General features: G+C 70.7%; 51 protein-coding genes and 1 pseudogene (1 of these 52 running past the window's edge). 20 read left to right on the top strand and 32 right to left on the bottom strand.

Annotated elements, in window-relative coordinates:
• Positions 1 to 9 precede the first annotated feature (9 nt).
• Together I4J89_RS25060 and I4J89_RS25055 are read left to right on the top strand one after the other, a co-directional pair.
• Positions 10 to 600, top strand: coding sequence for a TetR/AcrR family transcriptional regulator (locus tag I4J89_RS25060; protein ID WP_196416505.1), 591 nt, complete (start codon positions 10 to 12; stop codon positions 598 to 600).
• Positions 601 to 734: 134 nt separating this feature from the next.
• Positions 735 to 1868, top strand: a complete 1134-nt coding sequence (locus I4J89_RS25055; protein WP_196416504.1) for an alkane 1-monooxygenase — start codon at positions 735 to 737, stop codon at positions 1866 to 1868.
• Positions 1869 to 2011: 143 nt separating this feature from the next.
• On the opposite strand, the gene I4J89_RS25050 is transcribed toward I4J89_RS25055, so the two are convergent.
• Entirely contained in the window at positions 2012 to 6541 is a 4530-nt protein-coding gene (locus I4J89_RS25050) for a HAMP domain-containing protein (protein ID WP_196416503.1), read from the bottom strand.
• 262 nt (positions 6542 to 6803) lie between these two features.
• Here I4J89_RS25050 and I4J89_RS25045 point away from each other — a divergent pair, with 262 nt between their 5' ends.
• Complete coding sequence (locus I4J89_RS25045; RefSeq protein ID WP_196416502.1) at positions 6804 to 7811, top strand: ATP-binding protein; 1008 nt, start codon at positions 6804 to 6806, stop codon at positions 7809 to 7811.
• Between the two features lie 3 nt (positions 7812 to 7814).
• Here I4J89_RS25045 and I4J89_RS25040 read toward each other — a convergent pair whose 3' ends face one another.
• The 5 genes from I4J89_RS25040 to I4J89_RS25020 all read right to left on the bottom strand — a co-directional run bounded on the left by I4J89_RS25040 (position 7815) and on the right by I4J89_RS25020 (position 14203).
• A complete protein-coding gene (locus tag I4J89_RS25040) occupies positions 7815 to 9257 on the bottom strand; it encodes an Nramp family divalent metal transporter (RefSeq protein ID WP_196416501.1) in 1443 nt (480 codons plus the stop codon).
• Between the two features lie 40 nt (positions 9258 to 9297).
• The gene (locus tag I4J89_RS25035) at positions 9298 to 10506 is read right to left on the bottom strand and encodes an alpha-hydroxy acid oxidase (protein ID WP_309238473.1); all 1209 of its coding nucleotides are present in this window, start codon (positions 10504 to 10506) and stop codon (positions 9298 to 9300) included.
• 208 nt (positions 10507 to 10714) lie between these two features.
• Positions 10715 to 11323, bottom strand: a complete 609-nt coding sequence (locus I4J89_RS25030) for a hypothetical protein (RefSeq protein WP_196416500.1) — start codon at positions 11321 to 11323, stop codon at positions 10715 to 10717.
• A 129-nt stretch (positions 11324 to 11452) separates the two neighbouring features.
• Positions 11453 to 12733, bottom strand: a complete 1281-nt coding sequence (locus I4J89_RS25025; protein ID WP_309238483.1) for a multidrug effflux MFS transporter — start codon at positions 12731 to 12733, stop codon at positions 11453 to 11455.
• 60 nt (positions 12734 to 12793) lie between these two features.
• Positions 12794 to 14203, bottom strand: coding sequence for an MFS transporter (locus tag I4J89_RS25020; RefSeq protein ID WP_309238472.1), 1410 nt, complete (start codon positions 14201 to 14203; stop codon positions 12794 to 12796).
• Positions 14204 to 14270: 67 nt separating this feature from the next.
• On the opposite strand from I4J89_RS25020, the gene I4J89_RS25015 reads away from it, so the two are divergent.
• Positions 14271 to 14840, top strand: coding sequence for a helix-turn-helix domain-containing protein (locus tag I4J89_RS25015; RefSeq protein ID WP_196416497.1), 570 nt, complete (start codon positions 14271 to 14273; stop codon positions 14838 to 14840).
• Here I4J89_RS25015 and I4J89_RS25010 read toward each other — a convergent pair.
• The 6 genes from I4J89_RS25010 to I4J89_RS24985 all read right to left on the bottom strand — a co-directional run bounded on the left by I4J89_RS25010 (position 14810) and on the right by I4J89_RS24985 (position 20209).
• A complete protein-coding gene (locus I4J89_RS25010; RefSeq protein ID WP_196416496.1) occupies positions 14810 to 15337 on the bottom strand; it encodes a hypothetical protein in 528 nt (175 codons plus the stop codon). The two genes, I4J89_RS25015 and I4J89_RS25010, sit on opposite strands and share 31 nt — an antisense overlap.
• A 35-nt stretch (positions 15338 to 15372) precedes the next feature.
• Complete coding sequence (locus tag I4J89_RS25005; protein ID WP_309238471.1) at positions 15373 to 16878, bottom strand: multicopper oxidase family protein; 1506 nt, start codon at positions 16876 to 16878, stop codon at positions 15373 to 15375.
• 307 nt (positions 16879 to 17185) lie between these two features.
• Entirely contained in the window at positions 17186 to 18127 is a 942-nt protein-coding gene (locus tag I4J89_RS25000) for a DUF5995 family protein (protein ID WP_196416494.1), read from the bottom strand.
• Positions 18128 to 18269: 142 nt separating this feature from the next.
• Entirely contained in the window at positions 18270 to 18689 is a 420-nt protein-coding gene (locus tag I4J89_RS24995) for an SHOCT domain-containing protein (RefSeq protein ID WP_196416493.1), read from the bottom strand.
• A 73-nt stretch (positions 18690 to 18762) separates the two neighbouring features.
• Positions 18763 to 19740 (bottom strand): S1 family peptidase, encoded by a 978-nt coding sequence (locus I4J89_RS24990; RefSeq protein WP_196416492.1) that lies wholly within the window; start codon positions 19738 to 19740, stop codon positions 18763 to 18765.
• Between the two features lie 220 nt (positions 19741 to 19960).
• Complete coding sequence (locus I4J89_RS24985; protein WP_196416491.1) at positions 19961 to 20209, bottom strand: hypothetical protein; 249 nt, start codon at positions 20207 to 20209, stop codon at positions 19961 to 19963.
• Positions 20210 to 20331: 122 nt separating this feature from the next.
• Here I4J89_RS24985 and I4J89_RS24980 point away from each other — a divergent pair, with 122 nt between their 5' ends.
• Entirely contained in the window at positions 20332 to 21792 is a 1461-nt protein-coding gene (locus tag I4J89_RS24980) for a diguanylate cyclase (protein ID WP_196416490.1), read from the top strand.
• A 7-nt stretch (positions 21793 to 21799) separates the two neighbouring features.
• Here the strand turns inward: I4J89_RS24980 and uppS are convergent, their stop codons facing one another.
• Complete coding sequence (uppS, locus tag I4J89_RS24975; RefSeq protein WP_196416489.1) at positions 21800 to 22567, bottom strand: polyprenyl diphosphate synthase; 768 nt, start codon at positions 22565 to 22567, stop codon at positions 21800 to 21802.
• 111 nt (positions 22568 to 22678) lie between these two features.
• On the opposite strand from uppS, the gene I4J89_RS24970 reads away from it, so the two are divergent.
• Both I4J89_RS24970 and I4J89_RS24965 read left to right on the top strand, forming a co-directional pair.
• Positions 22679 to 22987 (top strand): ArsR/SmtB family transcription factor, encoded by a 309-nt coding sequence (locus I4J89_RS24970; protein ID WP_309238470.1) that lies wholly within the window; start codon positions 22679 to 22681, stop codon positions 22985 to 22987.
• A complete protein-coding gene (locus I4J89_RS24965; RefSeq protein ID WP_196416488.1) occupies positions 22984 to 23445 on the top strand; it encodes an SRPBCC family protein in 462 nt (153 codons plus the stop codon). The genes I4J89_RS24970 and I4J89_RS24965 overlap by 4 nt, the downstream gene beginning before the upstream one ends.
• A gap of 2 nt (positions 23446 to 23447) precedes the next feature.
• On the opposite strand, the gene I4J89_RS24960 is transcribed toward I4J89_RS24965, so the two are convergent.
• Entirely contained in the window at positions 23448 to 25337 is a 1890-nt protein-coding gene (locus I4J89_RS24960) for an acyl-CoA dehydrogenase family protein (protein ID WP_196416487.1), read from the bottom strand.
• 141 nt (positions 25338 to 25478) lie between these two features.
• Here I4J89_RS24960 and I4J89_RS24955 point away from each other — a divergent pair, with 141 nt between their 5' ends.
• From I4J89_RS24955 to I4J89_RS24930, 6 genes are read left to right on the top strand one after another with little or no spacing between them, the layout of a single operon-like run.
• Complete coding sequence (locus I4J89_RS24955; RefSeq protein ID WP_196416486.1) at positions 25479 to 25907, top strand: ATP-binding protein; 429 nt, start codon at positions 25479 to 25481, stop codon at positions 25905 to 25907.
• Positions 25904 to 26227 (top strand): STAS domain-containing protein, encoded by a 324-nt coding sequence (locus I4J89_RS24950; RefSeq protein WP_196416485.1) that lies wholly within the window; start codon positions 25904 to 25906, stop codon positions 26225 to 26227. Before I4J89_RS24955 ends, I4J89_RS24950 begins: the two co-directional genes overlap by 4 nt.
• A 21-nt stretch (positions 26228 to 26248) precedes the next feature.
• Positions 26249 to 26668 carry a hypothetical protein gene (locus I4J89_RS24945; RefSeq protein WP_196416484.1) on the top strand — a complete coding sequence of 140 codons (420 nt, stop codon included), beginning with the start codon at positions 26249 to 26251 and terminating at the stop codon, positions 26666 to 26668.
• Positions 26669 to 26724: 56 nt separating this feature from the next.
• On the top strand, positions 26725 to 27114 hold the full coding sequence (locus tag I4J89_RS24940; RefSeq protein WP_196416483.1) for a GntR family transcriptional regulator: 390 nt from the start codon (positions 26725 to 26727) through the stop codon (positions 27112 to 27114).
• Positions 27111 to 27965, top strand: a complete 855-nt coding sequence (locus I4J89_RS24935; RefSeq protein ID WP_196416482.1) for an ABC transporter ATP-binding protein — start codon at positions 27111 to 27113, stop codon at positions 27963 to 27965. Before I4J89_RS24940 ends, I4J89_RS24935 begins: the two co-directional genes overlap by 4 nt.
• On the top strand, positions 27962 to 28978 hold the full coding sequence (locus I4J89_RS24930; RefSeq protein ID WP_196416481.1) for an ABC-2 membrane transporter-related protein: 1017 nt from the start codon (positions 27962 to 27964) through the stop codon (positions 28976 to 28978). The genes I4J89_RS24935 and I4J89_RS24930 overlap by 4 nt, the downstream gene beginning before the upstream one ends.
• Here the strand turns inward: I4J89_RS24930 and I4J89_RS24925 are convergent.
• Genes I4J89_RS24925 through I4J89_RS24905 form a run of 5 tightly spaced genes read right to left on the bottom strand, consistent with a single transcriptional unit; the run spans position 28923 to position 34076 of the window.
• Positions 28923 to 30152, bottom strand: coding sequence for an aminotransferase class I/II-fold pyridoxal phosphate-dependent enzyme (locus I4J89_RS24925; protein WP_309238469.1), 1230 nt, complete (start codon positions 30150 to 30152; stop codon positions 28923 to 28925). The genes I4J89_RS24930 and I4J89_RS24925 overlap by 56 nt on opposite strands.
• 9 nt (positions 30153 to 30161) lie before the next feature.
• Entirely contained in the window at positions 30162 to 30716 is a 555-nt protein-coding gene (locus I4J89_RS24920) for a PadR family transcriptional regulator (protein ID WP_196416480.1), read from the bottom strand.
• Positions 30717 to 30725: 9 nt separating this feature from the next.
• Positions 30726 to 31535, bottom strand: coding sequence for a crotonase/enoyl-CoA hydratase family protein (locus tag I4J89_RS24915; protein WP_196416479.1), 810 nt, complete (start codon positions 31533 to 31535; stop codon positions 30726 to 30728).
• A 19-nt stretch (positions 31536 to 31554) separates the two neighbouring features.
• Positions 31555 to 33588: an NADPH-dependent 2,4-dienoyl-CoA reductase gene (locus tag I4J89_RS24910; protein WP_196416478.1), complete on the bottom strand. Its 2034-nt coding sequence runs from the start codon at positions 33586 to 33588 to the stop codon at positions 31555 to 31557.
• 41 nt (positions 33589 to 33629) lie between these two features.
• On the bottom strand, positions 33630 to 34076 hold the full coding sequence (locus I4J89_RS24905) for a hypothetical protein (RefSeq protein WP_196416477.1): 447 nt from the start codon (positions 34074 to 34076) through the stop codon (positions 33630 to 33632).
• A gap of 164 nt (positions 34077 to 34240) precedes the next feature.
• Between I4J89_RS24905 and I4J89_RS24900 the strand changes: the two genes are divergently transcribed.
• The 3 genes from I4J89_RS24900 (at position 34241) to I4J89_RS24890 (ending at position 40600) form a co-directional block, all read left to right on the top strand.
• Positions 34241 to 35296: an Hsp70 family protein gene (locus I4J89_RS24900; RefSeq protein WP_196416476.1), complete on the top strand. Its 1056-nt coding sequence runs from the start codon at positions 34241 to 34243 to the stop codon at positions 35294 to 35296.
• Between the two features lie 74 nt (positions 35297 to 35370).
• Positions 35371 to 37251: a glycoside hydrolase family 15 protein gene (locus I4J89_RS24895; protein WP_196416475.1), complete on the top strand. Its 1881-nt coding sequence runs from the start codon at positions 35371 to 35373 to the stop codon at positions 37249 to 37251.
• A 61-nt stretch (positions 37252 to 37312) separates the two neighbouring features.
• Entirely contained in the window at positions 37313 to 40600 is a 3288-nt protein-coding gene (locus tag I4J89_RS24890) for a S8 family serine peptidase (protein WP_196416474.1), read from the top strand.
• Positions 40601 to 40622: 22 nt separating this feature from the next.
• On the opposite strand, the gene I4J89_RS24885 is transcribed toward I4J89_RS24890, so the two are convergent.
• From I4J89_RS24885 to I4J89_RS51980, 4 genes and pseudogenes are all read right to left on the bottom strand, one after another.
• Positions 40623 to 41111 carry a cupin domain-containing protein gene (locus I4J89_RS24885; protein ID WP_196416473.1) on the bottom strand — a complete coding sequence of 163 codons (489 nt, stop codon included), beginning with the start codon at positions 41109 to 41111 and terminating at the stop codon, positions 40623 to 40625.
• Between the two features lie 248 nt (positions 41112 to 41359).
• The gene (locus I4J89_RS24880; RefSeq protein ID WP_196416472.1) at positions 41360 to 41605 is read right to left on the bottom strand and encodes a hypothetical protein; all 246 of its coding nucleotides are present in this window, start codon (positions 41603 to 41605) and stop codon (positions 41360 to 41362) included.
• A gap of 63 nt (positions 41606 to 41668) precedes the next feature.
• Positions 41669 to 41926 carry a DDE-type integrase/transposase/recombinase gene (locus I4J89_RS49810; protein ID WP_309238468.1) on the bottom strand — a complete coding sequence of 86 codons (258 nt, stop codon included), beginning with the start codon at positions 41924 to 41926 and terminating at the stop codon, positions 41669 to 41671.
• 37 nt (positions 41927 to 41963) lie between these two features.
• A pseudogene (locus I4J89_RS51980) lies at positions 41964 to 42143 on the bottom strand (hypothetical protein); the annotation flags it as partial.
• Between the two features lie 417 nt (positions 42144 to 42560).
• Here I4J89_RS51980 and I4J89_RS49800 point away from each other — a divergent pair.
• Positions 42561 to 42770 carry an integrase gene (locus I4J89_RS49800; protein WP_230859544.1) on the top strand — a complete coding sequence of 70 codons (210 nt, stop codon included), beginning with the start codon at positions 42561 to 42563 and terminating at the stop codon, positions 42768 to 42770.
• A gap of 233 nt (positions 42771 to 43003) precedes the next feature.
• Positions 43004 to 44689, top strand: coding sequence for a methyl-accepting chemotaxis protein (locus I4J89_RS24865; RefSeq protein WP_196416471.1), 1686 nt, complete (start codon positions 43004 to 43006; stop codon positions 44687 to 44689).
• Between the two features lie 629 nt (positions 44690 to 45318).
• Here I4J89_RS24865 and I4J89_RS24860 read toward each other — a convergent pair.
• The 9 genes from I4J89_RS24860 to I4J89_RS24820 all read right to left on the bottom strand — a co-directional run bounded on the left by I4J89_RS24860 (position 45319) and on the right by I4J89_RS24820 (position 56577).
• Positions 45319 to 46173, bottom strand: a complete 855-nt coding sequence (locus I4J89_RS24860; RefSeq protein ID WP_196416470.1) for a discoidin domain-containing protein — start codon at positions 46171 to 46173, stop codon at positions 45319 to 45321.
• Positions 46170 to 47744, bottom strand: a complete 1575-nt coding sequence (locus tag I4J89_RS24855) for an alkaline phosphatase D family protein (protein WP_309238467.1) — start codon at positions 47742 to 47744, stop codon at positions 46170 to 46172. Before I4J89_RS24855 ends, I4J89_RS24860 begins: the two co-directional genes overlap by 4 nt.
• Positions 47745 to 47789: 45 nt before the next feature.
• Entirely contained in the window at positions 47790 to 49964 is a 2175-nt protein-coding gene (locus I4J89_RS51280) for a rhamnogalacturonan lyase (RefSeq protein WP_196416469.1), read from the bottom strand.
• A 70-nt stretch (positions 49965 to 50034) separates the two neighbouring features.
• Positions 50035 to 51354, bottom strand: a complete 1320-nt coding sequence (locus I4J89_RS24845; RefSeq protein WP_196416468.1) for an ABC transporter substrate-binding protein — start codon at positions 51352 to 51354, stop codon at positions 50035 to 50037.
• A 15-nt stretch (positions 51355 to 51369) separates the two neighbouring features.
• Entirely contained in the window at positions 51370 to 52191 is an 822-nt protein-coding gene (locus I4J89_RS24840) for a carbohydrate ABC transporter permease (RefSeq protein WP_309238466.1), read from the bottom strand.
• A 58-nt stretch (positions 52192 to 52249) separates the two neighbouring features.
• The gene (locus tag I4J89_RS24835; protein ID WP_196416466.1) at positions 52250 to 53164 is read right to left on the bottom strand and encodes a carbohydrate ABC transporter permease; all 915 of its coding nucleotides are present in this window, start codon (positions 53162 to 53164) and stop codon (positions 52250 to 52252) included.
• Between the two features lie 181 nt (positions 53165 to 53345).
• Positions 53346 to 54362, bottom strand: coding sequence for a LacI family DNA-binding transcriptional regulator (locus I4J89_RS24830; RefSeq protein ID WP_196416465.1), 1017 nt, complete (start codon positions 54360 to 54362; stop codon positions 53346 to 53348).
• A 170-nt stretch (positions 54363 to 54532) separates the two neighbouring features.
• Positions 54533 to 55201, bottom strand: coding sequence for a DUF998 domain-containing protein (locus I4J89_RS24825; RefSeq protein ID WP_196416464.1), 669 nt, complete (start codon positions 55199 to 55201; stop codon positions 54533 to 54535).
• An 887-nt stretch (positions 55202 to 56088) separates the two neighbouring features.
• Positions 56089 to 56577 carry a GNAT family N-acetyltransferase gene (locus I4J89_RS24820; RefSeq protein ID WP_196416463.1) on the bottom strand — a complete coding sequence of 163 codons (489 nt, stop codon included), beginning with the start codon at positions 56575 to 56577 and terminating at the stop codon, positions 56089 to 56091.
• Positions 56578 to 56633: 56 nt separating this feature from the next.
• On the opposite strand from I4J89_RS24820, the gene I4J89_RS24815 reads away from it, so the two are divergent.
• Together I4J89_RS24815 and I4J89_RS24810 are read left to right on the top strand one after the other, a co-directional pair.
• A complete protein-coding gene (locus I4J89_RS24815) occupies positions 56634 to 57176 on the top strand; it encodes a TetR family transcriptional regulator (protein ID WP_196416462.1) in 543 nt (180 codons plus the stop codon).
• A 14-nt stretch (positions 57177 to 57190) separates the two neighbouring features.
• Positions 57191 to 57671: the 5' portion of a winged helix-turn-helix domain-containing protein gene (locus I4J89_RS24810; protein ID WP_196416461.1), read on the top strand. It continues 80 nt past the right edge of the window; 481 of the gene's 561 nt are visible here — the first part of the coding sequence; it begins with the start codon at positions 57191 to 57193; its stop codon lies off the right edge, out of view.

Raw genomic sequence — 57671 nt, 5'->3', positions numbered from 1 at the left:
GTGCTTCCGATGGAGAGCATCCCGCCGTACCGCGAAGCCAATCGGGCCCGGCTGCGCGGCACTCTGGTGCACGCCGCCCGGGAACTCGCGGTAACGCACGGGTGGGCGAACGTGCGGATGGCCCAGGTGGCCAGCGCCGCCGGCGTGAGCCGGCAGACGGTCTACAACGAGTTCGACAGCCGGGCCGGGCTCGCCGAGGCACTGGCGCTCCACGAGATCGAGCAGTTCACCTCGGAGGTACGGACCCGGCTGTTCGCACACGGCGGTGACATCCGCGCGGCCGGACATGCCGCGATCCTGCACACCTTGCGGGAGGCGGCTTCCAACCCGCTCGTCCATGCCATCCTGACCAGCGCCCGAGGTGGAACCGACGAGTTGCTCCCCTATCTGACGACCCGATCGGGAGCGCTGCTGGCCGCCGCCGGATCGGTGATCGAGGAGTGGGCGGCCGTACATCTGCCGGACGTCGAACCGGCGACGGTGACGCTGGCCGCCGAGTCCATCGTGCGACTCACGGTGAGCCACATCATCCTGCCGCTCGCCTCGCCGGCGGAGTCCGCCGACGCCCTCGCCGAAGTCTTGGTGCGGCTGCTCCGCTGAGACCGGAAGGCGGCTCCGGCATTTCGGGGGCGGAGTACCGAAGCCACCTTCCGGTCATCGCTGGAACTGTACACGAGATCCATCGATGTCATACTTCTTGACACCGCCTACAACTTTGTAAAGCATCCATCGGTATGGACACAGCCGTCAGCTCCTGGCGCGACTCCAAACGCCCGCTCTGGCCTCTCGCGCTCGCCGTACCCGCACTGCCGTTCGCGGCGCTTCTGCTCGCCACCGCCACCGGCTCCCCGTGGGCGTGGTGGCTGACCCCGGTCTTCATCCTCGGCGCCATCCCGATCATCGACCTCCTCGTCGGTGACGACCGGGCGAACCCGCCCGACGAGGCGGTTCCCGCGCTACAGGCCTCCCCCTACTACCGGTGGATCACCTACCTGTTCCTGCCCGCCCAGTACGCCGCGCTCGTCGTGACCTGCGCGGCCTGGACGGCCGATCCCGGCATCATCGGCGGCATCGGTCTCGTGCTCACCGCCGGGCTGGTCAACGGGATCGCCATCAACACCGCTCACGAGCTCGGCCACAAGCGGGAGACGGTGGAACGCTGGCTCTCCAAGATCGCTTTGGCGCCGACCGGGTACGGGCACTTCTTCGTCGAACACAACCGCGGGCATCACGTACGCGTCGCCACCCCGGAGGATCCGGCCAGTTCCCGGCTCGGCGAATCGTTCTGGCGGTTCTGGCCGCGTACGGTGCTCGGCAGCCTGCGATCGGCCTGGCACCTGGAGAGCAGCCGCCACCGGTTGCGCTCACGCAGCCGATGGCATCCCCGCAACGACATCCTCAACGCCTGGGCGATGACCGTCGCGCTCTTCACCGCGCTCGCCCTGACCTTCGGCCCAACCGTGCTGCTGTTCCTCGCCGCGCAGGCCGTGGTCGGCTTCTCCGTGCTGGAGGCGGTCAACTACCTGGAGCACTACGGGTTGCGGCGGCAGCGCAACGCCGCCGGCCGCTACGAGAAGGTCGACCCCCGGCACAGCTGGAACAGCAACCGGCTCACCACCAACGTGTTCCTCTTCCAGTTGCAGCGCCACAGCGACCACCACGCCAACCCGCTGCGCCGCTACCAGACCCTGCGCAGTTTCGACGTCTCCCCGCAGCTGCCCGCCGGTTACGCCACCATGCTGCTGCTCGCCCTGATGCCGCCACTGTGGCGTCGGGTGATGGACAAGCGGGTGCTGGCCCATTACGGCGGCGACCCGGCCCAGGCCAACGCCGTCCCCGGCTATCACGCGCGCCGGCCCGACCTCTAGGACATCTCTCGCGGTCAAGGTCCTATCCGGCCCAGCGTGGGTGCTGTCTGGCGGCTGTTGAGACAGCAGTGAGCGTGGGCCAAGCAAGATCACCGCAACCGGCCCCACCAACCGCCAGCAGGCACTGCGGACCAGGAAACCGCCTAGTCCGATACGGATCCGTCCAGCCAGCGCTCGATGCAGTGCAACAGGTCCTCGGCATCCACCGGCTTGGTCACGTAGTCGCTGGCGCCTGAAGCCAGGCTCTTCTCCCGGTCCCCGTGCATGGCCTTCGCGGTGACCGCGATGATCGGCAGGTGGGCGTACTTCGGCATGGCGCGGATCGCCGCGGTCGCGGCGTAACCATCCATCTCCGGCATCATCACGTCCATCAGGATGAGATCGACGTCGGCGTGCTGGGCGAGTACGTCGATGCCCTTGCGTCCGTTCTCCGCGTAGACGACCTCCATCCCATGCAGCTCGAGGATGTTGGTGAGGGCGAAGACGTTGCGGGCGTCGTCGTCGACGACCAGGACCTTGCGGCCGGCCAGCTTGCCGGGAAGCGCCGCCAGGTCGGTGATCGTCCCGGTGGTGATGGCCGGCGGCATGACCGGCGTCCCGGTTTCGGTGGACAGGTGCAGAGTGATGCGCTCGCGCAGTTCATCGAGGCTGGAGAGCAGCTCCAGCGGCCGGGTCTGGGCGAGGGCCTGCAGCAGGGTGTCCTGGTTCGACGACAGCTGGTGGGTGCGGTAGGCCAGGACGGGGAGGTGACGCAGCCCGGTCTGGTCGTGCAGTGCCTTGAGGAAGTCCGACCCGTTGTCGGCGGGCATGCCGAGGTCCAGGACCACGGCGTGGAACGGCTGTGCCGTCAGCTCGGCGATCGCCGCCGCCGAGTCGACCGCGGTGGCCACCTGGACGGCGCCGTGGGTCTCGGCGACGGCGGCCGCCGCGCCGCGGGCGATCAGGGTGAGCAGCCCTTGCGAGTCGCTCTCGATCACCAGGAGCCGACGGGTGGTGGCGGGGTTCACCGCATGCGGCTCGGCGAGCTGCTCGGGGATGAACACGTCGATGACCGGCGCATCGGCCGGGACGTCCGGGTGGTGCGCCGCCGTCTCGATCGGCATGTAGAGGGTGAAGGTGCTGCCCTGGCCGAGCACGCTGCGCGCCTGGATCTCACCGCCGAGCAGGTAGGCGATCTCCCGGCTGATCGACAGGCCCAGGCCGGTGCCGCCGTAGCGGCGGCTGGTCGTGCCGTCGGCCTGCTGGAAGGCGTCGAAGATGGCGGTCAGCTGCTGCTCGGCGATCCCGATGCCGGTGTCGCTCACCCGGAACGCGACGACCGTGTCGTTGCCGGCCAGCGCCTCGGGCAGTTCGTCGCCGTGTGCCCGCTCGATGCGCAGCCGGACCCGTCCGGATTCGGTGAACTTCACCGCGTTGGAGAGAAGGTTGCGCAGCACCTGGCGCAGACGCTGCTCGTCGGTGAACAGCCCGGTGGGCACGTCCGCGGCGGTGGACACCTCGAAGTCGAGGCCGCGGGACGTGGTCAGCGGCTGGAACGTCGCCTCCACGTAGTCGACCAGGTTGCGCAGCTCGAAGGCCTCCGGCGTGATGTCCATCTTGCCGGCCTCGACCTTGGACAGGTCGAGGATGTCGTTGATCAGTTGCAGCAGGTCGGTACCGGCCGAGTGGATGACGGTGGCGTACTCGACCTGCTTCGGGCTCAGGTTGCGAGTGGGGTTCTGCGCCAGGAGGTGAGCCAGGATGAGCAGGGAGTTCAGCGGCGTACGCAGCTCGTGGCTCATGTTCGCCAGGAACTCGGACTTGTACTTCGACGCCAGTGCCAACTGCTGGGCGCGGGCCTCCAGCTCCTGACGAGCCTGTTCGATCTCGGAGTTCTTCGTCTCGATGTCGCGGTTCTGCCGGGCCAGCAGGGTGGCCTTGTCCTCCAGGTCGGCGTTGGAACGCTGCAACTCCTCGGAACGCGCCTGCAGCTCCTCGGAGCGGGCCTGCAACTCGGCCGCGAGACGCTGCGACTCGGTGAGCAGCACATCGGTACGCGCGTTCGCCACCATGGTGTTGACGTTGACGCCGATCGTCTCCATCAACTGGTTCAGGAAGTCCCGGTGCACCTCGGTGAACCGGGTCATGCCGGCCAGTTCGATCACGCCGAGGACCTGGTCCTCCACCACGATCGGAAGCACCAGCAACTGCAGCGGAGCCGCCGAGCCGAGGCTGGACGAGACCGTGAAGTACCCGGCCGGCACTTCGTCGACCACGATGCGGCGTTTCGCGACCGCGGCCTGTCCGACCAGTGACTCGCCGAGGGCGAACCGGCGGCCCGAGCCGTTGTGTCCGTAGCTACCGACCACCCGCAACGCGGTCTGCCCGTCCGAGTCGTCGACCAGCAGGAACGTGCCGAGTTGGGCGTTGACCAGCGGAGCCAGCTCATTCATCACGAGGGTGGCGACCACCTCGAGGTCACGGTGGCCCTGCATGAGCGAGGAGATCCGGGCCAGGTTGGTCTTGAGCCAGTCCTGTTCCTGGTTGGCCCGGGTGGTCTCGCGCAGCGACTCCACCATGAAGTTGATGTTGTCCTTGAGTTCGGCCACCTCACCGGACGCGTCGACCGTGATGGAGCGGGTCAGGTCGCCGGTGGCCACGGCGCTCGTCACCTCGGCGATGGCGCGCACCTGCCGGGTCAGGTTGCCGGCGAGCTCGTTGACGTTCTCGGTGAGTCGTTTCCACGTACCGGAGACGCCTTCGACCTCGGCCTGGCCGCCCAGGCGGCCTTCGCTGCCCACCTCGCGCGCCACCCGGGTCACCTCGGCGGCGAACGACGACAGCTGGTCGACCATCGTGTTGATGGTGGTCTTCAGTTCGAGGATCTCGCCGCGCGCGTCCACGTCGATCTTCTTGGTCAGGTCGCCCTGCGCCACCGCCGTCGTGACCTGGGCGATGTTGCGGACCTGGCCGGTCAGGTTGTTCGCCATCGAGTTGACGTTGTCGGTCAGGTCCTTCCAGGTGCCGGCGACGTTCGGCACCCGGGCCTGGCCGCCGAGCTGGCCCTCGGTGCCGACCTCGCGGGCCACCCGGGTGACCTCGTCGGCGAAGGCACCGAGGGTGTCGACCATCGTGTTGATCGTCTGAGCCAGGACCGCGACCTCGCCCTTCGCCTCCACGGTGATCTTCTTGCTCAGGTCGCCCTGCGCCACCGCGGTCGCCACCAGGGCGATCGAGCGCACCTGGTTCGTCAGGTTGGAGGCCATCACGTTGACGTTGTCGGTCAGGTCCTTCCAGGTGCCGCCGACGTTCGAGACGCGGGCCTGACCGCCGAGACGGCCCTCGGTGCCCACCTCGCGGGCCACCCGGGTGACCTCGTCGGCGAACGCGGACAGCTGATCGACCATCGTGTTGATGGTCTCCTTCAGCTCCAGGATCTCACCGCGCGCGTCGACCCGGATCTTCTGGCTCAGGTCGCCCCGGGCCACCGCCGTGGTCACCTCGGCGATGCTGCGCACCTGCGCGGTGAGGTTGTCACCCATGACGTTCACCGACTCGGTGAGGTCCTTCCAGGTGCCGGACACGCCCTTCACGTCGGCCTGGCCACCGAGCCGGCCCTCGGTGCCCACCTCGCGGGCCACCCGGGTCACCTCGTCGGCGAACGACGACAGCTGATCCACCATCGTGTTGATGGTGTTCTTCAACTCCAGGATCTCGCCGCGCGCGGCGACGGTGATCTTCTGCGACAGGTCACCCCGGGCCACCGCGGTGGCCACCTGCGCGATGCTGCGTACCTGGCCGGTGAGATTGCCGGCCATCGAGTTCACCGAGTCGGTCAGGTCGCGCCAGGTTCCCGCGACGCCGCTCACCTGCGCCTGACCGCCGAGCCGCCCGTCGGTGCCCACCTCGCGGGCCACCCGGGTCACCTCGTCGGCGAACGACGACAGCTGATCCACCATCGTGTTGATCGTGCTCTTGAGCTCGAGGATCTCGCCGCGCGCGTCCACGGTGATCTTCTGCGACAGATCACCCCGGGCCACCGCCGTGGTCACCTGCGCGATGTTGCGCACCTGGTTGGTCAGGTTGCCGGCCATGAAGTTCACCGAGTCGGTCAGGTCGCGCCAGGTTCCCGCGACGCCCGGGACCTCTGCCTGACCGCCGAGCCGGCCCTCGCTGCCGACCTCCCGGGCCACCCGGGTCACCTCGTCGGCGAACGACGACAGCTCGTCCACCATCGTGTTGATGGTGTCCTTCAGCTCCAGGATCTCGCCGCGCACATCCACGGTGATCTTCTGCGACAGATCACCCCGGGCCACCGCCGTCGCCACCTGCGCGATGTCACGGACCTGGTCGGTCAGGTTGCCGGCCATCGCGTTCACCGAGTCGGTGAGGTCCTTCCACGTGCCGGACACCGCCGGAACATCGGCCTGCCCGCCCAGCTGACCCTCGGTGCCCACCTCCCGGGCCACCCGGGTCACCTCGGAGGTGAACAGCGACAGCTGGTCCACCATGCCGTTGAAGACGGTCGCGATCTCGGCGAGCAGCCCGTCACCGTCCTCCGGCAGCCGGGTACGGAAGTCGCCGTCGCGCACCGCGGTCAGACCGGCGAGCAGCTGTCGCAGGTCCAGGTCGGCGACCGCGGCGGTCTCCGTCCCCGTCGTCGGCTGCTGCGTCGCGGACATCGTCTCGGTCATCGCTGTGCCTGATCCTTTCCGGCGACCACACAGGTGGGGGGCGTAACGTGCCATGGTCGGCCGTAAGTATGCACATGGCGAAGGGTTCGTCATCGCACAGGCGTGCGACGGCCATTCGAAGATTGCGCCAGCGTGCCCGGGGTACAACGGCGGAGGTAACCCATATCGGAAGGAAATGCATGGCCGACGGTCCCTGACGCGGGCCCCTCCGTCCGAACTCCGGAAGTATGTTGATCATGGCAACTGGCGTAACGGTCATGCGATGACCGTGCAACATTCCGACCATCTGCGGGCTGACGTCTTCGTGCACAGCGCGTTGATCTTCGGCACGACTGGCGAGGCGGCCGCGGCGCTGATACCCGAGCTGCGTCGCTCGGCGATCGCCTACGACGAGGTGCTGCTGGTGGTCGGTGAGCCGATCCGGGCACTGCTCGCCGAGCGGGTGGGTGACCTGGGCGGCGTGCTGCGGTCCGGCGATCCGGCGGCTTTCTACCAGCGCCTCGGTTTCGCCTACGAGGGATTCCGCCGGTACTTGGCCGAGCAGGCGGACGCCGGGCGGCGGGTACACGTGATCGCCGAACCGGAGCTGGCCGACGGGCTGGACGACGGACTGCGGGACGACCGGACCACCGCCTTCCTGGCGTACGAGGCGATCTGCAACGAGACATATGCACCGTACGGATCCGCGGTGACCTGTCTGTGGGACAGCCGGCACCACCCGGCGACCGTTCTCGACGGCGTCCGGTCCACGCACTCCCACCTGCTCACACCGGCCGGCTCACGACCTAGCGCCCAGTACATGGCACCGGACGCATACCTCGCCGGGCGGCGTCACGAATCCCTCGCAGCGGTGCCCCGTGATGTCGATCACGACCACACTCTGACCGGCGTCGCCCAGCTCAGCGCCCTACGGTCGGCCTTGACGGGCTGGGCAGCCGGTCAGGGCTTCGCGGAGGAACCCGCCGATGATCTGGTCGTCGCCGTGGTGGAGATCGCCAGCAACGGACTGCGTCACGCCGGCACCCCGGTCCGGGTCCGCGCCTGGCGTCGCGGAGACACCCTCGTCGTCCAGTGCGACGACTCCGCGGGCATGCCGGTGCCGGCCACGGCGGGATATCACCGGCCCGGCGCCACCGGCGCCGTGCCGGGCGGCCGCGGATTGTGGCTCGCCCGGCAACTCGCCGACATCGTGCTCGTGGATTCCGCGGCCGGCCGGACGTCGGTGCGGCTGCACTTCCCGTACGCCGTCATGCATCGCCGCCCAGCTTGACACTCACCCCCCGAACAGGTTCCGCAGCTGCTGGTTGAAGGTCAGGACGGACAGGAAGCCGAACAGCAGGAAGGCCCACACCAGGGCGGCGACCCGGCCCGTGCCCGGGCGGATCTCCTTCGGCAGCACCCGGCGATTCACCAGGATCAGCAGCGCCGAGTAGATGAACATCATCAGTCCTCCGGTGACGGCGGAGATCACCAGCAGGACCAGCGGCTGGGACAGGCCGGACAGGATGACGATGATGCCGATCACGACCAGGCCCCAGACCAGCCCGAAGTAGATCTTGCTCTCGTTGGCGTTCTTCATGTACGCGGTCTTGAGGACGTCGGCGCCCAGCCGGCTGGTGTAGTCCACGATGCCGAGAGCCGCGGCGAACAGCGAGAACGCGCCGATGATCCAGAAGAAGGTGCCGAACCAGCCGCCGACCGCCGCGTTGAGCGCGTCACCCTCGACCTTGAGGAAGGAGATGTTGCTTTCCAGCCCCTCCTTGCCGAACACGGTGGCGTACGCCAGCAGCGAGGTGAAGAGGATGGTCAGGAAGCTGATCAGCACGAAGGTGATCAGCTGCTCCCGGTTGGCGAACGACCACCAGCGCCGCCACCGGCCGAGGTTCTCCTGGGTGGGCTCGAAGATGAATCCGGTCGACGGCGCGGCCTCCGGCTGGCCGGTCACCGGGCTGACGATCCGCGGCACGTAGGCGCCCATGCCGAACCTCTTGTCCCGGATCCAGTTGCTCTGGCAGAGGTTCTGCCCGCCACCGGCGCCGGCGAACGCCAGCGCGCCCAGCAGCAGCGCGAAGCCGAGTTCCTCGTAGGGCAGGCCGGCCTTCGTGATGATCTGCGGGGTGTCGGACCACGCCGTGGCGCCGATCGCGGCCACCGCGCCGATCGCGATCAGCAGCAGGACGGCCGCCACCTTAACCATCTCGGTCTTCTCGAGTGCCTGGTAGACCACCGGCGCCATGGTCAGGCTGATGCCGATCACGAGCAGGATGCCGATCGCGATCGGCGCGACGCTGCCGCCGACCAGGTAGGTGATCAGCGTCGCCGAGCTGGTGGCCCAGCCCGGCCAGATGTTGGCGAAGTAGGCCATGACCGCGAAGACCAGACCCCAGTGCCGCCAGTACCGGCTGAACCCGGTGAGCGCGGTCTCGCCGGTGGCGAGTGTGTACCGCTCGATCTCCATGTTGAGGAAGTACTGGGTGGCCAGGCCCACGAGAGCGGCCCAGATGAACACCAGGCCGACCTGGGAGGCGATGTAGGGGTAGAGGATGAACTCGCCGCTGGCCATGCCGACGCCGGCGGCGATGATGCCCGGCCCGATCACCTTGCGGAAGTTGGCCGGCGGCTCAGGCATGTCGCGCACCTTGGGCGCGGCCAGGTACTTGGTCGGGAAGAGATCCACCACCGAGCTGGTTCCGCCCGGTTTACCGGTGCTGACCATCGTGTCTCCTCAGGTCGTGAGTGGACGAGACTGGCGCTTCTCAGACAGAGATGGCGGGGTAGTTCCCCGTACCGTGCGGGGTGAATCCGACGTGCCGATCGGTGAGGTCCTCGCTGCGCCGCACGCCGAGCAGCTGCATCGAGCGCCGGTACTCCTCGGCGAGGATCTCGGCGGTGCGGAGCACGCCGTCGCGCCCGCCGGCCATGAGGCCGTACAGGTAGGCGCGTCCGATCATGACCGCGTCCGCACCGAGTGCGCGGGCGGCAAGGATGTCCTGGCCGTGCAGGACGCCGCCGTCGATGAGTACGGTGGCCTCCGGCCCGACCGCGGCCCGGATCGCCGGGAGCACGTCCAGGGTGGCCGCCGAGCGGTCCAGCTGGCGCCCGCCGTGGTTGGAGACCACCACGCCGTCGACGCCGCGTCCCATGACCTCACGCGCCGACGCGGGCGTGGTCACGCCCTTGACGACGACGTTGCCCCGCCAGCGTTCGCGCAGCCAGTCCAGCGAGCTCAGATCCAGGCCGGGATCGAACATCATGCTCGCCACCTGGCCCGGGGTCGGGTTGCCCGGGACGCTGGAGAGCGAGGCGAAGGTCAGCCCGCCGGTGGACAGCATGTTGAACCACCACCCCGGGAACCGGGACATGTTCAGCACGGTCCGGGCGGTGAGCGTCGGCGGAATGGTGAGGCCGTTGACGACGTCGCGCAGCCGCATCCCGGAGACGGTCGTGTCGACGGTCAGCAGGATCGTGGTGTACCCGGCGGCCTCCGCCCGGGAGAGCAGGTCCTCGTTGATCCGCGGGTCGGAGGTGAAGAAGAGCTGGAACCACAAGTCGCCGTCGGGGGACGCGGCCCGCACATCCTCGATCGATGTCGAGCCCACCGTCGACAGCGCGTACGGCACGCCGAAGTGTTGTGCCACCTCGGCGACGGCCGCCTCCCCGTGGTGGTGCATCATCCGCGTGTAGCCGGTCGGCGCGAACACCAGTGGCATGGCGATGCGCCGCCCCAGCAGGGGCACGGTGAGGTCGGGATCGGCGACCGAACGCAGTGCGTCCGGGTGGAACGTGACGCGCCGGTAGGCGGCGATGTTCCGCGCCGCGGTGATCTCCTCCTCCGCCGCCCCGTCCACGTAGTCGAAGACGGCCCGGGGAGTGGTGCGCCGGGCGGCGGCGCGCAGGTCGCTGACCGAGAGTGCCCGCGCCAGCCGGCGCTCGGTCCGGCTCAGCCGCGGCTTCCGGAACTGCACGAGGCCGCGCAGCTCCGACCATTTCGGCAGGTGCCGGACGGTCTTGACCGGCGCGAGGGGCGGCTTCTCGGTGATTGTCGTCCCTCCCCTCCCTGGACCAGGGCCGGAACGTGATCACCCAGAACTGTAAGTAATCTCACACTCGGCCGTCAACCTGCGGATTCCCGTGGTCGTCGACGCGACCACGGGAATCCGGGGTGTTCCGGTGCTACTGCAGGTTGAGCGTCATCGTGTTGCCGGGGCCGGACAGCAGCAGGGTCAACAGCGGCGTGAGCAGGCCGCACCCGGTGAACGGCGGGATCGTGTAGGTGCCCACCATGGTGATGGGCTTGGACAGGTCCACCGGGGTGGTGTTGTTCAGCGTCAAGGTCGACGCCCGCACCGTGCGGCAACCCGGCTTCACCAGGTTGATCCGCGGCAGGGCGTCCTTGTGCACGTCGGTGACCTGGAGCGTGAAGGTCGTCGTGGTCGACAGCTTGGACGCGCCGAGGTCGATGGTTCCGGTCAGTCCGCCCACCGGCACGATCTTCACCGTCGAGGTGACCCCGATCAGGTTGGCCAGCTTCAGCTTCGCGGTGAGGTCGGCCAGGTTGGCGCTGCCGGTGACCGTGTTGGTCTCCAGGTCGATCTGGGTCTGCACGGACGACGTCGGGACGGCGACGTCGACGTCCGGCTTGGCCAGGTGTGTCGTGCCCGTGACGTTGTTGAAGTTGATCGGGATGGGCGCGGCCTGTGCCGGGGCGCCGACAGTGAGGGCGGCGGCGGCCCCGAGCAGGGCCGTCGTGGCGAGCGTGATGGTGCGACGAAGGTGACCCACGGTTCCTCCATAGGGCGTGGTGTCTGGTGACGGACGGGGTGGTGGACGTCCGAAAAGGTTCGCGAACCGGCATGCCGCCCTGAGGTTACCCGAGGGTAGGTTTTAGCGGAAGACCGACATCGTCGCTGCTCATGCCCGTACTAGCCGCGACAACCGTCGATGTTCGGCCGGGAGCCGGTGCGGCCGGACCACCAGGAAGAAGACCAGGGTGGCGGCCAGCATGCCGCCGAAGACGACGATGGCCATGGCGACCGCGCCGACCCCGAGCATGCCAACCAGCGGTGCGGCTACCGCGCCTACGCCGAACTGGATCGCCCCGAGCAGGGCGGCCGCGGTTCCGGCCGCTTCGCCGTGGCGGGAAAGGGCCAGCGCGGGTGCGTTCGGCATGGCCAGGCCGACCATGGTGAGCACCAGCCAGAGCGGGATCAGGACGCCGGCCAGTCCGCCGGTCTCGGTGGCGGCCAGCAACAGCAGCACCACGCCGAACCCGACACCGGCCAGCAGCGAACCGCCCAGGATCTGCTGCGGCGTCCAACGGCGCAGCAGGCGGACATTGAACTGGGTGGCGCCGATCAGGCCGACCGCGCCGCCCGCGAAGACCAGCGCGAACTGCTGCTCGCTCATGCCGTACTCGTCCTGGAAGACGTAGGACGAGCCGCTCACGTACGCGAACAGCGCCGCCATCGCCAGCCCGGCCACCAGGACCAGACCCACGTAGACCCGGTCGGTGAAGAGGCGGCCGTAGTCGCGGACCGTACCCCGCACGCCCCCGCTGCGGCGCCCGGTGGCCGGCAGGGTCTCCGGCAGGACCAGCGCGGCCGCCACCATGATGGCGGCACCGGCGGCGGCCAGCACCACGAACACCCCGCGCCAGGAGGTCCAGCCCAGCACCAGGCCACCGACCGTGGGAGCCAGGATCGGCGCCACCCCGACGACCAGCATCAGGCGGGAGAACAGGCGGGCCGCGGCGAAGCCGTCGAACAGGTCGCGCACCATGGCCATCGCGACCACGGCGGCCGCGGCGGCACCCAGACCCTGCAGGACTCGCAGCGTGCCGAGCATCGCCAGGTCGGGCGCGAACACGCACAGGATCGACGCGAGCACGTGCACCGCGACGCCGGCGAGCAGCGGCAGCCGCCGGCCGACGGCATCGGAGAGGGGGCCGATCAGCAACTGCCCGAACGCGAGGCCGACCAGCGTCCCGGTCAGCGTCAGCTGCACGGCGGCGGCGCTGGTGTGCAGGTCGGTGGTGATCGTCGGCAGAGCCGGGAGGTACATGTCGATGGTCAGTGGCCCCAGCGCGGTGAGGAAGCCGAGCACGAGCACGATGCGGAAGCGGCGCCCGAGCGGGAGCAGCTCTCCGGGGGATAGGTCGTCGGCGGGTTCGGTCAACGTGCGAGTCTCGGCCACCCCTTCGACAAGCCGCCACCCGACCAGGATCTTCCGCCCGTGCGGCATTGGTAAGACTGGTCACAGCCGGTGCGCCCGCACCGCCCGCCAGCTGGTATTTCGCTTGCCATCGGGGCCGGACGAGGACCGCGGTGACGCCTGCGCCGCGGCCAGTACCACCGCCCCGCAGACCGCGACCAGGATCCACCCCGGCCGGGTCGCCTCGCCGGAGAGGAGACCATCGGCTGTACCGGAACGCGCCACGATGCCACCGGCCAGCGCGACGCCCAGCGCCGCGCCGACCTGGCGGGCGGTGGAGGTGATGCCGCCGGCCACCCCGGCGCGTTCCGGCGGCAGGCCACTCACCGCCGTGTTCGTGATCGGCGCGTTGGCGAAGCCGACTCCGATCCCGGCGAACAGGTACGCCATAAGCAGCACCGGCATCGCGGTCGCGTCACCGATGCCGACCAGCAGGAACCCGCCGATCGCGATGCACACCCCGGCCACCTGGAGCGGCAGCCGCGCCCCGACCCGGCCGACCAGACGGCCGGACAGCGGCGCGCACACCGTCGCGCCGATCGCCATCGGCAAGGTGACCAGCCCGGCGGCGAGCGGATCCAGTCCCCGAGCTTGTTGCAGGTAGAGGGTGCCGAGCAGCAGCGTCACGTTCAGCGCGACGAAGACCGCCACCGCCCCGCCCGCGGCCGCTGCGAAGGGCGCCCGGCGGAACAGCCGCAGATCCATCAGCGGTTCCGCGCGCCGGGTCTCGACCCTGGCGAACGCCACCGCGGCGGCCGCGATCACCGCGTACCCGAGCAGCAGCGCCGGGGACGACCAGCCGAGGCGCGGGCCCTCGATGAGCACCGCCACGGTCGCGCCGACCAGCACGATCAGCAGGAGCTGGCCGGGAACGTCCAGTCGCCGGGGCTTCGGCGCACGCGACTCCGGAACGTACCGCGCGGTCAGCACCAGCACGATCGCGATGATCGGCAGGTTGGCCCAGAACACCAGCCGCCACCCGGATCCGGCGACCAGCAGCCCGCCGAGCACCGGCCCGGCCGCCATGCTCAGGCCGAACACCGCGGCCCACACCCCGATCGCCTGGGCCCGCTCGCGCGGATCGGTGATCACGCTGACCACGATGGCGAGGGCGACCGGGCTCAGCATCGAGCCGCCCACACCCTGTATCGCCCGCGCCGCCACCAGGACGCCGATCGACGGCGCCAGCGCGCAGGCCACCGAGCCGATCGCGAACAGCACCAGGCCGAGCCGGAACACCCGGCGCCGGCCGATCCGGTCGGCCAGCGCGCCCGAGCTGATCAGCAGGCTCGCCAGCACCAGGGTGTACGCGTCGATCGTCCACTCCAGGTCCGCGGTGGCGAGCCCCAGATCGCGCCCGATCGACGGCAACGCCACGTTGACGATCGTCGTGTCCAGACCGACGAGGAAAATGCTTGTGGCACAGATGGCCAGTGTCTTCACGCCTCTCACGCCGGGAATCGTCGCCGCGTCCACCCCCGGCCGACGAGGAAATTTGCGAAGACCGCAAACTGCTCCCGTGGACCCCGAACTGGAGCGGTTGCTCGACGGCATCGGCCCCCGGCTGCGCCGGATCCGGCAGGACCGCGGCCTCACCCTGGAGGATCTGGCCGGCACCATCGGCCTGTCGGTGAGCACCCTGTCCCGGCTGGAGTCCGGCAAGCGCCGCCCCACCCTGGACCTGCTGCTGCCGCTGGCCCGGGCCTACCGGATGGCCCTGGACCATCTGATCGGCGCACCGCCTACCGGCGATCCCCGCGCTCACCTGAGGCCGCACCACCACCACACCCGGACCGGTAACAGCAGCGTGGTGATCCCGCTGACCACGTACCCGGGGCGGGTTCAGGTCTTCAAGCAGATCCTCGGCGCCGGGCCGGCGTCACCGGAGCTGGTGTCGCACCCCGGGCACGCCTGGTTCTACGTGCTGGCCGGCCGGGTACGCCTGCTGCTCGGCACCGAAGAGCGGCTGCTCGACCCCGGCGACAGCGCGGACTTCGACACCGGCGAGCCGCACTGGTTCGGCCCCGCCTCGGAGACGCCCGCCGAGATCCTGCACCTCTACGAGAGCACCTCGAGCCGCTTGACCTGACCCCGATACGTCAGATGCAGCCGGACGTACCCACCGGCCGCCACCCGCGCGTAGTCGCGGCGGCTGACCGGTGTCCCGGCGATCGGGTCCCGGCCGTCGTCGACCGCGATCCAGAAGTTCTCCACGTTGTCGTCCTCGCCACTGCGGATGATCTTCCGTTCCAGGACCCGGCCCTCCACCACGCGGGTGGTCAGGTGACCGGTCAGGAACCAGGCCGCGAGCAGCAGCGCGACCGCGGTCGCGGCGCCGACGGCGGGATGCGGGAAGACCAGCAGCATGATGCCGAGGTTCAGGCCGATCCATCCCAGCACCAGGCCGGCCCACAGCGCCGAACGTGGGCGGTAGCTGCCGGGCCGCCCGTACCGCACGGACCGGCCGTCGACCACGGATCGCCGCCGGGCGCGATCACGCCGGGCGTCCCGGACTCCGGCGACCACCCCGAGACCGCCGAGGACCAGGACCAGCGACCAGGCCGCGATGTCCTTGAACAGCTCCACGCCCGCATTGTCGGCCGCCGATGCAACAGCGCCGGCTAGCCGCCGTGTTCGTGGTGGGTGGTGAGCTGCGGCGCGCCGCCCGGTTCGACCACCACGAACTGGCCCATCATGCCCTCGTCCTCGTGGCGCAGCACGTGGCAGTGGAACATGTACGGCGTGGCCGGGTCCGCGAAGTCGGTGAACCGCATGATCACTCGATAGCCCTCGTGCGGCGGCAGGTAGACGGTGTCCTTCCAGCCGCTCAGCAGCGGCGGCACCGGCCCGCCGTCGGTCCGGGCCAGCACCTGGAACTGCACGTCGTGGATGTGGAAGCTGTGCGGCGTACCGTGCCCGTTTCGGACCGTCCACACCTCGGTGCTGTCCCGGGTGACCACCGCGTCGACCCGGCCGTGTTCCATCTTGCGGCCGTTGATGTCGCGGGTGCTGAATCGCATCTCACGGGTCTCGGCGGCCGACGCCGGGTCGAGACGCGGAACCGCCACCAGCGTGGACGGCACCGCCGGGCTGGGTTTCAACGTCGCGGCGGCCCGCAACTCCAGTACGTCGAACCGGTCGCCACCACCCTGGAAGCGGCGCGTCGCGAAGTCACCCTCCGGGGCCGGTGGCCCGCTGCGCAGCACCACCCGCTCGCCGGGGCGCATCGCGACCAGCACCTCGGCCCGCTCGCCGGTCGACAGCATCAGCCGCTCCACCTGGTGCGGCCGGTCGAGCAGGCCGCCGTCGGAGCCGATCAGCGTGAAGGGCCGCCCGTCGGAGAGCGAGAAGTTGAAGATCCGGGCGGTCGACGCGTTCAGCAGCCGCAGCCGGACCAGCGTGGTGGTGACGTCCAGGTACGGCCCCGGCACGCCGTTGACCAGCACGGAGTCGCCGAGGATGCCGATCTCGCTGCCGAACCGGCCGGATTCGGTGAGCTGCCCGTCGTCGTCGAACGCCTTGTCCTGCACCATCACCGGGATGTCGTCGACCCCGTACTCGTGCGGCAGCGTGGCCACGTCGGTGTCCGGGTCGTCGATCAGGAACATCCCGGCCAGCCCGCGGTACACCTGGGTCTCGGTCCGCTCGTGCGGGTGCGGGTGGTACCAGAGGGTCGCGGCCGGCTGGTCCACCCGCCACCGCGGTGCGAACGTCTCGCCCGGCCGGATCGGCCGGTCGGGGCCGCCGTCCATCCGGGCCGGCAGGTGCATGCCGTGCCAGTGCACCGTGGTGTCCTCGCCGAGCTGGTTGGTGATGTTGACGACGACCTGCTCACCGCGCTTCGCCCGCAGCGTCGGCCCGAGGTGCGCACCGTTGTAGCCCCAGGTCGCGCTCGGCTCACCCCGCCCGAGGTCGGTCTGGCCGGCCTGGGCGCGCAGCTCGAACACCCGCCGGCCGTCTTTGTCCACGGTGGATGGTGCGAGCGGCGGCACGGCGAGCGCCCGGTCGAAGCTCACCTCGCCGACCGTGTCGATCGGCGGCCGGGTGAGCACCCAGACACCCACGCCGGCGCCGACCACGCCCAGCACGATCAGAAGCAGCAGACCGCGGAACAACCACTTGCGCACGACGTACCGCCTCCGGCGATCGACAACGGGACAACCCGAGGCTGCCCGCCTGCCAGGCACGTTTCCAGAGCCACGAGCGCAAGCCGGGGAAAGGTCCGGGCGGTGCCCGGAGAACCAGATCAGGGAAACCATTGAGGTACGGGACAACGGCCGTCAACCGAAGTCCACGGGTCCCCGGACTACCGCGCGAGCAAGCATCCGCTTGCGGCCTCAGCGCGACCGCCGGGCCCGGCTGCCCGCTCCCGCGATCCGGTGCGGACCGCTCCGTCCGGTGACGGCGCCCGGGGTGGACCGGCCGGTCCGGGACTTACGACGAGGCGCTCTCGGCGCCGGCCGGGCTCAGGGCTTTGGTGCGGCGGCGCACGCGCCGCCAGGTCCTCGTGACCGCGGCGGTCGCGGTCAGCCAGAGCACCCGGACGATGCCCACGCCGGTCAGCAGGGTCTCGCCCGCGATCGCCGCCACGCGGTCCATCACCGTGTGGGCGCGGGCCAGGTCGTCCTTGTCGTCCTGCAGCTCCCAGAGCCGTTCGGCCTGCTCCCAGGCCATCGCGCGGGTGGTGCGCACCAGCACCCGCTGGGTCCAGTCGTCGAGGTCGCCCACGCAGCGGTCGATCTGCATCTGCCAGGCGGTGGCGAACCGGCGGCGCAGCGGCGGGATGTGCTTGTAGAAGATCTTGTTCACGACCAGATAGTCCGGGTGCTGCGGGCCGTCGCCGGGATAGCCGAGCCGGCGCCAGGTGGCGACCAGGGCGAGGGCCAGGTCGTGGTTGATGTGCGCGTTGACGCCGAGCACCGCGGCCTCGAGGGCGGTCACCTCGCCGTCGTGGGCGCGGCAGAACAGCACCTCCCAGGCGTCCGGGGTGTCCCCGTCCGGCCGGGCCCAGGACGCCAGCGCGGTGAAGTACAGCCGGGCGAACTCGACGTCGAGCACCTCGAGCCAGCGGGCGTCGGTGACGTCCGGGCCGCGCAGGTGGTCGGCGACCTGCTCGGTGATCGTCAGGTACAGCGAGTTGAACGCGGCGACCCGGTTGTTGCCCGGGCTCGGCGGCAGGGTGTCGAGGATCTGCTGCAACACCTTGAGACGGGCGATCACGCCGGCGATGTCCTCCGGCGGCTCCCGCAACGCCTCGGCCATCTCGAGATGCGCCGGCTCCCAGCCGCGCACCACCGTGCCGCGGCCGTTGAGCCGCCGGCGGCCGTCCCGGAGCCGCTCCGCGCTCGACTCCACCCGCGCTCGTTCGAAACCCACCACGACCACCCCTCCCCCGGCGAACACCTCATCGTGGGTGTCAGCCGGGGCAGGGTGCGTCAGAAATTCGCGTCCGGAGAGTCGGATCCATGACATTGACCGTTTTGGACGCGATCGCGGGGCTGGTCGTCCGGTGCTCAGTTCACCCGGCGACGGGTGCCGTTCCGAGGGCTTTGGCCTTCAGGTGCTCGAACTCGGCGGCGCTGATGGTGCCGGAGTCCAGCAGTTCCTTCGCCCGGGCGATCTCGTCGGTGGCGCTGCGCGGGCCCGCCGCCGCTCCCGATCCGGCCACCGAGCGGATGTAGGCCTCCTGTTGCTGCTGCAACTGGCTGTGCGCGGCGGCGGCGCGCTCGGACATGCCGCCACCCCGGGCGATCAGGTAGACCAGGGCGCCGAGGGTCGGTAGGAAGATGATGAACAGGGTCCACAGTGTCTTGGCGAGCCCGCCGAGGTCCCGGCTGCGGAACAGGTCGCCGAAGATCCAGAAGAGGCAGACGAGCCATGCCACGAAGATGAAGAACTGCAGCAGGGCCAGGAAGTAGGAACCGTTGTCGTCGAACATGCCATCAGTGCAGCGCCCACGCGCCGGCCCGGCCTCATCCCTGACGGATTAATTCGACCGCCGGCGGACGGGGTCAGCCCTGCCTGCGGTGGCCCCGGTAGCGGCGGCCGCGCCGGGCGAGCAGCAGCACGACCGCACCCACGGCCACCGGGATGATGGCCAGCGTCGCGGGTGGCAGCGTCCAGCCGGCCGGTTGCGGCGGTGCGGCCGCCGCCGTGGACGGTCCGGCGCCCGGAGTGCGCGACGGCGGGTCGGCTGCGGCCGGCGATGACGGTGGCGCCAGATCGTCACCGACGACCGACAGGATCCACGGCGCCAGCGCGTCGACCCGGGTGGCGATGTCCGGGCCGGTGTGCGGGCAGTCCGGGCCGCGGCTGACCACGCCGATCACGACCGCCGTGCCGTTCTTCGCCTCGGTGAAGTACGGGCCGCCGGAGTCCCGCTCGCACGGGCTGGTGTCGCGGCGCGGCGCGATCCCGGACAGGCCCATCTCGGTGGCCGCGACCGAGGTGACCTCGAACCGTCCGGTGCGCAGCCGTTTCGGTGTCCGGTTCGCGTCCGGGTCGGTGAAGCCGTACCCGACCAGGCGGGCGCGCTGGCCGGTGGCCGGTTTCCGGCGATTGAGCCGCAGCGGGGTGATGCCGGTGACCGCCCGGTCCAGCCGGGCCAGCGCGACGTCGGCCTTGCCGTGCTGGCGCACCTCGACGACGTCGGCCGTGAAACCGGCCTTGCCGGACAGGTCGGCCCGGCCGACCGTGGCGATCGTCTGCTCGGCGACCGTACGCGACACCCGCTTGCCCCGGATGTCGCGGAAGCAGTGTGCGGCGGTGAGCACCCAGTTCGGTGCGATCAGGCCGCCGGAACAGGAGCTGTCCCGGGTGCCGCCGCCGGGGGTGGGAATGCCGAGTTCGGTGATCTTCACGGCGAACGTGTACCGCCCGTCGGGGACGCCCTCACCGTGTGCGATGGCCTGAGCGCTCGCCGGGGCCACGACCGCGCCAACCGGGAACGCGGCGACCAGAGCGACGACGATCCTGCATAGCTTTCTCAACGGGTGTGCAGCCTACGCGACCGGGGCAACCCACCCACCTCGGATCTCTCCACACCTCCCTGACGATCCACGCGGCGCCCGGGTTGCAGCGCGCCCACCTGCCTGGTCCCGGCGGTCGCGCTGGGGCCCGGAGCGGGCGGTGGGATCGCGCGGGAGAGCGGGGACGGATCGGAGCGCGTACCCCGAAATGGCGGAAGCCGAATGCGGACCTTGACCCGCGTCAGGGGGTTTCCGGCATGCCGCAGCGGGTGCGGTATTCGGCGCGCCAGCGGCGGACCTGGTCGTCGTCGTGCCGGTCCAGGTCGTGCAGCAGGCCGAGGGCCCAGCGGACCACGTCGTCGTCGACGGCGGTGTCGAACCACTGCGAGGCCCATTTGTCGGCTTCGTCGCTGGTCCGGACGCCGACGATCAGCGCGGTGAACCAGGCGTCGAGGTCCGCGCGGGTCGGTGCCGGTCGGGTGGCAGCCACGATCTCCAGGGTGTCAGAGGTTGGCCGCCGGTTCAGGCGTTCGGCGGTGCCGCCACCGGACCGGACCAGCGTCACACTCGCTCAGGTCCACCGGGATATGTCCGACCTTGAATCGTGTGGTGATGCGGGGGTTCCGGGTACGCCTGGCGGCGGTGATCGTCGCCGGCGTGCTGCTGCAACTCCTGCTGCCGCTGCTCGGCGCGCGCACCGGGGTGGTGCTGGACAACCTGGTCCTGGCACTGATCGCGCTCGTCACAACGGTGGGGCACGTCCGGCAGACCCGGCAGACCCGGGGCCGGCGGCGGATCGCCTGGGGCCTGGCCGCCGCCGCGGCCGGGTTGTGGGTGCTGTCCAGTCTCGTCGACACCGCCGACGTCTTCCTGGTCAGCGAGACACTCGTGGACGAGTGGCTCGCCGTCGGTGCGGCACTGTGCGCGCCGGCCGCGTTGATGCTGCTCGGCAGCGCCGAACGGCTCGGCCGGGAGAACTCGCTGCGCCGCCTCATCGACGTGGCCACCGTGACCGGGGCGCTGTTCTTCCTCGCCTGGGAGTTCGTGCTCGCGCCGGCGTACGCGTCCCTGCCTGCCGAGGCGGGACCCCTGATCACCCTGGTGCTGCTGCCGGAACTCATCGGAGCGGCGTACGCCCTCGTGCTGCTCTCCCGCAGCCTGTCCCACTCGGGTGACCAGGCGCTGAGCCTGCTCGCGCTGTCGCTGATGACGTTCGCCGCCACGATGCTGCTCGCCGTGCACAACGACGGCGCGGGCCTGCCGTGGTACGCCACCGGCGTCGGCGCCGGATACCTCGTCGCCGGCCTGCTGGCCGCGCTGGCCAGCCACGCGCCGCTGCCGCCACAGACGTTCAGCGAGGAGAATCACGCCGAGGGCCGGTGGGCGCTGCTGCCGTACGTGCCGGTCGGCCTGGCCTTCGCGGCGTCGGCGTGGAGCTACACGAGCAACGGCAACGTCGCACCGGCGCTGTTCTGGCTGCTGCTGGCCACCGCGGCGCTGGTCCTGGTCCGGCAGTTCCTCAGCCTGCGCACCAACCAGCTGCTCACCCGGAAACTGGAGTATCAGGCCACGCACGACGTGCTCACCGGCCTGGTCAACCGGGCGGCGTTCCAGCAGCGCGCCGCCGCCGTGCTCGGCACGGCATGCCCGCAGGCGCTGACCGGCGTGATGCTCATCGACCTGGACGGCTTCAAGGCGATCAACGACACCCTGGGGCACGCGGCCGGCGACGCCCTGCTGGCCGGTGTCGCCGGGCATCTGCGCTCGTCCGTACGCGACGGCGACACCGTGGCCCGCCTCGGCGGCGACGAGTTCGTGATCCTGCTGCCCGGCCTGGAACGTGCTTCCCAGGCCGAGGAGATCGGCGAACGGATCATGCGGCGGCTGGCCGAGCCGATCCCGATCGACGGCGGCGCGGTGGTCGCGCGGGCGAGCATCGGCGCGAGCGTCATGACCGGCCCGGCACCGGACCCGGCGCCCCTGGTGAAACAGGCCGATCTCGCGCTCTACCAGGCAAAGGACGCGGGCAAGGGCGTGGTCCGCTGCCATTGGGCCGGCCAGCTGGTCGGATAGCGGTCCGTCAGGCGCCGTAGCGGCGGTGGCGGGCGGCGTAGGAGCGCAGCGCCCGCAGGAAGTCGACCTTGCGGAAGCCGGGCCAGTAGACGTCGCAGAAGTGCAGCTCGGAGTAGGCGGCCTGCCACAGCAGGAAGCCGGACATGCGGCGTTCGCCGCTGGTCCGGATGACCAGGTCCGGGTCGGGTTGCCCGCGGGTGTACAGGTGCGCGGCGAGCCGGTCGGCGGTCAGCCGCTGTGCGATGTCGTCGACGCCGTGGCCGGCCCGGCCCTCCTCCTCCAGCAGCGACCGGATGGCGTTGACGATCTCGTCGCGGCCGTCGTAGCCGATGGCGATGGTCAGGTGGAACTCGCCGCTGGTCTCCTCCTCGGCGAGTTTCAGCGCGTGCCGGGTGGACTGCGGCAGCATGTCGAGCCGGCCGGCCAGGTGCACCCGCCACCGGCTCCCGGGTTGCCGCAGGCGTTCGGCGACCACGTCCTCGATCATCCGCATCAGGTTGCCGACCTCGTCGGAGTCCCGCTTGCGCACGTTGTCCACCGAGGCGAGGAAGACCGTGACGTGCCGGATGCCGTACTCGGCGCACCAGCCGAGCACCTCGTGCAGGTGCTCCGCACCGTACCGGTGGCCGACCCGCGGATCGTCGAAGCCCATCTGCCGCGCCCACCGGCGGTTGCCGTCGATCACCATGGCGACGTGCCGGGGCAGGTTAGCGCCGGTGAGCTGGGTGCGCAGACGCCGCGTGTAGAGGGAGTAGAGGACCCCGTTCAAACCCATGCCCGGGATCTCACCAGGGCCGGCGGCGCTCCGGTCCGCTCCGCACGAAACCTCCACAACACCCGCACAGGTCCTTGACGGAGGTCGTCGGTAAGTCATAGCTTACCGTTCGTGGGCACTTACCAAGCTTGGGACGCCCTGGGCGACCCGACCCGGCGCGCCATCGTCGAGTGTCTGGCCGAGCGGCCCCGCGCGGTCGGCGAGCTCGCCGAGGTGCTGCCGATCAGCCGCCCCGCGGTGTCACAGCACCTGAAGGTCCTGAAGGAGGCCGGGCTCGTCAGCGACCAGGCGACCGGCACCCGGCGCGTCTACCGGCTCAACCCGGCCGGCCTCTCCGCCCTGCGCGACCAGCTGGACACCTTCTGGTCGCGCGCGCTGGAGGGCTATCAATCGGCCGTCGAGAACGAGGAGAAGACATGACTGAGGTGGTACAGCGGCAGATCGTCGTCGAGGCGCCGGTGGAGAAGGCGTTCACCGTGTTCACCGAGCGGTTCGGCGACTTCAAGCCGCGCGAGCACAACCTGCTCGGCGCGCCGATCGCCGAGACCGTGTTCGAGCCGCGGGTCGGCGGGCACATCTACGACCGGGCCGAGGACGGCAGCGAGTGCCGGTGGGCGCGGATCCTGGCGTACGAGCCGCCGCACCGGGTCGTGTTCAGCTGGGACATCGGCCCCACCTGGCAGCTGGAGACCGACCCGGCCAGCGCCAGCGAGGTCGAGGTCCGCTTCGTCGCCGACGGCCCCGGCCGGACCCGGGTCGAGCTGGAACACCGCAACCTCGACCGGCACGGCCCCGGCTGGGAGTCCGTGCGCGACGGCGTCGGCACCGACCAGGGCTGGCCGCTGTACCTGAAGCGGTTCGCCGCCCTGTTCGGCTGAGCCTAGGCGGGTGGTGGCGGGATGCGGCGGCGCACGTCCGCCACGGTGGCCGGTCCGGGCTGCCACGCCGCCACCCACGCCGCGTCGCCGGGCGGGGCGATCACGCCCTCCTCCAGAAAGGCGTAGTTGCCGGCGAGCACCCGCTTGGCCGCCTTCACGTCCAGGGTGTCGGTGTTGTCCCAGAGCGCGGCGAACAACGCGTCGGCGCGCAAGCGCGCCTGCCGGCAGAACAGGTCGGCCAGCTGCACTCCCTCGGGGCGGTGGGCACGCTCGGCATTGGCGCGTACGCACACCGCGGACATCGCGAACAACTCGGCTCCGATGTCGACGATCCGGCCCAGGAAACCCTGCTTGCGTTCGAGCTTGCCCTGCCAGCGGGACATCGCGTAGAACGTCGACCGGGCCAGCTTGCGGGAGGCGCGTTCGACGTACCTCAGGTGGGTGGCGAGGAGGGCGAATTCGCCGTACCCCGACGGGTTCTGGCCCTTGCCCACCGCGAGCGTCGGCAGCCAGCGTGCGTAGAAGGCTCCGGCCCGCGCCCCGGCGCGGGCCTTGCCGCCCAGGCCGACCTCGGGGTCGATGATGTCGCCCGCCACCGACAGGTGCGCGTCGACCGCCTCCCGGGCGATCAGCAGGTGCATGATCTCGGTCGAACCCTCGAAGATCCGGTTGATCCGCAGGTCGCGCAGGATCTGCTCGGCCTCGGCCGGCCGCTCGCCGCGCGCGGTCAGCGAGTCGCTGGTCTCGTAGCCGCGCCCGCCGCGGATCTGGATCAGCTCGTCGGCGACCTGGTAGGCCATCTCGCTGGCGAACAGCTTGATCAGCGCGGCCTCGATCCGGATGTCGTTGCGGTGGTCGTCGGCGATCCGGCAGCACAGGTCGAGGGTGGACTCCATCGCGTACGTGGTGGCGGCGATGAAGGCGATCTTCTTGGCGACCGCCTCGTGCTCGCCGACCGGCCGGCCCCACTGCACCCGCTCCCCCGCCCACTCCCGGGCGATGGCCAGGGACCGTTTCCCGGCGCCGACGCACATCGCGGGCAGCGACAGCCGGCCGGTGTTCAGCGTGGTCAGCGCGATCCGCAGGCCCTTGCCGAGGCCGCCAATGACGTTCTCCTCGGGCACGAAGACGTCGTGGAAGCGGGTCACGCTGTTCTCCAGGCCGCGCAGGCCGAGGAACGCGTTGCGCCGCTCCACCGTGATCCCCTCGGAGTCACCCTCGACCACGAACGCGGTGATCCCCCGGTCCGGCACCCGGGCCATCACGACGAGCAGGGTGGCGACGGTGCCGTTGGTGGCCCACAGCTTCACCCCGTTGAGCCGGAAGCCGCCCTCGACCGGTTCGGCGGTGGTGCCGAGCCGGGCCGGGTCCGAGCCGACGTCCGGCTCGGTGAGCAGGAACGCGGACACCTCGCCCTTCGCGACCCGCGGCAGGAAAGCCTTCTTCTGCTCCGGGGTGCCGAAGAGTTTCAGCGGTTGCGGCACGCCGATCGACTGGTGCGCCGAGAGCAGGGCGGCGGTGGCCGCGTTCACCGAGCCGATCAGGGTCAGCGCCTTGCAGTAGTGCAGGTTGGACAGGCCGAGCCCGCCGTAGTCCTTGTCGATCTTCATGCCGAAGGCGCCGAGTTTCGCCAGGCCGTGGAAGACCTCGTCCGGGATGCGGGCCTCCCGCTCGATCAGCGCGCCGTCGACCTCGTTGCGCAGGTAGGCGTCCAGCTTGGCGAGGTACTCGTCGGCGTCCGGCGTAGGGCCGGACTCCGGTGGCGGATCGATCAGATCGAGCCGGAAGCGGCCCAGGAACAGCTCCTTGCCGAAACTGGGCTTGCGCCACTCGGACTCGCGGGCGGCCTCGGCGGTCTGGCGCGCCTGCTTCTCGGAGACGTCAGCGGTCATGGCTCAACTCCCTTGACCCGTCGGTAGGAGCCAGGCTACCGAGGTTGGTTACCCTGCGGTAGCCGTACGTGTCCACTACCTTTCCGTGACGCACACGGTGTGCTACTCGGGGCCGGCCGAAAGCCGTAACCTGCGGACCGGATGAGTACGCTGACCGCCCATTTCGACCTGCCCCGCGACCTCCAGGCGCCGGGCTGGGCCCGGCGTGCGGTCACCGCGCTGCTGCTGAGCTGGGGCCTGCACGAGCCGGACTGGTCCGCCGACGTGTCCGCGGTGGTCAGTGAGCTGGTCACCAACGCGATCCGGCACGGTGGCGGCAGCATCGCGCTGGATCTGGAGGCCCACGACCGCGACGTGGTCGTCTCGGTCTCGGACGGTTCCCCGGCACTTCCCCGCCCCCGGGAACCGGACGAGACCGGCGGTCTCGGGCTGGTGCTGATCGAATCCCTGACCGTGCGCTGGTACGTGCAGGCCCACCACGGTGGCAAGCGCGTCCGGGCACAGCTGCCACCCTGTCCGAGCGGCGGAGACGCGGACGCCGTGAGCGCACGATCGCCGGAGCCGGCATGAACATCGTCAGGCACACCGCCCGCAACGGGCCGACCACCCTCACCCTCGCCGGCGACCTGGACGTCGCCACGGCGGGCCTGCTCGATCAGCACGTCACCCGTACGCTGACCGAGGCCGGCCCGGGAGGGCTGGTCATCGATGTCACGAACCTGGAGTTCTGCGACTCCACCGGGGTGCACGCGCTGATCCGGGCCCGGCGGCAGGCGCACCAGCACGGCACCACGTTTCAGGTCACCAACCCGTGCGGGATCACCCGCCGCACCCTCCAGATCACCGGCGTACTGGAGGTGCTCACGGCTCGGTCCGGCCCGCGGCCGTGACCGCGGGTTTAGGCTCGCCTCGTGGAGCGTGACGAAAAACCGGCCACTCTCATCGACCGGGAGCGACGCGTGACGGACCGCGAGAAGACGGCCGTTGACAACGAAGCGATCGCCGCCGCCCGCGACGCCGCGGCCGACCAGCGCGACATCGACCTCGAGGCCCAGATGTCGCGGCTCACCTCCCGCGAAGAACTTCTCCGGCGACGAACCGACGCCGCTGACGCGCGCGACCACCGGCTCGACCAGCGTGAACACGCGGTCGGCGAACGCGAGCACTGGGCCGACGAGCGCGAGGTGGAGGCCGCACGGCGCGGCCGGTACGCCGATGAGCGTGATCGGCTGGCCGACCTGCGGGAACGGGCCGCGGACGAGCGTGACCAGGCGGCGAGCCAACGGGAGATCGACGCCGAGCTACGTCATTGGGACGAACGGGCCCGGTAGCGGAATCGGCCTCGCAGCCCTATTGTACTAGGCAACTAGTGGAATGGGGTGGCGAGGTGATCGAGTTTCATCTGGACTCCCGGTCCGGGGTCGCGCCGTACATGCAGCTCATCCAGCAGGTACGGCACGCACTCCGGCTGGGCGTCCTGCACGAGGGCGACAAGCTGCCGACCGTCAAGGAGGTGGTGGCCCGGGTCGCGATCAATCCGAACACGGTGTCGAAGGCGTACCGCGAACTGGAGTACGAGGGCCTGGTCACGGCCCGGCCGGGGCTGGGCACCTTCGTCACCCGCACGCTCGGCGGTGACTCGCTGAGCAAGCACGAGCCGCTGCGGCGCGAGCTGGACCGCTGGCTGTCCGGGGCCCGCGAGGCCGGCCTGGACGACGAGAGCATCGAGGCGCTGTTCCTCAGCACGTTTCGCGCCTTTTCGGAGGCCCGGGCATGACTAGCGCGCTGATCGCGGACGGTCTGACCAAAAGGTACGGCCGGCGTACCGCCCTGTCCGACTGCACTCTGGACATCCCGGCCGGCCACGTCGTCGGCCTGGTCGGTCCGAACGGCGCCGGCAAGTCCACCCTGCTCCAGCTCGCCTGCGGGCTCCTCGATCCGACCACGGGGCGGATCGAGGCGCTCGGCGAGCGGCCGGTCAGCGGTTCGCCACGGGTCGGTTTCGTCGCCCAGGACACCCCGGTCTACGCGGGCCTGACCGTCGCCGAGCACCTGCGGATGGGCGCGCACCTCAACCCGTCCTGGGACGCCGGGCTGGCCGATCGCCGCATCGCCCAGGTCGGCCTGGATCCCGCGCAGAAGGCCGGCAAGCTCTCCGGCGGCCAGCGCGCCCAGCTGGCCCTGACCGTCGCCGCCGCCAAACGGCCGGACCTGCTGCTGCTCGACGAGCCGGTGGCCGCCCTCGACCCGCTGGCCCGGCGCAACTTCCTGCAGGGCCTGATGGAACTGACCGTCGAGCAGGGCATGAGCATCATCATGTCCTCACACCTGGTCGCCGACCTGGAACGGGTCTGCGACCACCTGGTGCTGCTGGTCGGCTCCCGGGTCCGGGTGGCCGGCGACGTCGACGACCTGCTGGCCGGCCACCACCGGCTGGTCGGGCCGCGCCGGGAACCGGCCGAGGTGGGCAGCGGGCGGCACGTGGTGGAGCAGAGCCACACCGACGTGCAGTCGACGCTGATCGTGCGCAGCACCGCACCGATCGACGACCCGGCCTGGCAGGTGGACCGGCTCGGCCTGGAGGACATCGTGCTCGCCTACATGAGCGGCCCGGGGGGACAGCGATGATCTGGATGACGTGGCGGCAGTTCCGCAATCCGGCCCTGGTCACCGGCGCCCTGCTGCTGGTGCTGCTGGCCGGCCTGGCGCTGACCTGGGCACAGGTGACGGACCTGGCCGCGCAGGCCGGGTTCACCGGCTGCCAGGGCGACGCCTGCGCCGGCGCCGCCGAGACGTTCCTCGACTCGCTGCGCCCGCGGATGGCGTACGAGCTGCACCTCGCCGCCATCGTGACCCTGATCCTGCTGCCGGTCCTGCTGGGCATCTTCTGGGGCGCGCCACTGGTCGCCCGGGAGCTGGAGACCGGGACGTACCGGATGGTCTTCAGCCAGTCCGTCGGCCGGGGCCGCTGGCTCCTGGTCAAGCTGCTGATCGGCGGGGCGGCCGCCGCGCTCGGCGCCGGTCTGCTCAGCCTGATGCTGACCCGGTGGGCACAACCGATCGACGCGGCGTCGGCGGACCGGCTCAACCCGCTGGTCTTCGGCGCCCGGGGGATCGTGCCGGTCGGTTACGCGGCGCTGGCCTTCGTGGCGGGTGTCACCGCCGGGCTGCTGCTGCGGCGCACGCTCACCGCGATGGTGGTGACCCTGCTGGTGGTCGCCGGTCTCCAGCTCGCCGGGCCGCTCGTGGTACGCCCGTGGCTGGCCGACCCGGCCACCACGACCGTCCCGCTGGACGTGGACGGCCAGCTCGGGATCTCGATGAGCATGGACACCAAGGAGATACGGGTCCACGTCGAACCCGACCTGCGGGGCGCCTGGGTCCTGTCGAACACCACGGTGACCTCGACCGGGGCCGAGTTCACCGGGCCGGCGGACACCACCCAGTGCGGCCCGGAGGCGCCCCGCGACCGGGAGACCTGCCCGGGCTGGCTGAAAGCGCAGAATCTGAGCCAGGAGCTGACCTACGTGCCCGGTTCGCGGTTCTGGGCGTTGCAGTGGCGCGAGTTCGGCGTGCTGATCGCGCTCACGCTCGGCCTGTCGTGGTTCTCCCTGTGGTGGATCCGGCGACGGTTGACCTGACCGGCAGGCCGGCGACGAACTTGAGCAGGCGGGTGAGGCCCTCGCGCAGATCCGACTGGGGTGCCGTGTAGGAGAGGCGGACGTGGGTCTCCCCGCTGTGCGTACCGAAGTCCCGTCCCGGGGTGAGCGCGACGTGCGCCTCCCGCAGCGCCCGCTCGCAGAACTGCCACGAGGTGAGCCCGGTCCCGCTGACGTCGAAGTAGCAGTAGAACGCGCCGTCCGGCGGGACCGGCACCGGCAGCCCGATCCGGGCCAGTCCGTCGAGGACCAGCGCCCGGCGGGCGGCGTACTCGACCCGGCGGTCCTCGCACACCTGGAGCGCCTCGGGGGTGAAACAGGCCAGCGCGGCCTCCTGTGCCGGGGCCGAGGCGCAGACGTAGTAGTTCTGCGCCAGCCGCTCGACGACCGGTACCAGCTCCTCCGGGAGCACGCACCAGCCGAGCCGCCAGCCGGTCAGCCCGAAATACTTGGAGAAGCTGTTGATGACCACGACGTCCGGGTCGAGGGCCAGCGCGGTGCGCGGCACCCGGCCGTCCGCGTCGCGGTCGCTCATCTCCAGGTAGACCTCGTCGACGATGCTCCAGGCGCCGTGCACCCGGGCCAGGCGGCAGATCGCCGCGAGCTCGCCGGTCGGGATCGAGGTGCCGGTGGGGTTGGACGGGGTGGCGACCATGACCCCGCGGGTCTGCTTCGTCCAGTGCGTCCGCACCGAGTCGGTGTCCAGCTGGAAGCGGGTCTCCGGCGTGGTCGGCACCAGCCGGACGATCCCGCCGAAGCTCTCGATGATCTGCCGGTCGCCGGGGTGCGACGGGTCGGCGATGATCACCTCGTCACCCGGCTCGACCAGGACGGCGGCGGCCAGCACCAGGGCGGCCGAGGCGCCCGCGGTCACCACCACGCGGGCCGGGTCGACCTCGATGCCGTGCTCGTCGCGGTAGAAGCCGGCGATCGCCTGGCGCAGCGCGGGCCGGCCGAGAGCCGCCGTGGACGGCATCGGCCGCCCGTCCATCGCCTCGCACATCGCCGCCCGCACCACCGGCGGAGCGCCGAAGCCGGGCTCGTCGACGTTCAGCCTGACGATGTGGTGACCACTCGCCTCCAGCATCGCGGCATGCTTGGCGACCTCCATCGCCTGGAACGGTGCGATGGCCTGCGCGCGGCTGGAGATCCTCACGCTGAGACCTTAACCGTAGCGGCGCTCCAGGACGCCGAGTGCCAGCCGTCCCCAGGCGATGTTCTCCCGTTCGAAGCTGAGCCCGCGCTGCAACGTCAGGTAGGGGCCGATGCGGTGGCCGGTGGCCAGGAACTCCTCGTCGCTGCGGTCACCGAGGATCTCCTTGAGCCGTTGCTCGTAGGCCGCGAGGCGCCGGGTACTGGACTCGATCTGGGCCTCGATCGAGGCGCGGACGCAGGGCACGTCGGCGTGCGCGAGGGCTTCGATCTGGACCAGGAGCTCATCGCGTACGGTCGTCGGCCGTGGTTGCCGGCGGGTGAACTCGTGCAGGGCGGCCCGTCCGGCGTCGGTCATCGAGTAGACCCGCTTGTCCGGGCGCTTGGACTGGGCGACGACCCGCGCCGCGAGCAGCCCGTCGCTCTCCATCTTGTCCAGCTCGCGGTACAGCTGCTGGGACGTGGCCGTCCAGAAGTTCGCGACCGACACGTGGAACTGCTTGGCCAGTTCGTAGCCGGACGCCTCGCGGTTGATCAGGGCGGCGAGGACTGCGTTGCGGAGCGACACGGCACCAGCCTACGAGGACGCCGATCGCCGGGCGCGCGGCCGGAACTCGGGTTCGGTCCGCTTCATGGCGGCGCGCTGGGTGATCCGGGTGTTCGGCAGCAGGAGCAGGCGCAGCTGTTCGCGCCGCTCCCGGGCGAAGGTGCGGCGGGCGCTCGACGTGACCGCCGCGTCGAGCAGGCGCTTGGCGGCCGCGACGGCGTCGGGTGACCTGGTGGCGAGCCGCTGCGCGAACGCGGTGGCGGCGACGATCGGGTCGTCGTGCACCTCGGTGACCAGGCCGAGCCGGGCCGCCTCGGTTCCGGAGATCTCCTCCGCGGTCATGGTGAGCCGCTTGGCGACGTCCAGGCCGACGACCTCCGTCAGGGTCCGCATCCCGGTCATGTCGGGGATGATGCCCCACTTGCCTTCCAGCACCGACCACTGCGAGGCGGGGGTGGCGAACCGGAAGTCGGCGCCGAGGGCGATCTGCACGCCGCCGCCGTAGCAGTGCCCGTGGACGGCGGCGACCACCGGGACCGGGATCCGCCGCCACGCCCAGCAGGCCTCCTGGAACAGGTTGGTGCCGCGCCAGGGCGCCGGGAGGAAGGCGCCGGCGATCCGGCGTGGCGTACGCAGCACCGCCGGAATGTCCAGTCCGGAGCAGAACGAGTCGCCCTCGCCGGCGAGCACGACCGCGCGTACGGTGCGGTCGGCCCGCAGCCGCCGCGCGGTACGGACCAGTTCGCCGAGCGTGTCCAGGGTGAGCGCGTTGAGCTTGTCCGGCCGCGACAGGCGGACCTGGGCGATCGCGTCGTCGATCCGCGTCGTCACGAATCTCATGTGTCGGTGCTCCGTCGTCTCAGAGTCGGGCGGCGAGTTCGGTGGCCTGCTTGATGGCGCGTTTCGCGTCCAGTTCGGCGGCGACGTCGGCGCCGCCGATGACGTGGACGGACACACCACTGGCCATGAGCGGGCCGACGAGGTCACGTACCGGCTCCTGGCCGGCGCAGATCACCACGGTGTCCACCGGCAGCAGGCGGGCCTCGCGCGGTGACTTCGGGTCGCCCGGCTCGCTCGGCACGGTGATGTGCAGGCCCTCGTCGTCGACGCGTACGTACTCCACGCCGCGCAGCATCGTCACGCCGGCGTCCTGCAGGGTCGCCCGGTGCACCCAGCCGGTGGTCTTGCCCAGGCCCTTGCCGAGCGCGGTGGACTTGCGTTGCAGCAGGTGGATCTCGCGGCGGGCGGGCGCCTTCACCCGGGTGGTGAGCCCGCCGCGGTGCTGCTCCGGGTCGGCGACGCCCCACCGGCCGCGCCACCGCTCGGCCGGCTCGCCCGGCTCGTGCAGCAGGAACTCGCCGATGTCGAAGCCGATCCCGCCGGCGCCGATGACGGCGACCCGGTCGCCGACCGGGGCGCGCTCGCCGACGACCTGCTGGTAGGTGAGGACCTTCGGGTGCGTGACGCCGGGGATCGGCGGCACTCGCGGGGTGACCCCGGTGGCGATGACCACCTCGTCGAAGCCGGCCAGGTCGTCCACGCCGGCGCGTACGCCGAGGTGCAGGGTGATCCCGCGGACCTCGATCATGTGCTGGTAGTACGCCAGGGTGTGTGCGAAGTCCTCCTTGCCGGGGATCCGCGCGGCCAGGCGGAACTGTCCGCCGATCGCGTCCGCGGCCTCGTAGAGGTCGACCCGGTGGCCCCGGCCGGCGAGTTCGACCGCGGCGGCGAGTCCGGCCGGCCCGGCGCCGACGACGGCGACCCGTTTGACGGTCCTGGTGGGTGCGAGGACGAGCTCGGTCTCGTACCCGGCTCGGGGATTGAGCATGCAGGTGGCGCGCTTGTTGCGGAACGTGTGGTCGAGGCAGGCCTGGTTGCAGGCAATGCAGGTGATGATCTCGCGCTCGCGGCCTTCGGCCGCCTTGCGCACGAATTCCGCGTCGGCCAGCAGCGGCCGGGCCATCGACACCAGGTCGGCGTCGCCGGCGGCGAGCACCTCCTCGGCGATCTCCGGGCGGTTGATCCGGTTCGAGGCGATGACCGGTACGGACACCGCGCGCCGCAGTTTGCCGGAGACCCACGCGAACGCGGCCGGGGGTACCGAGGTGACGATGGTCGGCACGCGCGCCTCGTGCCAGCCGATCCCGGTGTTCAGGATCGACACGCCGCGTTCCTGGAGCCCGAGCGCGAGCTCGACGGTCTCCTCCCAGGACTGCGCGTCGTCGACGAGGTCCAGCAGGCTGATCCGGTACTGCACGATGAAGTCGTCGCCGACCAGGTCCCGGGTGCGCCGCACGATCTCCAGCGGGAACCGCATCCGGTTCTCGGCGGATCCGCCCCACCGGTCGGTGCGGTCGTTGGTCCGGGCGGCCAGGAACTGGTTGATCAGGTATCCCTCGGATCCCATGATCTCCACGCCGTCGTACCCGGCACGCCGGGCCAGGGCGGCGGCCCGGGCGAACGCGCCGGCGGTGCGATCCACCTCGCGGGTGCTCATGGCCCGCGGCTTGAACGGCGTGATCGGCGACTTGCGCCGCGACGCCCCGGCGCTGAACGGGTGGTACGCGTAGCGCCCGGCGTGCAGCACCTGGAGCAGGATCTTCCCGTCGTGCTGGTGCACGGCGTCGGTGACCACGCGGTGAGCGCGGGCGTGACCGGCCGAGGTCATCATGCTGCCGAACGGGGCGAGCCAGCCGCGCCAGGTGGGCGCGAACCCGCCGGTGACCATGAGCGCGACACCGCCCCGGGCGCGTTCGGCGAAGAACGCGGCGAGTTTCGGCAGGTCGCGGGCCCGGTCCTCGAGCTTGGTGTGCATCGACCCCATGACCACACGGTTCCGCAGCACCGTGTGGCCGAGGTCCAAGGGGCTGAGCAGGGTGGGGTAGGCGGTCACCGCCGCACCCTATACAACTAAGCACCTATGCAACAAGTTTCCTATGCGGCCACCTGACTGCGCCGCCGGAGCCGGGTCACCAGGAACAGCACCCAGGCGATCGCGGCGAGCGCACCGCCGACCGTGAAGATCGTGTACATCACGTACGAGGAGCCGCCGTCAGCCAGGAAGACCCCGTGCGGGGCGCCGGAGTCCAGCGCGGCCGCCTCACCGCCGCCGGAAAGCTCCTTCGGCGCCTCGTAGAGGACGACGTCCTCGCGTTTGACACTGCCGTCGGCCGCGGTGAAAGTGCCGTAGACGGTGCTGCACGAGTCGCCGGTGACCTTGCACATCGCGCTGGTGGCGACGAAGGTGCCGGCCACCCCCTCGCCGCGATGTGCCTTCCACGCGGCCCCACCGTCGCGCAGACCGAAGAAGAGGCCGGCGGCGGCGATCACGGGCAGACCGAGCCAGACGAACGAACGAAGACGACGCTTGATGAATCCCACGCCGCGAGAGGCTAGCGGATCATATCGACGCTCATCGCACCGATCCCCCATTCCTTACCTTCCGGACGATCTATCCGGCCACTCGGAACAATCGATCTGGCACTATGCGAAGAAGATCCCGGTCGGAACCATCCGTCCACCGTCCCTTTGCGACACTGCCGGACATGTCCGTCGGGGATCTTCGCCTGGCAGTCGACATCGCCGCCTGGTGGACCACCGCGGTGTATGAGACCGCCGGGGCCGTGCACTCTGTCGTCTTCGACGGCGAGACCCGCTTTCCCAGCGGCGTCTACCAGGACCCCGACACCCGCGCCCTGAGCATCGGAACCCCGGCCCTGGCCGCGAGCGTGCGACTGCCCGAGGGCTACCGGCCCGACCCGATGACCCTGCTGCACACCGGCGTTCCGGCCCCGGGCGCCCGGTTCGACCCGGTCGACGCGGTCGGGGCGGTGCTCGCCCACGTCGCGGCGGCGGCGTCCGCGCGGGCCGGCACACCGGTCTCCGCGCTCACTGTGGTCACCGCGCGGCTGTGGGGACCAGCCGCCCGGCAGCGCCTGCACCAGGCGGCCGCCCGCGCCGGACTGCCGGCCCCGGAGATCGTCACCGGGGCGGCCGCGGCCGCCGTGCTCGCCGGCGCCGGGCCGTACGTGGCGGTCTGCGCCACCGGCGAGGCCACCCCGGAGCTCACCGTCCTGGAGGTGGCCCGCGGTTACCGGCAACTCGCCACCGCCGAGGTACGCGACCCCGACTCCCCCACCGTCGACGAGGCCCTCATCCGGCTCGCCGCCGAACGCGCCGCCCCCGGCACCGACCCGGCCGCGGCCCTCGACGACTGGCGGGTCGTCCGGGAGATCCAGCAGGCCCGTACCGCCCTCGCCGTGCGGCCGCACGCGCCGGTCCTGCTGCCCGAGCCGCACCCGGCCGTCATGCTCACCCGCGAGGATCTGATCGCGGCCACCGCCGCCCACCTGGGCCGCCTCGACGAGACGGTGAAACAGCTGCTCGCCGACGCCACCCTGGACCGCCGCGACATCGGCGCCGTCGTGCTGGTCGGCGACGACGGCGCCCGGCCCGCCGTCGAGGCCGCCCTGGTCGCCGCCGGTCTGCCTCCGGCGGTCACCGTCCGCGACCGGCACGCGATCGTCAGCGGAGCGCTGCGGCTGGGCCCGCCGGGTGCCCGCTCGTGGCGCGCCTGGTGGCGCCGGCGCTCGCCACCCTGACCCGGCGGCACGGCCGCTGAACTCATCCGTGCGGAATGATGCCGGGCCGGGCGGCCGGTCGCATTCTTGCCAGCATGGCTGACTACCCGCTCATCGCCGACCACGGGCTGATCGGTGACCTGCAGACCGCCGCCCTGGTCACCACGGAGGGCACCGTCGACTGGTGGTGCGCGCCCCGGTTCGACTCGCCGAGCGTCTTCGGCGCGCTGCTCGACGCCGAGCGGGGTGGTCACCTGAAGACCCGGCCCACCGCTGAGGCGTTCACCTCCAAGCAGCTCTACCTGCCGGACACCGCGGTGCTCGTCACCCGGTTCCTGACCGCCGGCGGGGTCGGCGAGGTCGTCGACTTCATGCCGGTCGCCGCCGGTGACACGGCGTCCGACCGGCACCGGCTGGTCCGGCTGGTCCGGTGCGTACGCGGCGAGATCACCTTCGCCATACACATCGCTCCCCGGTTCGACTACGGCCGGGAACCGCACAAGACCCACGCCACCGACGACGGGGTGGTCTTCGAGGGCGCCCGCAACGCCCTGACCGTCCGGCTGATCCGCGAACCGGACGACGAGCACCTCGGCCGGTCGTGGGTGGACGACAACGGCGACGTCCGCGGCGAGCTGCGGCTGGCCGCCGGGCAGGTACGCGGCCTGGCGCTGGAGACCGGCGCCCGGCAGGTGCGCGAGCTGCGGGTGGCCGAGGCGCTGCGGCTGTTCGACGACACCGTCGACTTCTGGTCGGGGTGGCTGGCCGGATGCACGTACGACGGCCGGTGGCGGGAGATGGTGCACCGCTCGGCGATCACGCTGAAGCTGATGACGTATGCACCCACCGGCGCCCTGGTGGCCGCGCCGACCGCCGCCCTGCCCGAGCAGCTCGGCGGCGAACGCAACTGGGACTACCGCTACACCTGGGTACGCGACGCGTCGTTCTCGGTCTACTCGCTGCTCTCGCTCGGCTTCACCGACGAGGCCGCCGGACTGGCCCGCTGGCTGCGCGACCGGGTCCACGAGCAGAACGAGAAGGACTCCAGCGGCCCGCTGCGCCTGATGTACCGGGTCGACGGCTCCAGCGACCTGATCGAGGAGACGCTGCCGCACTGGTCCGGCTACCGGGGTTCGGCACCGGTCCGGATCGGCAACGGCGCGGCCGGCCAGCTCCAGCTGGACATCTACGGCGAGGCGCTGGACAGCCTGTACGTCGGCCACCGCCACGGCCTCATCCCCGGCCACCAGGGCTGGCTGGCGATCCGCGACCTGCTCGACTGGGTGGCCGGCAACTGGTCCCAGCCGGACGAGGGCATCTGGGAGACCCGCGGCGGCCGCCAGAACTTCACCTACGGCCGCCTGATGTGCTGGGTCGCCCTGGACCGCGGCCTGCGGATGGCCACCGAGCACGGCCGGCCGGCTCCGCTGGAGAACTGGCGGCGCGAACGTGACGCCATCTACGACGAGATCATGCAGCGCGGCTGGAGCCCGGGCCGGAAGGCCTTCCGGCAGCACTACGAGACCGACGTCCTGGACTCGTCGCTGCTGCGCATGCCCACGGTCGGCTTCATCACGCCGACCGATCCGATGTGGACCTCCACGCTGCGCGCCATGGAGGACGAGCTGGTCACCGACAGTCTGGTCTACCGCTACGACCCGGGCGCCTCCCCGGACGGCCTGCGCGGGGACGAGGGCACCTTCTCGCTGTGCACGTTCCAGTACGTCACCGCCCTAGCCGGGGCCGGCGAGCTGGACAAGGCGCGGCTCACCTTCGAGAAGATGCTCACCTACGGCAACCATCTGGGCCTGTTCTCCGAGGAGATCGGGCTGACCGGTGAGCAGCTGGGCAACTTCCCGCAGGCCTTCACCCACCTGGCCCTGATCGACGCCGCGGTCGCCCTGAACCAGCGCCTGGACGAGGCCCGGCCGGGCCGGCGCCGGCACACCACGGTCTCCGCGGTACGGGGCAGATAAACCGAAAAACATCTGCGATGGTCGATGTCAGGCCGGGACGGTCCCGGCACGGGAGGCATCGATGCGTAGAAGACTGCCAGCCCTGTTGACCACCACCATCCTCGGCCTGAGCGTGCTGTCCGCCCCGGCCGCGGCCGCACCGGCACCCGCCGCGGCCGCGCGACCGCAGGTAGCGGCCCCGGCCAAGCCGGTCACACTGATCACCGGCGACCGGGTCACGCTGCACGGCAAGGCCATGTCGGTGAAGCCCGGCGCGGGCCGCGGCAAGATCCGCTTCTTGACACAGACCATCGGCGAGCACCGGTACGTCATCCCGTCCGACGCGCTCGCCCTGCTCCGCGACGGTCGCCTCGACAAGCGGCTGTTCGACGTCACCGAACTCGCCGCACTCGGCACCGGCGACGAGCTTCCGCTGCTCGTCGCGTATCCCGACGGCGGCGCCCCGGGCGCACGATCCGCGCTTTCCGCGGGGGAAGCGCGGGTTACGCGCGATCTGTCTGCTGTGGGAGTTCTCGCGGTCCGCGCCGACCGCCAGGCCCGCAGCGAGCTCTGGTCGTCGCTCACCACCGGCTCCGCCGATGCGCGCACCCTGCGCACCGGCGTACGGAAGGTCTGGCTGGACGGCAAGCGGAAACTGAACCTGGACCGCAGCGTGCCGCAGATCGGCGCACCCACCGCCTGGCAGGCCGGCTACGACGGCACCGGCGTGACCGTGGCCGTCCTGGACAGCGGCATCGACCTGACCCACCCCGACTTCGCCGGACAGATCGCCGGGACGCGGGACTTCACCGGCTCGGGCAGCGTCGACGACGAGGTCGGGCACGGCACCCACGTCGCGTCGACCGTCGCCGGAACCGGCGCCGCGTCCGGCGGCCGGTACAAGGGTGTGGCGCCCGGCGCGAAACTGCTGATCGGCAAGGTGTGCGGGCCGGAGTTCTGCATGGACTCGCAGATCCTGGAAGGCATGATCTGGGCGGCCGAGCGTGCCCCGGTGGTGAGCATGAGCCTCGGCGCTCCGGACACCCCGGAGGTCGACCCGCTCGAACAGGCCGTCAACGAGCTCACCGAGCAGCACGACACGCTGTTCGTGATGTCGGCCGGCAACTCCGGGTTCGAGGGCGCCGGCTCGATCGGGTCACCGTCCAGCGCCGACGCGGCCCTGTCGGTCGGCGCCGTGGAGCGCGACGACAGCCTCGCCGACTTCTCCAGCCGCGGCCCGCGCGTCGGCGACGGCGCCATGAAGCCGGACATCACCGCGCCGGGCGTCGGCATCGTGGCCGCCAAGGCCGCGCACGACGTCATCGGCGGCCCGGCACCGGTGGCCGGCTACTCGACGCTCTCCGGCACCTCGATGTCCGCGCCGCACGTCGCGGGCGCCGCCGCCATCCTGGTCCAGCAGCACCCGGACTGGTCGTCGCGGCTGCGCAAGAACACCCTGATGGCGTCGGCGAAGCCGACCGCCGGTGTGAACTCCTTCGACCAGGGCGCCGGCCGGGTCGACGTGGCCCGGCAGATCACCCAGACGGTCACCGTCGACCAGGGCAGCATCAGCTTCGGGGTGCAGCGCTGGCCGCACGACGACGACCAGCCGGTCACGCGTCCGGTCACCTATCGCAACTCCGGTACGACGGCGGTCGAGCTGACGCTGACCGTCTCCGGCGGGCCGTTCACCGTGGCGGCCTCGACGCTCACCGTTCCGGCCGGCGGTACCGCGGCCACCACGGTCACCGCTGACACCCGCGGCCCCGAGCCGGACGGCCCGCTCGGCGGCTATCTCACCGCCACGGCGGCCGGCGGCGTACGCGTCTCCACCCCGATCGGCATCGACAAGGAGGTGGAGAGCTACGACGTGACGATCCGGACGATCAACCGGGACGGCTCGCCGAACCTGAACCACACCGTCCTCCTGCTCGGGCTGGACCGGCTCAAGGTCATCGAAGGCCGTGCGGAGGCGGCCACCGAGGTCCTGCGCGTCCCGGCCGGGCGGTACGGCCTGACCAGCTGGATCCTCGGCGCCGAGGACGAGAACGGTGATCCGGAGGACACCACCCTGATGGCCGAGTCCGTCGTGGTCGTCGACGGGGACCGCACGATCACGATCGACGCCCGCCGGGCCGGCCCGGTCCGGCTGTCCGCACCGCAGGCGGGTGCCGGCACGGCGTTCGCCGCCGTCAACGCCGACTGGCTGACCGAGGCCGTCGGATACGCCACCGGCATCGTGACGGCGACCTTCGACGAGGCGTACGCCGGCCCGATCTCCGGCGTCTCCGACCCGTCGTTCCTGGCGTCGGTCAACGGCACGTTCGGCGTACCTGGTGCCGCCGGGGACTTCCACAACAGCCCGTACGTCACCGAACTGGCCTACTTCAACCCCGGCCGGATGTTCCGCGGCCTGCGCAAGGCGCCCCGCCTGTCCGAACTGGCCACCCTCAACGCGTCGTACGCCGCCGAGGCGACCGGCGTACGCGGCGCCAAGGGCAACCTCGCCCAGTTCACCACGGAGAGCAGCGCCTGGCTCATACCGATCTCGTTCGACCTGCCGTTCCGCCGCACCGACTACGTCAACCCGCAGACGCAGTGGGGCTCCATCTTCTTCCAGGAGAAGCCACCGGCCGGCGAAACCTTCCCGGAGACGGTCAGCGAGCTGGACGCCGCCCGGCAGCCGGTCCGGGCCGGCCGCACCTACCGCCAGCAGTGGAACGGGGCGGCCTTCGGCCCGAACGTGACCCAGCCGCCGCAGGAAGTGGTCTGGGTGACCCGGCAGGGCGACTTCATGATCGTCTATCCGCCGCTCTCCGGTGACGGAAGCGGACACCCCGGGTTCTCCTGGGTGGCGACCGAGCAGGTCGAGCTGTACCGCAACGGCACCAAGCTCGGCGAGGGCTACGAGTACGAGGTCCCGCCCGAACCGGCCACCTACCGGGTGGTGGCGACGTCGACGCGCGGCGCGCCGCACACCCTCTCCACCGAGATTCGCGCGGCGTGGACGTTCCGCTCCGGCCATGTCGCCGCTGAGCGGTTCCAGCGGCTGCCGGTGCACACCGTACGGTTCGCGCCGCGCCTGGACGACCGCAACACCGCGCCGGCCGGCCGCCGCTTCGAGATCCCGGTGATCGTCGAGCACCAGCCCGGCGCCCAGGTGGGACGGATCCGCTCGGTCCAGGTCGACGTCTCCTACGACGACGGCAAGACCTGGCAGAAGGCCGCCGTCACCGGCACCGGCGACCGGCGGGTCGCGACGGTCCACCATCCGCGGGGCGCGGGCTTCGCCTCGCTGCGGGTGTCCGCCGCCGACACCGCCGGCAACACCGTGGAGCAGACCCTGATCAGGGCCTACGCGCTGCGGTGAGGTGACGCCAGGAGCGGGCCGCTCACTTCTCCTCGAGCCAGTGGTTGTCGTGCTCGAGATAGAAAGCGGTCCGCTCCTCCTCACTCATCTGCGCCAGCCGGACCAGGCCTTCGAAGTAGCCCTCCCGCGGCGCCCCCGGCGAGAAGTGCAGCAGCATCGAGGCCGGCTCCCCCGACCTGTTCTTGAACCCGTGGACGCCGCCGGCCGGCACGTGCACGTAGTCGCCTGGCTCGGTCTCGATCCACTTCTCACCGTTGTAGATCTGCATGCTGCCGGACAGGATGTAGAACGACTCGGTGATGGTTCGGTGAAAGTGCGGATCCGGCCCGGTCACACCCGGCCCGCACTCCCACCGGTAGAGCCCGAAGAGCCCGCCGGTCGACGCGCCCGAGGACAGGTAGTGCACGCGGGTGCCGTTCGGATAGACAAGCTCCGGCTCGGTGCCGTCCGGCCGGTAGATCGCGCTGTTCTCGCCTTCAGTGCCGTGGTACAGCGGAGGTGGATAAGTCATGGATCAAAACCTACGCCGGAGCGAGGCGGCCTTCCCGGTCAGCACGTGAACGTCGCCGGGCGGGCTCGCAGCGGCCGGGCCGTCCGGGGACAACGATGGGCAGGGCCCGCTCCTGTCCGAGGGTCGGGGCCAGCGGGGTCGGCCGGTTCGTGCCCTTCGGGCGCACGCCGGTCACCGGGCAGGGCCTACGGCCAGTCCGTGGGGATCTGAAACCCGGTGTTGAAGTCCTAGTGGACTAAGACCGTGTGTCAGTTGGAGTTGTTGCTGGCCAACAGGCCGAGCCGGTCAGCGCGGCGGTAGCAGATCAGAGCGCAGGCTAGGCGTAGGAGTCCGAGGTAGTGGAAACCGATGCGTTCGTGGCGGCGGACCAGCCGGCGGAAGCGGGTCAGCCATTCCAGGCAGCGTTGTTGCCCTGCCGGTGGGTCGCCGGCGACGAAGCTTACGGCGGTGATCCGCACCTGGCCGCCACGTTGCGCGATTATCGGCTCGGCCACGTCCTGGCGGTGGCGTTGTTGCGTTGCGAGATCGGCGGACGCGCTGTGCCCGGCCCGGTGCGGTCAGACCGCCGGGGCGAGTTCGCTGAACGCCATGTTGACCCGCAGTGCGGGTCGGGCGTCGGCTCCAGGTTCGTAGTGGGCGCGGCGCGGATTCTGTACGAAGGCATGGCCGGCGATCACCACCTGTGCCGTCCGATCGGTTTGCTGTCCGCCCATCGGTCTCAGTCGGCGCTTGAGCTGGCCGTGATCGGCTTCTATCGGATGGTTGGCATACCGCTCGACGTGGTGCCCCGCCGCCGGGATCAGTTCTTCGAGCACGGCCGGGTAGCCCGGTGCGGCGTCGGTCGTCTACAAACCACCGGTAGACGGTCACTTGGTCGACGTCGATCCCACGCTCGGCGAGCAGTTCCTCGACGTCGCGGTACGACAGGCCGTAGCGCAGGTACCAGCGCACCGCTCCCACGATCACCTCGGCCGGGAAACGAAACGCGGCGAATGCCGAGCGAGGAGGAGAACAGGAACGAGACCGAGCCACCGACTTCACCGGTCAACCCTGCCTGATCGTCCGACGCAACAGAGCCCGACCACGTAATCGGCGATGTCGACCGTGTACCTGCCGACAAATACGTCCGTGCTGGTCAGATAGCGCGCCGCTTCAGGGCAGCCACCACCCTGGACGAAGTCCTGCGTTCGCAGGCCGAGGCGCTGCTGGCCGCGGACTTCATCGAGACTGTCACCTGACCGGTACGAGGCTGTACGTCCTGGCAGTCATTGAGCATGCCAGCCGCCGCATCCGGATCCTCGGCGCGACCGCGCACCCGAGCACCGCGTGGGTGACCCAGACCGCCCGCAACCTTGCGATGGACCTCGAGGACGCCGGGTGCCGAGTGAAGTACCTGATCCGTGACCGGGCTGGGCCCGGACCTGCCGGCGCGAACTGCTCGACCGGACCTTGATCCTCAACCAGCGACATCTGCTGTACGCGCTGCGCGAGTACGAGGCCTTCTACAACAGCCACCGGCCTCATCAGGACATCGCGAACGTCCGGCCACTCGCCCCGCCGCCCGAACCGATCACCAACCCGGACCGGCTCGCCCACCTGAACATGCACCGAAATGACCGCCTCGGCGGCATCCTCCACGAATACGATCGTGCCGCCTGACCTGCCCGGATGGAATTTTCGGCAGCTACAACCTGGTTTCCGTAAGGTTCCGGGTCGGCCGAGCGTCGGCAATACGCAGAGTCGGTGTGGCCACGTCGGTGGAAGACAGCGCTGACGGCCCGTGCTGGCGTGACGGTTTTGGCGGATTGGCGGTAGGCGTGCGTGATCGATTTGTAAGGTCGGGATGATGGCGGCGTGCCTGAACGTCGGCCGCCGAGGTTCGGGGGGAGGGGATGGCCGTTGTGCGGGCTTCCCGGTTGTCGGTCAAGCAGTCGACCCTGACGTGGGGTACCGCGGTGGTCCTCGCCGTGCTGGCGGTGCTGCTCGGCTACACCGCGCTGGCGCTGGGCCGGGCCGTCGAGGACGAGCGGGCGGCCTACGAGCGACAGGCGCGGTTCAAGCAGCTCGCCCTCGATCTGGGTAACGCCTCCGATCTGCTGACCAACGAGGCGCGCATGTACGCCGCCACCGGTGCGGCCGGCCACCTGGAGGCGTACTGGAAAGAGATCAACGAGACCAAGACCCGGGACCGGGTGATCGAGCAGCTGAAGTCCCTCGGCGCGCCCCGCGCGCTGTTCGATCTGCTCGCGGAGGCCAAGGCCAAGTCCGACGCGCTCGTCAACACCGAGACCCGAGCGATGCGCCTGGTCCTGGAGGCGAACGAGACCCCGGAGACGGCAATGCCGGAACCCGTGGCCGGGTTCCGGCTCTCCGCCGCTGACGCGGCGTTGAGCGATGCGGCGAAGATGGCCCGGGCCGGGCAGATCATGTCGGACGATCAGTACGCCGCTGACAAGGCATTGATCACCGAGCCGGTCGGGGAGTTCCAGAACCAACTGGCTGCCGCGGCACAGGAACAGTTGCGCATGGCCACGGCGGACACCAGCCGGCTGATGACGACGCTGCTGGTACTCGCCGTTGTCCTGGCGCTCGGCATGGCCGGAGTGCTGGCGCTGATCCACCTGCTGACGGGCCGTACGGTCGTACGGTATGCCGCCGCGTTGCGCGGCCGTGATCCCCGCGATCTGGACTTCGCTCTGCAGGCGGAGGGCACCACCGAACTGCGGGAGCTGGCCGGCGGCCTCAACGCCCAGTTCGAGCAGGTCCGCGAGCTGGTCATGGCAGTGCGGTCGAGCGCGGACGACGTCCGCGACTGCGCGCAGCAGCTCACCGGGCTCAGCTCCGACATGATGACCACCAGCACCACCGCGGCCAGTGGCACCGCGAACGTCTCCGCCGTGGCCGACGAGGTGTCGCACAGCGTGGCCGCTGTGTCCGCCGGTGTGGAGCAGATGAGCGCCTCGATCGTGGAGATCTCGCAGAACGCCGTCCGGGCGGCCCAGGTGGCCACGTCCGCGGTCCAGGTCGCCGAGACCACCCGACACACCGTCAACCGGCTCGGCGAGAGCTCCGCCGAGATCAACAGCGTGGTCACGCTGATCAACGGGATTGCCGAGCAGACGAATCTGCTCGCCTTGAACGCGACCATCGAGGCCGCCCGCGCCGGCGAGATGGGCAAGGGGTTCGCCGTCGTCGCCAGCGAGGTCAAGGACCTGGCCCAGGAGACCGCCCGGGCCACCGGCGACATCACCAGCCGGATGAACACCATCCAGAGTGATGCCGCCGCGGTGGTGACGGCCATCGAGGAGATCAGCGACATCATCGCGCGGATCAGCGACTCGCAGAACACGATCGCCTCCGCCGTGGAGCAGCAGACCGCCACCACGTCCGAGATCAGCCGCAGTCTCGGCGAGGCCGCCGGCGGCTCACAGATAATCGCCGGCAACACCGCCGAGGTGCGCCTGGCGAGTGAACAGGCCCAGTCCGCCGCCGATGTCACCGCCCGGGCATGCGACGAACTGGCCGGCAAAGCGGCGGAGCTGCACCACCTGGTCAAGGACTATCACGTGGGACGTTGAGGTGGCTGCCGGCCTCGCCGGCGTAGCCATGCCAGGCGCGGCCCGACCGGCCCACTTGCCATCGGGGTAGAGGGCCTTGCGCAGCGTGTGGATCGCGAACTCGATGGCGCCGGCGGGCCGGCAGCCATCTGCCCGCCGGAAGCGGCGCTGCCGACCGCGACCAGGCGCGCCTGCGGCCCCGCCGCCTGGGGTATGTTCTGCGGTCGTCATTCGGGGGTGGCGCACGGCGGAAGTGACGTCGGGTAGCCGGAGTGCCGGGTTGCGGCCGGTCTGGCGGATCGTGGTTGGGTGGGTGGGAGCGCACGGGATCCACCACGTTCCTCAAACCACCGCGTAGCGGCGTGGACCGGCCCTACCACCCGGACCCGGCACGCGGGGCGCTCGCACGCACCACGGCGTCACCGCGCCCGGTCCGGCGAACCCGCGGCAGGCCGCCCGGCCGCTTGGCGAGCACCCGCGCCCGGTCCTCCCCGCAGCGCGACGGACTGGTGTTTCCCGGCGGCCGCGCTGCGGCCGGGACGGAAAGTGTGGCTCGCGCGGGGAGGGCGGGCACGGGTCGGCTTCGGCGGGACGCGGGTCACGCGTACCGCGAAGAAGCTGGACCGGCAGGCAGAGATCCGTGTCTAGATCTAGAAGACCTGGAGTTCGGCGATGCGGGACCAGTCGTTGGTGCCGTTCGCGGCATGGGTGACGATGCGGAGCTGCGCGGTCCGCCGCGGAGGGAAAGTGCTGGTCACCGCGGCGGCGGTGTTGCCGCGCACGGCGGCTACCGTCTGCCAGCCGTCCGGGCCGGCCACCTGGATGTCCCAGTCGCGCAGGCCGAACTGTGCGGCCGGGAACTCGGCGGAGTCGGTTGTGGTGACCCGCACGCTGCTCACCGTCTGCGGCGTCGCCCATTTCAGGCGCAGCCGGTCCGGCCATTCCTTGCCGGTGCCGTCGGCCCAGCCGGTGCCTTTCCACCAGTGCGCCGGATCCGCGTCGCCGTCGAGGGCGCCGCACGGGAGCAGGCCGGCGCGGTAGGAGGAGGCGTTGACCCGGGACACGGATCGGGTCAGGTCGGGTGACGGCGCCGGCGGAGTGACGGTTACCGGCACCTCGATGCGCTGGTCTTTGCTGATGACGCGGACCAGGTAGGTGGCGGGCGCGGTGCCGGTGGCGGCGCTCACGGTGACCGGCACGGTGCGGGTGTAGCCGGGCGGCAGCCAGGTGGAGATCAGTCGGCGGGGCAGGTGCAGGAGGTCGGAGGCGCCTAGCCGGGCGGTGGCGTAGATCGGCTCCGGGCCGGGGTTGGTGAGCTTGACCTGGAGCCGGCCGCCGTTGCACTGGCCGGTCGTGATCGGTAGTGCGCCGGGTTCCACGGTCAGCCGTGCCCGCGGTGCGGGGCCGGTCGGGGCTGGCGGCTCGGGTGTCGTCGCGCGGGCGGGCGGGGTGCTGGTCGCGGCCAGGGCGAGGAGCAGGGCGGCAGCGGCTGGGCGAGGCATCATGCGGGAGCCAATCCGGGGCGGTCGCGGTCGGAGGTGAATGAGGCCCGTGTGGTGATCGGGGCGCCGCGGCGGGTGACGTACGGGACGACGCGGTAGTCGGCGCGCAGCGCGTCGGGGGTAAGTTCGCAGCGCACATAGCCGCGCTGGGCGTTGGCGAACAGTACGTGCGGGTTGTCCTTGCGCTGCCGGTCCAGGGCCGGCGTGGTGTCGCTGCCGTCGCCGGCGCTGGAGATGGACGTGCCGATCAGCTCGACGCCGACGGCGGGTGTGCCCGGCTGCCGGAAGTCGGCGCGCAGGTCGGCCGCGTAGTTGAAGTGGATGTCGCCGGTGAGCACGACCGTGCCGGGCACGCGGGCGGCGGTGTCCAGCACAGCCTGGCGATCGACCGGGTATCCGTCCCACTTGTCCATGTCGAACCGGCCGCTGTACAGCAGCTCGGTCATGATGATCTGCTGGGCCAGGATGTTCCACCGGGTGCCCGACCGGCCCATGCCGTCGAGGAGCCAGCCGCGCTGATCGGCGCCGAGCAGGCTGCGGGCCGGGTCGTGCCGGTCCGGGCAGTCGGGTTTCACGCCGTCGCCGCAGGCCTGGTCGGACCGGTACTGCCGGGTGTCCAGGACGTGCGCGGTGGCGAGGTCACCGAACCGCAGCCGCCGGTACAGCGGCATGCCGGCACCGGCCGGCTGCCGTGGCCGGCGCAGCGGCTGGTTCTCCCAGTACGCGCGGTACGCGTTGGCCCGCTGGACCAGGAAGTCCTCGGCGCTGATGTCGAAGCGCGGCACCCCGGCGGCGTAGTTGTCCTGCACCTCGTGGTCGTCCCAGGTCGGCACCCACGGGAAGGCGGCGTGCGCGGCCCGCAGGTCCGGGTCGGTGCGGTAGAGCGCGTACCTCAGCCGGTACAGGTCGAGCGTGTCGGTGGCCAGCTGGAAGATCTCCGGCAGCCGCAGCCCGGTGTCCGCGCGGTCGCCGCCGGTGCTGTTGACCGCGCCCTCGTACATGTAGTCGCCGAGGAAGAACACCAGGTCGAGATCTTCGGCGGCGAGATGCCGCCAGGCGGTGAAGAAACCATCGGTGTACGACTGACAGGAGGTGACCGCGAACCGCAGCGATCGGACCGTGGCATCCGCCGCCGGAGCGGTCCGGGTCCGGCCGACCGGACTGAGGTGCCCGCCGCAGCGGAATCGGTACCAGTAGACCCGGCCGGGCCGCAGACCTCGCACGTCGACGTGCACTGAGTGCCCGTACTCGGCGCGCGCCGTCGCGGTACCGGACCGCACCACCCGGGTGAAGCCGGCGTCCTCCGCCACCTGCCAGCGCACCGGCCGGCTGACGAAGCCCAGCCCGCCGGTCGGTGCGAACGGCTCCGGCGCCAGCCGGGTCCACAGCACCACGCCGCCGGGCAGCGGGTCTCCGGAGGCCACGCCGAGCGTGAACGGGTCGGTTCGCGGCGGCGCGGCGCTGACCGGCGCGGCCGCCGCCACCGGCGCGAGCGCGGTGGCCACGGCGGCCCCGCCGAGAGCGAGCAGCCTCCGGCGGGGCAGGGTGGCTAGCCTGAGCGGTTTCTCCTGCACCCCCTGATCAACTTGATCACGGGGCCCGGGGATACGCCGGCCACGTCAGCGGCGGCCGGGCAGCGGGACGCGGGACCAGTCGGTGTCCGAGGCCAGGTAGAAGCTCGGGTACGACGGCTGGTTGTACGTGGTCTGCTGCCGTGCCACCTCGACCCGGTACTGCGGGTCGTGCATCAGCGTGTACAGCTTGTGGCCGGTCACCTCGGTGCTCAGGTAGATCCGGATCGCCGAGCTGTCCACGGTGCGGACCAGCAGCTCCTCACGCCAGTCGCCGAGGATGTCGGCGACCAGGCTCGGGTTGCCCTTCGTCCCGTTGTTGGTACGGGTGCCCTCGGCGGTCAGCAGCGTGCCCCGCTTCCAGTCGTCGATCGTCGGGGTGACGTCGCCGGCCCCGTTGACGATCTGGGTGGTCAGGTCACCGGCCCAGCGGATGCTCTGGTTGGTGCCGGGGATGCTGCTGGTCAGCACCTCACCCTTGGCGCTGTGCAGGCCGAGGGCCGCCGACCCGCCGGGCATGCTGGCCCAGGACTCGATGCCGCGGACCTCCGGCAGCACGTCACCGATCATCCCGCGGCCGGTGTCGCGCCCGGAGTACGTACCGAACAGGACCTCGCCGGTGGCCGCGTCGCGCATCGCCATGCCGTACGGCGCCGAGGTCGCGCCCTCGTGCACGGTGAAGATCTCCTGGCCCGGCCGGTCCGGGTCGATGTCGGTGACGTGCATGGCGTCCCCGTGTCCGAGCCGCGCGGACTCTCCCGACGGCAGGGTCCCGGACGACGAGTAGAGCAGGCTGCCGTCGTGGTCGATCGTCGCGGCCCCGTAGACGATCTCCTGCTTACCGTCGAGGTCCACGTCGGCGGCGCTGAGCGAGTGGAAGCCCTGCGTCGTCAGCCTGCCGAACTCGGGGTCGGTGCCGTCGCGGCCGTGCGGTGAGTCGTTGAACGGGTTCGTCATCGGCGTCCAGCCGCTGTCCACGTACCAGCTCTCGGTGAGCCGGCGCCCGTTCCAGCCGTAGGCGACGAGCGTGGAGCGGGTGTAGTAGCCGCGGGCGAAGACCGCGGAGGGCCGCTTGCCGTCGAGGTACGCGACGCCGGCGAGGAACCGGTCCACCCGGTTGCCCGGTTCGATCCGGGCCATCGCGTAGTCACCCCACATGAGGCCGTCGTCGTGGCGTCCCGGCTTGTAGTCGATGGTCTGTAGTTCGCGGCCGGTCGCGCCGTCGAAGACGGTCAGGTACTCCGGGCCGTCGACGATGAAGCCTTCGAAGGCGTGCAGGTTGTTGCGGGTGCTGCGGGATGGCGCGTACACGTCCATGAAGTAGTCGGTGAGCGCTTCGGCGTCGGCGCGGCTCAGCGGGTACTGGTAGGCGGGTGCGATGCCGAAGGCCTGTTCCAGCGTGGCCGGCCAGCGCCCGGCGACCACCTCGGGGTGCTCGTGCCAGCCGAGGAACATCTCGACGACGTGCTGGTAGTAGTCGGCGGCGCTCATCCGGTAGTCGGCGTCCTTCTGGAAGCCGTTCTTGATGTAGTGCTCCCGGCCGTCGCGGATGGTCTTCGTGCCGGGCGCGGTCTTCAGCATCATCTCGGAGCGGCCGTCGCCGTCGAAGTCGTAGACCAGGAACTGGGTGTAGTGCGCGCCGGCCCGGATGTTGACGCCCAGGTCGATGCGGTGCAGCAGGGTGCCGTCCTGCTTGTACGTGTCGATGTAGACCGGCCCGGTGTACCCGACCTGGGAAACGTCCTTGGAGTTGGACGGGTCCCACTTGACGACGTACTCGTACTGGCCGTCGCCGTCCACGTCGCCGACGCTCATGTCGTTCGCCGAGTAGGTGTAGGTCTCGCCGTCGGCCGGCTTCTGCAGCGGCAGGTCGTAATACCCCGACGCCCACGGCGTGACGGTGGCGCCACGGCCGCCACGGACCGGGACGACCCGGTACTTCGAGGTGGCGGTGCCGGCCTTGTCGAGGAAGTTGGTGCTGTCGGTGACGGTGGCGACGCGCTTGCCGTCCCGGTAGACGTGGAAGTTCGTGCCGGTCAGGCCGGTCGGTCCGGAGCCGGTGGCCTCGGTGCCGAGCAGCCGCCAGCTCAGGAAGACCCCTTCGCTGGTGGTGGCCGCGACCAGACCGCGGTCGAGTGGCGCTGCGCGTCCGGTGGCCCCGGCCGGGGCGGAGAGCGAGGCTAGCAGCAGGGCGGAAATGACGCCCACGGTGCGAAGGCGCATGACGGATCTCCTCGGGGATGGTGCGCCGTCCCGAGCCGGGGGTCACGGGACGACGCTGAAGGCGTACGGATCAGGCGGCGTCGATCTCGGCCTGGAGTTCCTTGATGAAGCCCGCGGCGGCCTGCTGGGGTGTCTGCCGCTCGAAGAGCACCTCCTCGCTGTGGCGCTTGAGGATGGTCTCGATGCTGCTGGCGCCGTTGGGCGTGACCCGCGGAGCGGGTCCGGGCTTGACCGACTGGAGGTAGTCGGCGACGGCCTTGTCGTTCTCGGTGAGTTTCGGGGTGATCGCCGAGCGGACCGTGGTGTTCGACGGGATACCGCGGTCGGTGAGCAGCACGTCGCCGGCCTCGGTGGTGTTGAGCAGGAAGTCGACGAACGCGGCGGCCTCGGCCGGGTGCTTCGAGCGTGACGAGATCGACCAGAACATCGACGGCTTGTAGTACGGGCTGTCCGCCGCGGCGGGCTGGCCGTTGGTGGGCAGCTTGAGCAGCTTCAGCTTCTGCCCGCTGGCGGTGGCCAGCGAGGGCAGCTGGGAACTCCACCAGGTGCCGAACGCGGAGGTGTTCGTGGCGGTGCCGGACTGGTCGAGCGGGGCGCCGGCGCGTTCCACGGTGACCGACGGGGCCGGGGCGATCCCGTTCTTGGCCAGGTCGAGCAGGTACTGCCAGAAGCTCGCCAGCACGTCCGGCGGGATGGCCACCTTGCCGGCGTCGTCATACAGGGAGGCGCCGGCCTGGCGGGCCCAGATGTTGACACCACCAGAGTCAAAACCCCATGACTGTACGCCGGTGACCTTGCCGCCACTGGCCTTGGAGACCTCGGCGCCGATCCTCTTCAGGTCGTCCCAGGTCCAGGTGCTGTCGTCGGGCACCGGGATCTTGTACTGGGCGAGGAGGTCGGTGTTAGCGACGATCGCGTACGTGGTCAGGCCGGTGGGGATCGCGTACTGCTTGCCGTCGACCTTGCCGGTGGCCAGCACGACCTCGTCGAAGTCGGCGGTCTTCAGGTGCTTGCTCGCCTCGCCCAGGTCGAGCAGGGCGCCGCGTTCGGCGTACGAGGCGAGGTAGAGCTCGTCCATCTGGATGATGTCCGGGGCGTCGTTGGCCGCCACCGTGGTGGCCAGGCTGTCCCAGTAACCGTTCCACTCCTTGAACTCACCGGAGACGGTGATGTTCGGGTACTTCTTGGTGAACAGGTCGATCGCCTGCTGGGTGCGCTTGTGCCGGGCGTCCGAGCCCCACCAGGTGAACCGCAGCTTCACGGCCTCCTTGGAGATCTCGCCGCCCGCGTCGCCGCCGTCATCGCCGCCGCAGGCGGCGAGGGTGGCCGCCGCCCCGGCACCGATGCCGAGGGAAAGCAGTGAACGCCTGGTCAGACCGTTGCGAACCATGGGGATGTGGCTCCTTCACTTGATTCCGGTGGTGGCGATGCCCTTGATCAGGTAGCGCTGTCCGATCAGGAAGGCGAGGAAGATCGGCAGCAGCGAAACGACGCTCATCGCGAACATGGAGCCCCAGCTGGTGGCCACGGTGGCGTCCACGAACGAGCGCAGGGCGACGGGGACGGTGTACATCTCGGGGTCGGTCAGGTAGATCAGCTGGCTGAAGAAGTCGTTCCACGTCCAGATGAACGTGAAGATCGTGGTGGTGGCGAGGGCGGGCAGCATCAGCGGCAGGATCACCTGCAGGAAGATCCGTGGATGCCCGGCGCCGTCGATCCGGGCCGCCTCGTCCAGCTCGCGCGGCAGGCCCCGGATGAACTGGACCATCAGGAAGACGAAGAACGCGTCGGTCGCCAGCAGCTTGGGGACGATCAGCGGCAGGAACGTGTTGATCCAGCCCAGCTGGGAGAACAGGATGTACTGCGGCACGATGATCACGTGGATCGGCAGCATGATGGTGCCGAGCATGATCGCGAACCAGAGTTTCTTGCCGGTGAACTCGAGGCGGGCGAAGGCGTACGCCGCCATCGAGCAGGACACCAGGTTGCCGATGATGCAGCCAAGCACCACGATCGCCGAGTTGATCAGGAAGTGGCTGAACGGGGCGGACAGCGCGTTCCAGCCCTCGCCGTAGTTGCCGGTCTGGAGGCTGTCCAGCACGATCCCGGGCGACCGGAAGATCTCGTCGTTCGGCCGCAGGGAGCTGACGACCATCCAGATGACCGGGTACAGCATGATCAGGGCGAGCAGGATCAGCCCGGTGTGCTTGGCGAGGCTCCTTGTCACGTTTCTCGCCGGCGTCTGTGGCACTGGTGGCGCCGGCGCTATGACGCGTTCCTTCAGGTCAGTCATCGTAGAAGACCCATCGCTTGGCGGCCCAGAAGTTGATCGCGGTGAACCCGGCGATGATGATCAGCAGCAGCCAGGCGAGGGCGCTCGCGTAGCCCATGTCGAAGTTGTGGAAGCCGCGCTGGTAGAGGTAGAGCGTGTAGAACAGCGTCGAGTCGGACGGGCCGCCGGTGCCGCCGGAGACGACGAAGGCCTGGGTGAACGACTGGAACGCGTGGATGATCTGCAGGACCAGGTTGAAGAAGATGATCGGCGAGAGCAGCGGGACCGTGATCTTCCGGAACTGGGTCCATCGGCCCGCGCCGTCCACCGACGCGGCCTCGTAGTACATCGCCGGGATCTGCCGCAGCCCGGCCAGGAAGATCACCATCGGGGCGCCGAAGGTCCACACGTTCAGCACGATCAGCGTGGACAGTGCGGTGCTCGGGTCGGAGATCCAGCTCCGGCCGTCGATGCCGACCAGGCTCAGCGCCTGGTTGACCAGGCCGTCGGCGCCGAAGATCTGCCGCCACAGCACCGCGATCGCGACGCTGGAGCCGAGCAGCGACGGCAGGTAGAACGCCGAGCGATAGAACGCCAGCCCTCGCAGGCCACGGTCCAGCAGCATGGCCAGGCCGAGCGCCGCCACCAGCTGGAGCGGGACGGAGATGAACACGTACTTGAAGGTCACCGCGAGTGCCTGATGCAGCCGCTCGTCGGAGATCATGCGCTGGAAATTCTCCAGGCCGCTGAACTCCGGCGGCTGGATCAGGTTGTAGTCGGTGAACCCCAGGACGAACGACGCCGCCACCGGTCCGGCCGTGATCACTATCAACCCGGCGAACCACGGCAGGAGGAAGAAGAAGGCCGCCCGGTTGTCCTTCTTGCGGGTAGTGGTCTTGAGTCGTCGCAGCTCGCCGATGGCGCTCACTCGACCCCCTTCGCCTGTGTGTCGAGACGAAGCGCCCCAGGGCGACGGACCCGGCAGGAAAGCGCTTTCCTGGCAGTGTGCCCGGCCTCACTCCGCCGGTCAACGGTTTCCAGGCGGTAAATTCTGGATCGTTTCAGCGCTTAGATCGCCACTTCGGCCTGCCGGATTCGGCGATGCTTTTTTAACTATTCAACGCTGACGGGCACTGACCGGCGCCGATGGAGCTCTGCCGCACCTTCAGCTCGGCCGGGAAGACGCACCGCCAGTAGGGCGCCAGCTGCCGCTTCACCATCGCCCGGGTAGCCGCGGCGGCCATCCGCTCGACCGGCTGATGCACCGACGACATCGGCGGAGTCGTGCAGACCGCGATCACGCTGTCGTCGAAGCCCACCACCGCCACGTCCCCGGGCACGTGCCGGCCGGCGTCCGCGAGCGCCTGCATCGCGCCGGTCGCCATCAGGTCGCAGCTGACGAACATCGCGTCCAGCTCGGGTTCCTCGGCCAGTAGGCGCTGGGTCAGCTCGTACCCGGCGGTCCGCCGGAACCGGCCGCTCGCCGAGACGTCCGGCAGGCCCAGCTCGCGCACCGCACGCCGATGCCCCTCGCGCCGGTCGTCGGCGCACGAGTTGCCCTCCGGCCCGTGCAGCGCCACGATGCGGCGCCGGCCGCTCTCGTGCAGGTGCACGACCGCCGCGTACGCCCCGTCGGCGTTCTCCATGCCGACATACGGAACCCCTGGAGCGGACGGCCCCATCGACACGACCCGGTCGCACCGCGCGTAGAACTCCGCCGCCATCGACGGCTCCACATTGATCAGCAGCACCCCCAGGCTGACCGCGTCCGCGATCCTGCCCAGCAGCGCCGGCGCGCCGGCCTCGTCAACGACGTGCACGCGCAGCTGCGCCGTGCTGCCCGTCAGCTCCTGAAGAATCCCCGCGGTGACGCGCCCGTAGTACGGACTCGTGCCAAAGATCGAAGCCTCATCGATGACCACCAGCTCGATCACCTCACCATGGCCCGACGCCAGGGCCCGGGCCACCGGATCCGGCCGAAACCCCAGCCCGGCGATCACCTCCCGGACCCGCTCCCGGGTCCGCGCCGACACCCCCGGCGCGTCGTTGATCACCCGCGAGACGGCCGCCTTGGACACACCCGCCTCAGCGGCGACATCGGCCAGCGTCGGCCTCCTCTGCGGCATCGGCCCACTATAGGAGCACCGGTGATCCACTCGCGCCGGGTTTTCTGTCCGCTGTCACCCTTTGCTCTCCGCCGTCCGCCGGATGCGGTGCACGGCGCAGCGCCGGCCGCGGCCGCCAGACACGGCACTCCGCGCCCGCAAACCTCCCGGGAACGGTTTGCCCGCGGGCGTCAGGCGCGGGCAGCGACCTCGGGTTGCCCGGCCGCGGCCGGGGCGAGCGTCGCCCACCGGGCCAGCAGCAGCACGGTCGCCACTTCGGCCAGGCCGAGCAGACGCTCGACCGCGCCGAGCGGGATGGCGCGCCACCACCGCACACCGGTCCACGGCTCGGACAGCAACGCCCACAGGATCGGTGAGAAGCACAGCAGCGCGGCCACCCCGGCCAGCAGGACGGTGATCGCCGCAGCCCTGACCGGCGGGCGCCGCAACCCGGATGCGCCGGCCAGCAACGCGGATACCGGCAGACTCAGGAAGGCGAGCAGGCTGGCCGCCCGGTGCACATCCCCGCTGACGGACGGCCCGACGGACCAGTTGTGCTTCTCGAACACCACGACGCCGACCAGACCGATCACCCACAGCCCGAGAGCGACGCCCGCACCGGACCCGGCCCGGAGCACCCGCGCCCGCACCAGCGCCGCAAGCACGGCGGCCGAGCCGGCGGCGAGCAGCAGCGTCGCCACGTCGAAGGCCCAGCCATTGCTGAGCAGGGCGTACTGGCTCAGCGTCCGCGTCCGCCAGTCCACCAGTGAGGACGGCGGCGTGACGTGCAGCCAGGCGAACAACGCCAGGCACGCCGCTATGCAGGCGACCCCGGAGCGGGCAAGATGGCGCTCGATCATCGCTTCCACCCTGCCAGCCCTGCCTGTGCGCGCCCTGGGAACACACCCCTGCTGGCTTGCGCATCGTCGCCGGTCCCCCACTTGGTCGGGAACAAAGCGCCTGTCGTGGTCCGGCGACAAGGCGCGAGCGAGCACCCAGGACGCCGCAGCCCGCAGTACGCCCGGACCGGCGTCAGGGCCGCAACCGAGCAGCCCGGGCTCGTTGCGGCGGTGCTGTGGTTGCTTGCCAGCGGTGTGGGCGCCGGTGCAGGTCGTATGGCCGCTCGCGGGAGAAGCGACCGGCGTCGGAACCGGCCCAACGTGGGTGCTGTCTGGCGGCCGAGGTGCGTGGGCTACGGCTGGGAGCAGCCGGCCGTCGCCTCGGCACGTCATGGCGGTGCGGTGAGGTACGTGGGCTACGGCTCGGCTCGCCCGGGCTGCCGGCGATGCCGCCAATGAGCGCTGGCAGGTGCCTGTGGGCCGGTTACGGCCCCTGTTCGGCTAGCGGTGCAGCACGTTATGGAGGAGCGTTCTGCCCGCGAGGCCCCGGCGGGCCGCCTGGGGCACCGCCATGCCGGTGCGCGCGGACCGAGGGCGACGCCGTGGAGGGGGTTCGCCGACTGTTGCTGATCGAGGGCTGGGAACGCCACTGATCGACTACGACCGTGATCACCACGGATCGGCGCTCCGGGCGGTGGTGCCGACGCCGGTCGCTTGTGCGTTGGCGGCCATGCGACCCGGACCGGCGCCCGAGGTGTTGGGGAGCAACCACAACACCGGCGCGACAGGCCCGCGGGGCACTCCGCCGGAACGCGCGTTGGGGACCGCGAGCACGTTGAGGGATCGCGCGGTAGTAAGGGACGGCCCGAATTCGGTGGGGCGGCGTGGCGCGTACCGATGAAATGCTCTCAAAGCCGCAGCGTCCAATGCTGGCCGATGAGATCGTGGCCGAAGCTGTGCTCGGGCTTTTCGTCGGTGAGGGTGAAGCCGGCGGCTTCGTAGATGCGGCGGGCGGAGACGCAGACGTCGACGGTCCAGAGGGTGACCTGCCGGTAGCCGGCGGTACGGGCGAAGGCCAGGCATTCGTCGACCAGCCGGGTGCCCAGGCCGTGACCGCGGGCGGCCGGGGTGACCAGCAGGATGCGCAGTTTGGCGGTGTGCGGATCGTCGGTGGAGACCAGCATGATCGATCCGGCTCGGGCGCCGTCGGCCTCGGCGATCCAGGCGGCTTCGCGGGCGGGGTCGTGGCTGGCGGCGAAGTCGCCGACGATCGTGGCGACCAGGGCTTCGAAGTCGGTGTTCCAGCCGAACTGTTGCGCGTAGGTCTCGCCGTGGGCCATCACGGTCCAGCCGAGGTCACCGGGACGGTCGGCAAGCCGCACGGTTGAGCGTGACATCGGGAGCACCCTCCTTCTACTGAAACGACTGTTTCAGTCGATGTTACGCTCACGCGGTGAGTGAGCGGCAAGCGGAACTTCTGGAAGCGGCGTACCGGTATGTGCTCCAGCACGGTCTGGCCGATCTGTCGCTGCGGCCCCTCGCCGCGGCGATCGGGTCCAGTCCGCGGGTGCTGCTCTTCCTGTTCGGCAGCAAGGACGACCTGGTGCGGGCTCTGCTGGCGCGGGCGCGGGAGGACGAGCTGGCGCTTCTCGGCGATGTCGGGGCGGCGCCGATCGGGCTGGCCCGGGCGGTCGAGCGGGTCTGGGCGTGGCTGGCCGCCGAGGAGCATCGGCCGCTGCTGCGGGTGTGGGTGGAGGCGTACGCGCGGTCGCTCGTCGAGCCGGACGGGGCGTGGGCCGGCTTCGCGCGGGCGACGGTGAGCGACTGGCTCGGTGTCCTGGCGGCCTGCCAGCCGGCCGGCGAGCGGGACACCGAGCAGGGCGTGGCCCGCCGCACCCTGGCGCTGGCGGTGTTGCGCGGGGCGTTGCTGGATCTGCTGGCGACCGGTGATGAGAAGCGGATCGCGGCGGCCATTGCAGAGCAACGTATGCATTAAATAATCTGCGATACATGATGGAAGTGGAAGCGCTGCGCGCGCTGGCCCATCCCCTCCGGATGCGGATCCTGGGATCGCTGCGGATCGACGGTCCGGCCACCTCGGCGATGCTGGCCCGGCGGCTGGCCACCGACTCCGGCCAGACCAGCCACCACCTGCGGCTGCTGAATCGGTACGGGTTCGTCCAGGACGCACCCGAGCTCGGCAAGGGCGCCCGCGGCCGGGAGCGCTGGTGGAAGGCGGTGCACGACACGACGACCTGGCCGGACAACCCGGACGACCTCGGCCCGGGCGGCGCCGACGTGGTGCTCGCCCTGGACCGGGCGGCCCGCCGGGTGTGGGACGAGGTGATCGAGTCGTACCGGGCGCAGGCGGCGCGGGGCGAGTGGAGCGCGGAGTGGCAGACCGCCGCGGGCTTCGGGGACTACGCGATCCGGGCGACGCCTGAGCGTCTGACAGCGCTGCGGGCTGAGCTGCGGCGGGTGATCAACGAGT

It is taken from the genome of Actinoplanes aureus (assembly GCF_015704865.1).
In the GTDB taxonomy this organism is placed as follows: Bacteria; Actinomycetota; Actinomycetes; order Mycobacteriales; family Micromonosporaceae; genus Actinoplanes; species Actinoplanes aureus.
The sequence above is the reverse complement of the archived record's forward strand: the minus strand, read 5'-3'. Positions and strand labels throughout refer to the sequence as shown.

What these genes read in the sequence shown, in the direction of transcription:
- I4J89_RS24820 (WP_196416463.1), bottom strand. Translation starts at nt 56,577, where the DNA reads ATGTCACGCTCAACCGTGCGGCTTGCCGACCGTCCCGGTGACCTCGGC.
- I4J89_RS25055 (WP_196416504.1), top strand. Translation starts at nt 735, where the DNA reads ATGGACACAGCCGTCAGCTCCTGGCGCGACTCCAAACGCCCGCTCTGG.
- I4J89_RS24890 (WP_196416474.1), top strand. Translation starts at nt 37,313, where the DNA reads ATGCGTAGAAGACTGCCAGCCCTGTTGACCACCACCATCCTCGGCCTG.
- I4J89_RS24980 (WP_196416490.1), top strand. Translation starts at nt 20,332, where the DNA reads ATGCGGGGGTTCCGGGTACGCCTGGCGGCGGTGATCGTCGCCGGCGTG.
- I4J89_RS24955 (WP_196416486.1), top strand. Translation starts at nt 25,479, where the DNA reads ATGAGTACGCTGACCGCCCATTTCGACCTGCCCCGCGACCTCCAGGCG.
- I4J89_RS24825 (WP_196416464.1), bottom strand. Translation starts at nt 55,201, where the DNA reads ATGATCGAGCGCCATCTTGCCCGCTCCGGGGTCGCCTGCATAGCGGCG.
- I4J89_RS24860 (WP_196416470.1), bottom strand. Translation starts at nt 46,173, where the DNA reads ATGATGCCTCGCCCAGCCGCTGCCGCCCTGCTCCTCGCCCTGGCCGCG.
- uppS (WP_196416489.1), bottom strand. Translation starts at nt 22,567, where the DNA reads ATGGGTTTGAACGGGGTCCTCTACTCCCTCTACACGCGGCGTCTGCGC.
- I4J89_RS24885 (WP_196416473.1), bottom strand. Translation starts at nt 41,111, where the DNA reads ATGACTTATCCACCTCCGCTGTACCACGGCACTGAAGGCGAGAACAGC.
- I4J89_RS25040 (WP_196416501.1), bottom strand. Translation starts at nt 9,257, where the DNA reads ATGGTCAGCACCGGTAAACCGGGCGGAACCAGCTCGGTGGTGGATCTC.
- I4J89_RS24960 (WP_196416487.1), bottom strand. Translation starts at nt 25,337, where the DNA reads ATGACCGCTGACGTCTCCGAGAAGCAGGCGCGCCAGACCGCCGAGGCC.
- I4J89_RS24935 (WP_196416482.1), top strand. Translation starts at nt 27,111, where the DNA reads ATGACTAGCGCGCTGATCGCGGACGGTCTGACCAAAAGGTACGGCCGG.
- I4J89_RS24930 (WP_196416481.1), top strand. Translation starts at nt 27,962, where the DNA reads ATGATCTGGATGACGTGGCGGCAGTTCCGCAATCCGGCCCTGGTCACC.
- I4J89_RS51280 (WP_196416469.1), bottom strand. Translation starts at nt 49,964, where the DNA reads ATGCGCCTTCGCACCGTGGGCGTCATTTCCGCCCTGCTGCTAGCCTCG.
- I4J89_RS24950 (WP_196416485.1), top strand. Translation starts at nt 25,904, where the DNA reads ATGAACATCGTCAGGCACACCGCCCGCAACGGGCCGACCACCCTCACC.
- I4J89_RS24865 (WP_196416471.1), top strand. Translation starts at nt 43,004, where the DNA reads ATGGCCGTTGTGCGGGCTTCCCGGTTGTCGGTCAAGCAGTCGACCCTG.
- I4J89_RS24965 (WP_196416488.1), top strand. Translation starts at nt 22,984, where the DNA reads ATGACTGAGGTGGTACAGCGGCAGATCGTCGTCGAGGCGCCGGTGGAG.
- I4J89_RS24915 (WP_196416479.1), bottom strand. Translation starts at nt 31,535, where the DNA reads ATGAGATTCGTGACGACGCGGATCGACGACGCGATCGCCCAGGTCCGC.
- I4J89_RS24895 (WP_196416475.1), top strand. Translation starts at nt 35,371, where the DNA reads ATGGCTGACTACCCGCTCATCGCCGACCACGGGCTGATCGGTGACCTG.
- I4J89_RS24900 (WP_196416476.1), top strand. Translation starts at nt 34,241, where the DNA reads ATGTCCGTCGGGGATCTTCGCCTGGCAGTCGACATCGCCGCCTGGTGG.
- I4J89_RS24845 (WP_196416468.1), bottom strand. Translation starts at nt 51,354, where the DNA reads ATGGTTCGCAACGGTCTGACCAGGCGTTCACTGCTTTCCCTCGGCATC.
- I4J89_RS24830 (WP_196416465.1), bottom strand. Translation starts at nt 54,362, where the DNA reads ATGCCGCAGAGGAGGCCGACGCTGGCCGATGTCGCCGCTGAGGCGGGT.
- I4J89_RS25050 (WP_196416503.1), bottom strand. Translation starts at nt 6,541, where the DNA reads ATGACCGAGACGATGTCCGCGACGCAGCAGCCGACGACGGGGACGGAG.
- I4J89_RS24995 (WP_196416493.1), bottom strand. Translation starts at nt 18,689, where the DNA reads ATGTTCGACGACAACGGTTCCTACTTCCTGGCCCTGCTGCAGTTCTTC.
- I4J89_RS25045 (WP_196416502.1), top strand. Translation starts at nt 6,804, where the DNA reads ATGACCGTGCAACATTCCGACCATCTGCGGGCTGACGTCTTCGTGCAC.
- I4J89_RS25060 (WP_196416505.1), top strand. Translation starts at nt 10, where the DNA reads ATGGAGAGCATCCCGCCGTACCGCGAAGCCAATCGGGCCCGGCTGCGC.